Origin of the sequence: Pseudomonas sp. NFX1, assembly GCF_051123555.1 — a bacterium.
Lineage (GTDB): Bacteria > Pseudomonadota > Gammaproteobacteria > Pseudomonadales > Pseudomonadaceae > Aquipseudomonas > Aquipseudomonas capeferrum.
Window position 1 is genome coordinate 967,949 of the sequence record NZ_CP169366.1, and the last position, 57,003, is coordinate 1,024,951.

Below are 57,003 nucleotides of genomic sequence, written 5' to 3' on the forward strand. Positions count from 1 at the left end.
GCTGGCTTCGCCGGCACAGGTGCAGGGGCTGTGCGAGCGCTTGTCGGCGGCGCGCAACCCCGTGCTGGTACTGGGGCCGGATGTCGATGGCTGCGGGGCCAACGGCCTGGCGGTGCAACTGGCGGAAAAGCTGCGCATGACCGCCTGGGTGGCGCCGTCGGCCTCACGTTGCCCGTTCCCGACGCGGCATGCGTGTTTCCGTGGGGTGCTGCCGGCCTCGATCGCAGGCATCAGCCGCTGCCTGGCGGAGCACGACCTCATCCTGGTGGTGGGGGCACCGGTGTTTCGCTATCACCAATATGCGCCGGGCGACTACCTGCCTGCCGACTGCCAGCTGCTGCACCTGACCTGCGACCCTGGCGAGGCTGCGCGCGCCCCGATGGGTGATGCCCTGGTCGCGGATATCGCGCTGACACTTGAAGCCCTGGTGGCGGGCGTGACGCCGAGCGAGCGGCCCATGCCGGTGGCCTTGCCGCAGCCGGAGCCGGTGGCCGACGACGGCGGGCTGCTGCACCCGGAAACGGTCTTCGAGCTGATCGACCGGCTGGCCCCCGCCAACGCGATCTACGTCAAGGAGTCCACCTCCACGGTCGGTGCCTTCTGGCGGCGTGTTGCAATGCGTGAGCCGGGCAGCTACTTCTTCCCGGCCGCAGGGGGCTTGGGTTTCGGCCTGCCAGCGGCGGTCGGCGTGCAGCTGGCATCGCCCGAGCGGCGCGTCATCGGCATCATCGGCGACGGCTCGGCGAACTACGGCATCACCGCGCTGTGGACGGCTGCGCAGTACAACATCCCGGTGGTGTTCATCATTCTGAAGAACGGCACCTATGGGGCGCTGCGCTGGTTCGCCGATGTGCTGAACGTGAGCGATGCGCCAGGGCTGGACGTGCCAGGCCTGGACTTTTGCGCCATCGCCCAGGGGTACGGCGTACAGGCTGTGCAGGCGCAAACCGGCGCCGAGTTCGCCCGTGCGTTCAGCGCGGCCCTGGCGGGTAACCGCCCCGTGCTGATCGAGGTACCGACCCAGACCATTGCTCCCTGAAGCATCGGGCAACCGCCGCGCCTGGCGCGAAACACAACAACAATAAAAAACCGAGGTGGCTATGAAGACGACTTCCGTCAGTGAAGTGATCGATGCTGCACCCTTTAATCGCACCCACCTGCTGATACTGCTGTGGGGCTGTTTCATCATGCTGTTCGACGGCTATGACATGGTGATCTACGGCTCGGTGGTGCCGCGCCTGATGCAAGAGTGGCAACTCAGTGCAATCGAAGCCGGCACGCTGGGCAGTTGTGCACTGTTCGGCATGTTGTTCGGCGGCACCTTGCTGGCGCCGCTGGCTGACCGTTATGGGCGGCGCAAGCTGATTATCCTGACCACCTTGCTGGCCAGTTGCGCCGCCTTCATGACCGGGCATGCGAGCACCCCGCTGCAGCTCGGTGCATGCCGCCTGGTGACGGGGTTGGCGCTGGGGGCGCTGGTGCCGAGCGCAGTGAACCTGATCAGCGAATTCGCCCCCCAGGGGCGGCGCAGCACCATGATCACCGTGATGTCCAGCTTCTACTCGGTGGGTGCGGTGCTGTCGGCCCTGCTGGCGATCGTGGTGATCCCACAGTGGGGCTGGCAGGCGGTGTTCTACGTGGCCGTGCTGCCAGTGCTGGCGGTGCCGTTCATGCTGCGGTACTTGCCTGAGTCGGCGGCGTTTCTTGAGCTCAAGGGCCGCCGTGACGAGCTTGATCGGCTGCTGGTCAAGGTCGACCCAGCGTTTCGCCCAGGTACCGAGCTGCGCCTGCAGGGCGCCGGCCAGCCGGTGCGCACGGCGCGCGTGGCGCAGTTGTTCGGCAAGGGCCAGGCATTGGCAACCTTGCTGCTGTGGGTGGCCTTCGCCATGTGCATGCTGATGAGCTACGGCCTCAACACCTGGCTGCCCAAGTTGATGGCGCAGGGTGGCTATCCGCTGGGCTCGAGCCTTGCGTTTCTGGTGACGCTGAACATCGGCGCCACGCTGGGTGCGCTATTCGGCGGCTGGCTGGCCGACCGGCTTGGGGTGCAGCGCACCCTGGCGCTGTTCTTCGTGCTGGCAGCCCTGTCGCTGGCGGCATTGGGCTTGCAGCCTGGCCCTGTGCTGCTGAACCTGCTGTTGCTGGTTGCCGGGGCCACCACCATCGGCACCTTGGCAGTCATCCACGCCTATGCCTCGATTGCCTACCCCGCGCACATCCGCTCCACCGGCGTCGGCTGGGCCGCCGGCATCGGCCGCCTGGGTGCGATTGCCGGGCCGATGCTCGGTGGCAGCCTGCTGTCCATGCAGTTGCCGTTGCAGCAGAACTTCCTGGCTTTCGCCTTGCCGGGGGTGATCGGTGCGCTGGCCATCGTCTGCATCCACGTGCGTGCACCGCAACCGGCCGACGCGCCGGAAGTGGCCAACAAACCTACGATTTGACCAAGGAGCCTTTCATGTCTGATACCTGCCCGCGTTACCGTGACCTTCACCTGCAGCCGATTGCCGGCCAATGGCGCGCCGGCGCTGCCGGCAAGACCCTGAACGTGCACAACCCGTTCGACGACGCCTTGTTGCTGCAGATTCCACAGGCCAACCGTGATGACCTCGATGCGGCCTACCGCGCTGCCGCCCAGGCCCAGCCGCAATGGGCGGGCCTGGGGCCAGCGGCGCGGGCGGCGGTGCTGCATGAGGTGGTGGCGGTGTTTGACCGTCGCCGCGAAGAAATCGTCGAGTGGATCATTCGCGAGTCCGGCAGCACCCGGCTCAAGGCGCAACTGGAATGGGGTGCGGCGCGGGCAATTGCGCTGGAGGCTGCGTCGTTTCCGTCGCGGGTGCACGGGCGTATCGTCGACTCCAACGTGCCGGGCAAGGAAAGCCGCGTGTACCGCAGCGCCTTGGGCGTGGTCGGGGTCATCAGCCCGTGGAACTTCCCTTTGCACCTGACCCAACGCTCGATTGCCCCCGCCCTGGCGCTGGGCAATGCCGTAGTGGTCAAGCCCGCCAGCGATACGCCGGTGTGCGGCGGTTTGCTGCTGGCGCGCATCTTCGAAGAAGCCGGGCTGCCGGCGGGCGTACTCAGCGTGGTGGTCGGTGCAGGCAGTGAAATCGGCGATGCCTTTGTCGAGCATGAGCTGCCCTCGTTGATCACCTTTACCGGTTCCACCCCGGTGGGGCGCGGCATCGGCCGTATCGCCAGCGGTGGCCAGCACCTCAAGCATGTTGCGCTGGAGCTGGGCGGCAATAGCCCGTTCGTGGTGCTGGACGATGCCGATCTCGACCAGGCGGTGAACGCTGCCGTGTTCGGCAAGTTCCTGCATCAGGGGCAGATCTGCATGGCGGTGAACCGGATCATTATCGATGAGAGCCTTTACGAGGCGTTTGCCGAGCGCTTCGTCGCACGCGTCAAAGCGTTGGTGGTGGGGGACCCGAATTTGCCGGCAACGGTGATCGGCCCGGTGATCAACGCCCGGCAACTGCAGGGCCTGCAAGAGAAAATCAGCCTGGCCCGGGCTGAGGGCGCCGAGCCTTTGTACGAGGGTGGGGTGACCGGCAACCTGCTGGCGCCGCATGTGTATGGCGAAGTCACGGTCGACATGGACCTGGCCCGCAATGAAATCTTCGGCCCCCTGGTCGGCCTGTTGCGCGCGCGCGATGAAGCCCATGCCTTGGCGCTGGCCAACGCCAGCGAGTTCGGGCTTTCCAGCGCGGTGTTCAGCCGCAACCTGGAGCGTGCCGTGCGCTTTGCCCGCCAGGTGCGTGCGGGGATGACGCACATCAACGACATCCCGGTGAACGATGAGGCCAATGCGCCGTTCGGTGGCGAGAAAAACTCCGGGCTCGGGCGCTTCAACGGTGACTGGGCGATCGATGAGTTCACCCGCGATCACTGGGTCAGCGTGCAGCACACGCCGCGCGCGTACCCCTTCTGATGCACTGAACCCCTGAGTGCTGCCCGGCCCGGCCGGGCACCCCAGCAGCCACCCGATGACGGGCGCCGAGCCGCCCGCAGGGGCCGGCTGCGTCCATGAAAAGCGGAGAACAATAATAATGATCGACACGTCTTGCACCCTGGCCCGTACGGCCGTTGCCGTTTCGCTGGTGTCAGGCCTGAGCCTGCCTGCCTGGGCCGAGGAGGGCGGCTTCTTCGAAGATGCCAAGGCTGGGCTGACGCTGCGCAACTACTACTTCAACCGGGATTTTCGCGATTCGGGTGCGGCCAAGAGCAAGGTCGACGAGTGGGCCCAGGGCTTCATTCTGAAGTTCACCTCCGGCTATACCCCTGGCCTGGTCGGCGTCGGCCTGGATGGCATTGCCCTGTTCGGCATGAAGCTGGACAGCAGCCGCGATGCCAGTGGCTCCGAGTTGCTGCCGGTGCACGATGACGGGCGTGCGGCAGACAACTATGGGCGGGCCGGGCTGGCGGCCAAGCTGCGCATTTCGGCAACCGAGCTGAAAGTGGGCGAGCTGATGCCCGACATCCCGCTGTTGCGCTACGACGATGGCCGCTTGCTGCCGCAGACCTTCCGCGGGGCGATGCTCGACTCGCGCGAGATAGAAGGCCTGAGCCTGCAGGCTGGCCAGTACCGTGAGGTGAGCCTGCGCAACTCGTCCAACATGCAGGACTTGTCGGCCTGGGCGGCGCCGGGGGTGATGGCTGACGGGTTCAATTACGCCGGTGCCGAGTACCGTTTCAACCAGCAGCGCACGCTGGTCGGTGCCTGGCATTCGCAGCTCGAAGACATCTACCAGCAAAGCTACTTCAACCTGCTGCACACGCAGCCGCTGGGTAACTGGACGCTGGCGGCCAACCTGGGTTATTTCATCGACAAGGAAGACGGCCAGGCGCGCATTGGCGATATCCAGAGCCGCACGGCGTATGGCTTGGTGTCGGCTTCGCACAGCGGGCACACGGTGTACCTGGGGTTGCAGAAGGTCAGCGGTGACAGCCAGTGGATGTCGGTGTATGGCAGCAGTGGCCGGACCTTGGGCAACGATATGTTCAATGGCAACTTCAGCAACGCCGACGAGCGTTCCTGGCAGGTGCGTTATGACTACAACTTTGCCGCGATGGGCGTGCCAGGGTTGTTGGCGATGGTGCGCTATGGGCACGGCGAGAATGCCACCACGGGGGCGGGCAGCAATGGCAAGGAGTGGGAGCGTGACACCGAGGTGAACTACACCTTCCAGAGTGGCACCTTGAAGAACCTCAACATTCGGTTGAACAACGCCAGCAACCGGCGCAGCTTCAGTGGTGACTTCGACCAGACGCGGTTGATCGTGAGTTATCCGTTTTCGTTGTGACCGCTGGGGGCGCTGTGCGCCCCTTTCCCACAGCACCCTGGAAACTGCACTTACCCGGCGAATCGAGCCTGGCGCCGGCGCACTTCCTCGCGTACCGCCGGGATCACCCAGCGCCCGTAATCCACCGTGTCATACAACGGGTCATACCCACGGTTGAGAAACGTACTCACGCCTAGATCAACATAATCCAGCAAGGCCTGCGCCAACGGTCAGAACTGGTAATCGACCTGGGCCAGCAAGGTGCGCCCGGGCATCGGTTGCAGGAAGGTGTTGGTCGAACCTGCCAGGCCACTGACGAAATTCAGCTCGTCGGTGACGTTGAGCATGCGCACCGTGACGCCCCACTGGGGCTGGCGGTAGTACACGGCAAGGTCGAGGTTGTATTCGTCGGGCACCTTCACCGTCTTGCTCAGGTTCAGGTACCAACTGCTGGTCCACCAGCCGGAAAGCTCCACGCCGAAGCCGGAATCGAAGCGGTAGTCGACATAGCCGCCGGCGTTGTACTCGGGGATCTGCACCGCATCGAACTTGCCGGACGGGCGCTGGTTGAGGCTGTTGTTGTCGCCGAACACGGTGCCGTTGTCGGCGATGAAACCGGCCGAGGCGAACCCGGCCTGGCTGGTGAACTCGTTGTAGGCACTGATGCGGCTGAGGTTGAGGCCCCCGCGCAGGTGCTCGTCCTGGTAGCGCAGGGTCGCTTCCCAGCCTTTGACGATCAGCCGGGCGATGTTGTTGTTGCTGTCCGGCGCCTGGTCGCGCGCCTGCTTGTAGGCGGCCAGGGTGAAGAACAGCTGGTCGGGCACGGCCTCCACCTTCAACCCTACTTCGTGCAGCACGCTCAGGCTCTCGAACGCCAGCGGGTTGAGCTGGTTGGCCCCGGTGCCACTGCCCCAGCCCAGGCCATTGGTGAAGAAACCGGTATTGACGGCCAGCGAGCGGTCGAAGGTGTAGTACAGGGTGCTGTTGTCGGTGGGCTTGAAGTAGGGGCTTACCTGTACCGAGAACAGCCGGTAGTTGTCCGAGTCCTTGCGCGGGTTGCCGCCGGCGAGCACGAAGGGGTTTTCGATGCGGGCATCGATCCAGCTGCGGCTGGCCCCTACATTCAACCCCACGCGCTCGCCCAGGCGCAGGTTGTGCTGGCTGAACAGGGTCTTGGTGGTCCAGGTGCTGTCGGCGGTGTAGGGCGCCACCGATTCGGCGTACAGGCCGTGCCCCGCCGGGTACATGGCTGGCAGGTTGAGCCAGCCGTAATAGCTGGACAGCTGCGGCACGCCGGGTTGGCCGATCCAGGCGCCGTTGCCGCCTGCGGGGTTGCGCCCGGCCAGGCCAAGCAGGTCGCCCGGGTTTTTCAGGGTCGGGTCGAGGGTGAGGTCGTAGGCGTTGATGGTGGAGCCGAAATTGTTGTTGGCAGCGATCGACTCGTTGCGTTCGCGGCGGTAGATCAGCCCGCTGTTGCTGTCGTCGACCAGCGTCAGGCCGCCCAGCTGCCATTGCCCGCGGGCGCGGAACTCGAAGCGGTTGTCGAAGATGTCGTCCTTGCCTTGCACCTGGAACGCACCCACCGCGTCGGTGGTGTCGGTCGAGTGCTGGTAGAAGGTGCTGTTGGCCAGGGTGATCGACGGGGTCAGGTCACCCTCGACGCGCAGTTGTGTGGTGAAGCGCCGCGAGCGGTTCTGGTCCTCGGCGCGCTGGCCGGTCTGCGACGACAGCGAGGTCTGCCCATTGCCTGCCAGCGCCGGGTCGTACACCCAGCCGCGCAGGCTGCCAGGGTTGGCCTGGGTGTTGGGTGAGGCGCCCTGGAAGCTGCCATCGACCACCTGGTACTGGCCCTGCGCGTTGCGCTGGCGCTGCACCCAGCCCAGCACCTGGGCGTCGCTGGCAGCGGACGACAGCACCGGCGACCACAGGTTGTTGCCGTTCTGGATGATCGGCGTGGCACGGCCGGCGTTGTACTTGCCGTGGTCTACCAAGTCTTGGGTGGCGCGGTTCCAGCCGTGGGTGATGTTGTAGTCGTAGTAGTCGTCGTAGGCGGCGTTCCAGTCCACCCGCAGGTTGTCGTTGCGCCAGGCGAGTGCGCCGTAGAACGCGTCGAAGTTGTTGTCGACGTTGTCGTAGAAGGTTTGCTGGCGCTGGCGGGTGATGCTGACCCGGTAGGCCAGGCTGTCACTGATGGGGCCGGTGTGGTCGACACTGAATTTGCTGGCATCGCGCGATTCGCCGTCGGGGACCCAACTGCCGACTTCGCCGCTGAGGCGGGTACGGAAGCGGTTGAAGTCGGGCTTCTTGCTCAGGTAGTTGACGTAGCCGCCGCTGCCACTGACCGAACCGTAGGTGACCGAGGAGGGCCCGGCAACGATGTCGGCACCCTCGTAGGCGTTGAAATTGGCGGGGTGGCGAACGCCGTAGGCGCGTTGGCCATCCTGGAACACCTCGGAGTTCTGCCCGCGCATCTGCGGGGTGATACCGGCGTTCTGGCCGCCACCGCGGGTGATGCCGGGGGCGTACTTGACCAAGTCATCAGCGCTCTGGATCGGGTCGCGGGCCAGTTGTTCGGCGTTGATCTGGGTAACCGAGCGTGGGGTGTCGAGGACCTTGGTTTCCAGGCCGCCGTAGATCGAGGCGGGTGGGCGCGTAGGCAGGGCGTCGTCGTCAGTTTGCTCGGCCTGCACGGTGACCGTTTGCAGTGGGGTGTCTTCGGCATACGCCATGGGCACGGTAGCGGCCAGGATGGCGAGGGCCAGCGAGCTGGGCTGGAATTTGGGGTGCAGCAAGGCAACGCGGGGCATGGGGCTGGGCCTCGTACTATTCGGGGAATGGGAAAAGCGAGGGGCGCAGCCGCGCCTGCGGTTGATGGGTTTATCGGGGGATTGCCGGGGGCGCTAAGCCTCCCTGATGCTCAACTTCTCAGCCACAGGCTCTCGAACCTCCAGGTACTGAACAGCGATTGCTCCGCCTGCGCCCCACCCACCCGGGTACTGACGCTGTCGAGCAAATCGGCAAAGCCCCAGATCAGCATGCCGCCGCGTTCGTATTGGATGCGCTGGGCGCGGTGCACCAGCGCCTTGCGTTTCTCCAGGTCAGGCTGGGCCATGGCGGCGAGGAAGGCTTCGCTGAAGGCCGGGTCGTGGAAGTGGGTCTTGTTGGCCACGGCGAACGGCGCGTCGGTGTGAATGGCGCTGGCCAGAAACGGCGCGCCGATGCTGCCACCGGTGCTCAAGGTCCAGTCGTCGCGTTGCGGGCCCTGGAACGTTGCCAGGTCCACTTGACGCACCGTGATCGTCACGCCGATGCGCCGCGCCTGTTCGGCCAGCACCAGCGCTGAGGCCAGCCCCGGCCCTGGGGTCGTCACCAGTTCCACCTGCAGGCCTTCCTGGCCTGCGTCCTTGAGCAGCTGCGCCGCCCGTTGTGGGTCATGCGGGCGTGGCCCGAGGCTGTGGTCGAAGGTGGGATCGAAGGGTGCGTACAGGTCGTTGGCCACGCGGCCTTGGCCATTGAGCGCGCGGCGCACCAGCTCTTCGCGGTCGGCCAGCAGGCGAAACGCCTCGCGCACCCGTGGGTCGTCGAACGGCGGCTTGGCGGTGTTCATGTCGAACGACAACCAGTTGCCGCTCACCGATTTCAACAGGCGCAGGCGCGGGTCGGCCTGCAGCACCTGAAGGTGCTCGGTGGACATCACGTTGGCCATGTCGATCTGCCCGGCGCGCAAGGCCGCCAGGCGGCCGGTCTGGTCCTTGAAGTCGATGATTTCCAGTTCTTCGGCGTAGGGCTTGCCGGGCTTGTAGTAATTGTCGAAACGGGTGAACAGCGAGCGTTGGCCCGGGGTGAAGCTTTTGAGTTTGTACGGCCCGGCACCGACCGGGTTGGTGACGGGGTGGTAATCGACCGGCACGATGCCGCCGAAGTTGACCCAGGTTTCGGGCAGCGGCAGGTAGCTGCGGCCTTCGCGAAAACCCAGGCGCACGGTGCGCGAGTCGAGCTTGACCAGGTTGTCGCGGTCGACCCAGTGCAGCAGCGCCGCGTAGGGCGAGGCCAGCTGCGGGTCGGTCAGGCGCCGGATGGAGAAGATCAGGTCGTCGGCGTCGATGGTCTTGCCGTGGTGAAACTCCAGCCCCGGTTTGAGCCGCAGGGTCCAGCCGCTGGCGTCGGCATTGGGCTCGGCAAATTCGGCCAGGGCCAGGCGCGGCTGCATCTGCTCGTCCCACTCCCACAGCTTGCTGTACAGGGCAAAGCCCCGCACGATGCCGCTGCCGACCGGCTTGTGGGCGTCGAGGTTACCGCTCTGGTTGCCATCGATGATGCCCAGGCGCAGGCGCCCGCCATGACGCGGCAGGTCGGCAACCGCGTGGCCGGGGCTGTCGCTTGGGCCGCAGCCGGCCAGGAGCCCGCCGGCCAGCACGCCGGCATGGCCGAGGAAGCTGCGGCGGTTCAGTGGGTAACCGTCCCAGGCCATGGCATCAGGCTCCGTTGCTGGCGTGCAGTTGCACAGCGGTGGAAGCCGGGCGGGTGAGGGCGGCCCGCTGGCCACGGAAGTGCGGCAGGATGTGCTCGCCGATGCGGTAGGCTTCTTCCAGGTGCGGGTAGCCGGCGAGGAAGAACAGGTCAATGCCGATGCCGTGGTACTCGCGGATGCGCGCCACCACGTTGGCATAGCTGCCCACCAGCGCGCAGCCCGGGGGGATGCCGATGTAGCCGAAGCCGGTCCACACGTTGGGGTGGATGAAAAAGTCGTCGAAGGCCTGTTGCTCGTCGTTGTCGCTGTAGCCGTGCTCGTAGCTCAGCTTGCGTGCCGTGCGCAGGCCGGCGTGGGCGGCGCGGGCCTTGACCGTGCCCTTGGCCACGCCTTCGTCGAAGAAGCGTTTGGCCTCGGCCCGCGCGGCCTCTTCGGTGTCGCGGGCGATCACATCGATGGACAGGCCGAAGCGAATGTCGGTACGCCCCCACTTCAAGGCGCGGGCGCGGATGTCGGCGATCAGCGCGGCGATTTCGTTCGGGTGTTCGGCACGCATCAGGTAGAAGTCGGCATGCTTGGCAGCGAACTCGCGCGCCGCCACCGACGAACCGGCCGTGCAAATCAGCGGCAGCTCGGCCTTTTTCAGCGGCCCGCGCAGGCCGCCGCCCTCGGCGCGGTAGTAGCGGCCTTCGTAGTGAAACTGCTCGTTGTGCCAGTAGCCGCGCACCACGTCCATGAACTCCGTGGCGCGGGCGTAGCGCTGGTCGTGGTCTTCGAAGTCGCCGACCTGGCGCTGGAGGGCGTCGGAGCCGCCGTTGATGATGTTCCACACCAGCCGGTTGCCCGTGGCGCGCTGGTAGGTCGCGGCCTGCTGCACCGCCACCCAGGGTGTGTAGTGGTAGGGCTGGAACGCGGTGACGAACTTGAGGGTGCGGGTTTCTCGCGCCAGCAGCGAGCACACGGTCCACGGCTCTTCGCCGGTGGGCGCATTGACCATCAGCGCGCCGCCGAAGCCGTTGATTTCCGCTGCGCGGGCGATCTGGCCGAGGTAGTCGATATAGGTGAAGTGATCACCTACGGCAAACCCGGACACGGCACCGCTGCTGGCGCCGCCCGCGTGCCAGTCGCCACGGTTGCGGGGGTCGCCTGGGAGGTACTGGGTTTCGCCATGCAGCGGCAGGCGGGTGAAGAATTCGAGGCTCATGAGGTGGCTTCCTTACTGGACGCTGGGGCTGCAGTTGGGCGTGACCGGCTGGCCGCTGATGACCTGGCGGGCGAAGGGGATCGAGTCCTTGAGCGAGGCGTTGACCGTTTCGCTGTGCCCCAGGCCCTTGTACAGATGGCCTTGCACTACCGAGCCTGCCTTGCAGGCGTCCTGCATCAGCGCGACCTGGGTGGCGGCGGCGGGGGTCTTGTCCTCGGCACCGGTGCCGATGAAGATCGGCTGGGCCAGTTTCAGGGTGGGGTAGGACACCTGCGCCAGCCATGGCTTGAGCTTATCGCCCTGGTAGTCCTTCTTGGCGTTGGCCGGGGTCAGGCCGGTGCCGACCACGTCACTGACCAGCGACGACAGGCAACTGGTGCGCGCCTGCTCGAACAGCGGCAGGGCTTTGTCGGTGTAGAAATCACGCGGGTTGATGCTCGGGTCGTACTGCTGCGCGGCAAGCAGGGTGTAGAAGCCGTACGCCAGCGCCGGGTCGACCTTGTTCGGGTCCTGTTCGCCGACGTTTTTCTGGCCCACGGTGTATATCACGCCGGTGCCGATGCTGCCCTTGACCCCCAGTTTCGGCGCGTAGGTTGCCGCGTAGGCACCGGCTGCGAACGCACCGGCGCCGCCTTGGGATTGGCCGACGATCAGCACTTTGTCGGCAAGCCCAGGCACGCCCGCGACCACGGCTTTGGCTGCATCGAGAATGCCATAGGCGGCCATGCGGTTGTTCAGCAGCGGGTGGCCACCTGGCACGCCCAGGCCTTGGTAGTCGGTGGCGACGATGGCATAGCCCTCTTCGAGCCAGCGGTTCAGGTACTGCACATCGCGGTAGGAGCGCCCGGCCCACGACGGTGCGCAGATATCCGCCACACCTACGGTGCCATGGCCCCAGCTGGCGACCGGCCAGCCGCCGGCCGGCGCCTTGCCCTTGGGAATGAACAGCGCGCCGGACACCACGATCGGCGTCTTGCCGTCGATGCCGTCCAGCGAGGTGTAGAGGATGCGCTGGGCACTGGCGGCGTTGGGCAGGCTCAGCGCCGGGTCCAGCGCTTCGCTGCGCAGCAGTTTGCCAGGCGTGGCGGGGATCGCCTTGGTCCAGGTGTAGAAGCTCGAAACGCGGCCGTCACCCTGTTGCGGGTCGGGTGTGGGGGCGTAGGTGTCGGCGGCCAAGGCGCCAATGGAAAAGGCCAGGGCACTAAGGCCGAAGATGACGGAAACAGACAGTTTCATGGGTGATGTTCTCAAGGTTGTTGGCTGATTTGAGCGTCCAGTGACGGCCAATAGTGGGTGAGCTGCAGGTCGATCAGTGCCTGGCGGGTGAAGCCTGTGGCCAGGTCGTGGGTGATGTCGTAGGGCGTGCGGATCAGGCGGTTGGCCAGGGCGTACTGGCCCAGCGCGTCGTAGTGGGCCTTGAGCTGGGCATCGCTTTTCGGTGCCCAGCGCGCCTTCCACGCCACCGGGTCGTCCTGGTCGTCACGGCGCAGCACGCTTTCGGCCACGCCCGCGCGCGAGGACAGCGCGTAATAGCCATCGCGGTTCTGCTCCAGGGAGATCCACCAGGCCGCGCGCACCCAGGCCGTGGCCACCAGTTGCGTGAGGTCGGCGTGCTGCTGCACGAAGCGGTCGGTGCCCCACAGGTCGGATACCAACCGCCAGTCATTGGCGCCTTGCTTGGTCGACCAGAGGATCCGCGCCACGCCCTTGTCTTGCAGGGCATAGGCCTCATTGAGCAGCACGGCTGCATCGACCTTGCCGGCTGCCACAGCGGCGGCGCCAACCTGCGGGTTGAGGTTGGCGACCTTGAAGTCGCCGAGCGTCAGCCCCTGGCTTTGCAGGAAGTTGCTGAAGGCGAACTCCCAGGGGCGCCCGCGATGCAGGGCCAGGCGCTTGCCTTTGAGGTCCTGGATGCTGTTTACCGTAGAGTCACTGGGCACCACCAGGTAGATGTTGTTGCCGCTGCCGCCAGGCACGATCAGCTTGCCGGGCACCTGGCCGGCCCCGGCGATGACCGAAGGCAGGTCGCCGCGCACGGCGAAGTCCAGGCTGTCGTTGCTGAAGCCCTCGTTGATTTGCGGGCCGGCGCCGGCGTGGGGCAGGGCGGTCCATTGCAGTTTCACGCCGCGGGCGGCCAATTGCTGTTCGAGCCAACCGTCTTCGATCACCCGCCCCGGGATGCCACCGAAGACCGGCGCGCCGCCTTGGGTGAAGGCAACGATGGCGATGCGCACCGCAGCCGGTGGCTCGGCCGCCAGTGCGGTCAGGCTGAGGAACAGGCTGCCCAGCAGGGCCAGGCCGTGACGCCAGAGATTGTTCATGTGCAGCTCCAGGCAGGGGTTCAACAGGTTTGGGCCGCGTGTTGCAGCGGACCAGGCGTTGACAGGCCAAGAGCGAAATACATGCCATGATTTCAAAAGCGCGCTGCAAGCCTTTAACGGCGGGGCTTTGAGCGAGTATGGAGGGTAAGTTGGGCAGCCTTGCCTGCTGATCGGCAGGCAGGGGAGTGCTGGCGGGTTGCTGCTCCAGCAACAGCCGATTGCTGGAAACTTTTATATTTCAAATTCGAATATCTAAATATGAATTAATAATTTTTTGATCTAATTTGTTTCGGGCACTATGGGGGTGCGCGTCAATTGCCAGGAATGCCCCCATGTCGCTGATCACCCATCCTAATGCCCGAGAGCTGACCAAGTCGGTACGTGCCACCGTGCTTGTGTTCAAGGACCCTCGCTCCCAGGAGTTGCTCAGCCGTATCGAGCGCCTGGCGCCCAGCGAGGCCAATACCCTGATCATCGGCGAAACCGGAACCGGCAAGGAACTTGTCGCTCGTCATATCCATCAACTGAGCCGTCGTGGCCGCGAGCCGTTCGTGGCAGTGAACTGCGGTGCGTTTGCCGAAACCCTGGTAGAGAGCGAACTGTTCGGCCATGAGAAAGGTGCCTTCACCGGCGCCACCTCGAACAAGGCCGGTTGGTTCGAGGCTGCCAACGGCGGCACGCTGTTCCTCGACGAGATTGGTGACTTGCCGCTGAACATGCAGGTGAAGTTGCTGCGCGTGCTGCAGGAGCGCGAGGTCGTGCGGCTGGGCTCGCGCACGCCGATCCCGATCAATGTGCGCCTGGTAGCGGCGACCAACGTCAACCTGGCCGATGCCGTGGTGGCAGGGCATTTTCGTGAAGACCTGTTCTACCGCCTGCACGTTGCCACCATCCGCCTGCCGCCGCTGCGTGAGCGGCCGGGTGACATTCTGCCACTGGCAGAATTTTTCATCGAAGAGCATTGCCGGCGCCTGGGCTACGAGCGTGCCGCGCTCAGCCCGGACGCCGAACGCAAATTGCTGGCCCATAGCTGGCCGGGCAACATTCGCGAATTGGAAAACGCGATTCACCATGCGCTGCTGGTGTGCCGTTATCAGGTCGTGGCACCTGCGGACCTGCACCTGGTGGACATGAGGCCGCAAGGCGCGGCCCAGGTGTATGCCGCGCATCCCGGCGCAGCACCGGCGATCGCCCCACCGGCCAACCTTGAGAGTGCGTTGCTGGCGCTGTTCGAGCAGAACGTGCCGAACCTCTACGAGCACATCGAGGAGACGGTGTTCCGGGCCGCGTACCGCTATTGCCACGGCAACCAGTTGCAGACCGGGCGGTTGTTGAACATCAGCCGCAACATCGTGCGGGCGCGGCTGGAAAAGATCGGTGAGTTGACCAAGGCGTGATGTGAAGGGCAGCCGCCGGTCTTGCAGACAGCCTGGCGGCGTGGCAGTAGCAGCATGAATGAAGGGTTGCGAAGCCCCAGACGACTCAGGTTAAATGAGAGTCATTACTAAAGACGCCCTTGCCGGTTCACTCCATGTCCTGCGCTGATCCCTCCCTGCAAAAAACCGTGCACACGCTCTACGCCGAGCACCATCCCTGGCTGTGTGGGTGGCTGCGCAACAAGCTCGGTTGTGTCGAGCATGCCGCAGACCTGGCCCAGGACACCTTCATCCGCGTGCTGACCCTGCGCAAGGCGGCCGAGCTGCGTGAACCACGGGCCTATCTGAGCAGTATCGCGCGCAGCCTGATGATCGACATGTTCCGGCGTCGGGCCGTTGAGCAGGCCTACCTGGAAACGCTGGCCGCCCGCCCCGAGCAGTTCGAGGTTTCGCCCGAGGCGCGCACGTTGATCATCGAAGCGTTGCTGGAGATCGATCGCCTGCTCGACGGCCTGGGCGCCCGCACCCGTGAAATTTTCCTGATGGCGCAACTCGATGGCCTGAGTTATGTCGAGATCGGGCGGCGGCTGGACGTTTCGGTCACCACCGTAAAGAAGCACGCCGTGCGTGCACTGACCCATTGCCTGATGCTGGCCGAGGACTGAACCGTGGCCGAGGCTCAGCCCCTGGACCGGCGTGTGCTCGAAGCCGCTGCGCGCTGGTATGTCGAGTTGCGTTGCAATGCGGATGAAAGCACGCGTGCGGCGCATCAGCGCTGGCTGCACAGCCATCCATTGCACTTGCAGGCCTGGGAACGCCTGGCGCGCTTGCAGGGCACGTTCGAGCAGGTGGCACCGGGCATCGCCCGCCCGACCCTGAGCAGTGCCAGGGCCAAGCGCCGCGAGGTGCTCAAGGTGATGTCGATCGTGCTGGCGGCGGGCGGGGCAGGGGGGCTGGCCTGGAACGAGGGGGGCGTTGCGCGGTTGATGGCCGACCAGCGCACAGGGGTTGGCGAGCGCCGTTCGCTGCGCTTGCAGGATGGCAGCTGCTTGCAGTTGAACACGGCCACGGCGGTGGATATCCGCTACAGCGCCCAATGGCGCGCATTGCACCTGTTGGACGGTGAAATAGCGGTGGAAACTGCCCGCGACGAGCAGGCCCGAGCGTTCATCGTGCATACCGATCAAGGCAGCATCCGTGCCCTGGGCACCCGGTTCACCGTGCGCAGCGATGCCGACAGCACCCGGGTCTGTGTGCTGGAGCATGCCGTGGAGGTGCGCAGCGCGCATGCGTTGGCCGCAACGCGCGTCGAGGCCGGCCAGCAACTGAGTTTTCGCGCCGATGGCGTAGGGGTGGTGCAGCCCGCCACCGCGCTGCCTGACGCCTGGACCCGCGACATGCTGCTGGTGGATGACTGGCGCCTTGGCGATGTTGTCAGCGAATTGCAACGCTATCGGCCTGGGCACCTTGGGTGTGATGAGGCGGTCAGTGAGCTGCGGCTGTCTGGGGCTTTTCATTTGGGCAATATCGACACTGTGCTGGATAACCTCACGACTACCTTGCCCGTGCGTGTTCGTCGGTTCAGCCGGTATTGGGCGCGTGTTGAGGCGGTTTGAGGGGGCGCATGGCTTGAGGGTATTGAGGGGGTGCCATGTGTTTGCCACGACATTTTCAGCGTCTGTGAGATCGAGCGCCGCAGGTGCCAGGCTTGGCATTTTCAGCGCCTGTGAGATCGAGCGCCGCCCGCGCGGCGCATCGCGACGCAAGGCCGCTCCTACATTTGTTTCGGGCCAGTGAGGCCAGTGGCATTTGCGCGCGACCGCCTTGTTTGTACGACGCGATATTGAAGGGGGCACCAAGGGGCCGCGCGCCAATCCCCCAGGAATAATTGGCCCGAAACAAATGTAGGAGCGGCCTTGCGTCGCGATGCGCCGCGCGGGCGGCGCTCGATCTTATAGGCGCTGAAAATGCCAAGCCTGGCACCTGCGGCGCTCGATCTCACAGGCGCTGAAAATGCCGTGGCAAACACAGGTTCGCCTTTACCCCATCTCCCAACCAGAAAATCGCTGCCAAGCCCCATTCCATAAACGCGCCCTTTTTTACATAAGGGGGGTTACCGATTCCGATTCTCATTCGACTTGTAAGTAGAGGCGCCTCAGACGCCATAAAAAACTGCCGCAGGGCGAAAGGAATACCATGCTCCCCACAGACACTCGCACCCCCGTCATCCTCATCAACGCCGCCAAAACCGCACTGGCCCGCTCAGTCCATCGCGCACTGTTCAGCATCACCCTGGCGACCCCGCTGGCCGCGGTGATGATTGCCCAGCCCGCCGTCGCCCAGGCCCGCGCCGATGCCGCGTTCGACATCCCGGCCGGCCCGCTGGGCTCGGCGCTTACCCAGTTCGCGGCAGCGGCAGGGGTGACGGTCTCGTTCGAGCCGTCCTACGTCCAATCGCTGAGCTCGCCCGGCCTGCATGGCCGCTACAGTGCCGAGGCCGGCCTGCGCCAACTGCTCGTGGGCAGCAAATTGCAGGTGCTGCGCCAGGCCAATGGCAGCTACTCGCTGCTGCCCATGGTCGGCGATGCCTCGACGCTGCAACTGGACAGCACCAGCATTACCGGCGCCGCCGTGGAATCGGCCTATGGCCCGGTAAACGGCTATGTCGCCACCCGCAGTGCGACAGGCACCAAGACCGATACACCGATCCTGGAAATACCCCAGGCCATCAACGTGATCACCGCCGACCAGGTGCAGGCCCAGGGCGCCCGCAACCTGACCCAGGCACTGCGCTACACGCCGGGGCTGGCCACGGGCGGCTTCACCGACCGCAACACCATTGCCGACGAAATCACCAGCCGTGGCTTTGCCCCGACCCCGCTGTACCTGGACGGCGCATACGTGCCGTATGCCGGCAGCCTGGGCGGTGCACCGCAGATCGACCCTTACACCCTGGAGCGCATCGAGGTGCTCAAAGGCCCCTCGTCGGTGCTCTATGGGCAAAACCAGCCGGGCGGGCTGATCAATATGGTTTCCAAGCGCCCGACCCGCGAGCAGCGTAGCCAGGTCAAGCTGGGCGCCGGCAGCTACAACCGCGCCAACGGTGCTTTCGACACCAGCGGCCCCTTGGATGAGCAGGGCGAGTTTACCTATCGCCTGGTCGGTGTTGCCAACAAGGGCAACGAACAGGTGGCCCACGCCCATAGCGAACGCCTGCTGCTGGCACCCAGCCTGACCTGGTCGCCGAACGAGGACACCTCCTTTACCGTGCTGGCGCAGGTGCAGCGTGACGACGGCGCTGCCGACTACCAGTCGCTGCCGATGATCGGCTCGCTCAAGCGTGGCCCGACGGGCCAGCACATCGACCGCGACTTCTTCTCGGGCGACTCGCACTACAACGATTACAAGCGCAACCAGTACATCTTCGGCTATGACTTCACTCACCGCTTCAGCGATGACCTGGCCGTGCGTTCGACGGCGCGTTACACCGATGTGCGGGATCGCTACAAAGGGTTCTACCTGCGCAGCTTCGTCTCGGACGGCGACAGCGTCGATTACACCCGGGCCAACCGGGTCAAGCTCGACTGGCGCCAGCACAATATCGCCTACACCCTCGATAACAACCTGGAATACAAGTTCAACACCGGCGCGCTGCAGCACACCACGCTCGCAGGTGTGGACTACCGCCACTTCTCGCGCAAATACGATGGCTACAACGCCTACAACGTGTTGCCGGTCGACCTGTATGGCAAGAACAACTACGACACCAGCAGCGTGACCCCGGTGCTGGACACCCAATGGGACAACACGGTTCGCCAGACCGGTGTGTACGTGCAGGACCAGATCAAGCTGGACCAGTGGATCCTGACCGTGGGCGGCCGCCAGGACTGGGCCGAAATCGACAACAAGGACCTGCTGGCCAAGAGCATCGCCTCGCAGCGTGACAACAAGTTCACCGGCCGTATCGGCCTGACCTACGTCACCGAGTTTGGTCTGGCGCCTTACGTCAGCTATTCGCAGTCGTTCTTGCCGACGCTGGGCACGGACTCCGCTGGCAAGTCGTTTGAACCGACCGAGGGTGAACAGTACGAAGTGGGGGTGAAGTACCAGCCGGCCGAGGGCACATTGCTGACCGCCTCGGTGTTCCAGGTCACGCAGAAGAACGTGTTGACCCAGGACGACGACAACCCCCAGTACCAGGCGCAGGATGGCGAGGTGCGTTCGCGCGGCGTTGAACTGGAGCTCAAGTCCACCCTCGACAATATCGATGTGCTGGCCGCTGCAACCTACATCGACTCGTTCTATACCAAGAGCAACTATGGCGACCAGGGTAACCGCAGCGAATCGCAAGCGCCGGTTTCGGCCTCGCTGTGGGTGGATTACCACTTCACCCAGGCCATGCTCAATGGCCTGACATTCGGCGCAGGCGCCCGCTACACCGGCCGCAAACCGGGTGATTCGTCCAACTCGTTCGACGTACCGGCGTATGCGGTGTACGACGCCACCGTCAGCTACGACATGGGCAAACTCGACCCAAGCCTGCGCGGCCTGCAGGCCAGCGTGAACGTGCAGAACATCTTCGACCGCGAGTACGTGTCGGACTGCAACTATGCGTTCGGTTGCTACTACGGCCAGGAGCGCGTGGCCTCGGTGGAGATGACCTACGGTTGGTGACCAGGCGCGGTTTCAGGAGAGGAATTTGACAAAGATGAGCTCTGGATCACCGTCATCCAGGTTGTCGATCTGCCCACTCCTGATGAAGCCGAGTTGAGCCAGCACACCCTGCATCGGCGCATTTGAAGCATTGGTCGACGTGAACAGCTTGCCACCCCGGCACTGCGACTCCAGTGTGCGCATGATGGCCGCCGCGATACCGCGGCGGCGTGCCGATTCCTTCACCACGACCAGCGCAATGAACGGTTGATCGAAGAAGGTATCGTTGAGCACGCCATACCCTGTCAGCTGCGACGTATCGTGCGCGTCTGCGGCCACCCAGCATTGGCCGCAGGTGACTGCGTGTGCAATGAATGTTTGCCGTTGCCGATCACCCCGAGCGATCGCGTCCAGCGCAAAAAGCGCCTCGACGTCCTCGGGCTGGGCGAGTCGTATGGTTGATCGCAAGTCCATTTTTGTTCACCTCTACGCGTGCGTGCGCGATGTAAAAACTGCAGGTTCTTATGAATCAAATACGATGCATATAAGGCAGTTTTCAGAAAAATGCACCGTATACGATGCAGGGCGCATCGTCGGCAGCCTCGATGAGGGTAGGGCGCCCGTGCTATCAACAAACCCCAGCACGGGCGCCACGTTATACTTGGCGCCTTTTGCCCGTGGCCGGAGAGCCCTATGCGCCAGGTTTTGCTTATCGTCGATGTTCAATCCACCTTCAGCCCGCCCGAATGGTTGGTAGACGGTTTGCGGCGGTTGTCGGCGAACATCCCGACCGTCGCCTCGGTCGAGCTGCACGATGAGCAGGTCACGCCGTTCCAGCGCCAGCTTGGCTGGCACCCGGCGGCCGAGGACGAGAGCCTGATCGAGGCGGACCAGGTGTTCGTCAAGCATGGCTACGGGCAGACCGTCGAAACCCTCGAGTACATCAAGCAGCTGGGCGTGGAGCGGGTACTGGTGTGCGGCATGCAAACCGAAACCTGCGTGCTTGCCGCTGGCTTCGCCCTGTTCGATGCAGGGCTGGCGCCTACGCTGGTGACCGACTTGACGGTAGGGTCGTCGCTGGACAGGTCCGGGCAGTTGGGCATCGACCTGTGGAAGCATCACTTTGGCCAAGTGACGACCGCTGCTCAAGTGCTGGCCTCGCTGCACGGGTGAGGGCAAAAGGTGCTAGCAGTGCAATCATTTTGCCATCCTCATTCGTCAATGAGTATCATTGTCGATTGACGACAACTTCGATACACCTGGATCGAGAAGGATCTCCATGCTGAAAAAGTCTTACCTTGTGGCTGTGTTGCTGCCGGTTGCCATGAACTGGTGCGCCCTGGCGCACGCCTTCACCGACGGCACCGACCACTCCGCGACCCTGGAAAAGGTCGAGCAGACCTTCGTGGTGCAGAAGGATGGCAGCAATCGCCTGGACGTCGACAGTGTGCTGTTGATCAACGAGGAGCGCGCGATCAAGGCCAGTGCCCAGCGCCCGGTGAGTTACAACCGGTCGCTGGAAACCCTGGATGTGATCGAGGCGTACACGCAAAAGCCCGATGGGCGCAAGGTGATGGTGGATGCCGCGCACATCAAGGAGCAGCAGGAGCAGGCATCCGCGCAGGCGCCGATGTTTCAGGACAGCGTCAACAAGGTGATCATCTTCCCTGAGGTTGCGGTGGGGGACCGTCTGGTGCTGCGTTATCAGCGCAACCGCTTCACGCCGCTGTTCCCTGGCCAGTTCGAAGACATCACCGTGCCGGAATTCCACCCGGTCGGGCAGTTCACGCTCATCTATGACATGCCTGAGGGCATGCCCCTGCAGGCTGATGCGCGCAACTTCAAGGCGTCGCTGCCGGCGGCTGCGCCAGGGCGCAAGGTCTATCGCTGGGATTACGTGCCGGCGGACCGTGCGCGGATCGAGGCGAGTGCGGTGTCCTACCTGGACTACGGGCACTACCTGGCGGTGTCGACATTCACCGATTTCAAAGCGTTCGCCGAGGCCTACCAGGCACGCGCCAAGGTCGAGGTCACGGCACCGATCCGCGAGCTGGCGCAACGCCTCACGGCCCATTTGCCCACCACGCGGGAGAAGGCGCTGACGCTCAGTGACTGGGTGCGTGAAAACATCCGTTATGTCGCCGTGTATGTCGGCGCTGGCGGGGTGGTGCCGCACGCGGCGCAAACCGTGCTGGACAACCGTTACGGTGACTGCAAGGACCATGTTGCCCTGCTTGAGGCGCTGCTGACGGCGGCGGGTATCAAAAGTACGCCGGCCCTTATCAACCTGGGCAACGCCTACGTGTTCCCCAAGGTGCCCGCTCTGGGGGTGTTGAACCATGTGATCACCTATGTGCCGAGCCTGGACCTGTACCTGGACTCCACCGACCCATCGATCGCCGCAGGCTACCTGCCGTTGACCGTGTTGAACAAGCGGGTGCTGCTGACCGCGACGGGTGAGTTCGGGCGAACCCCGGCCATCCAGCTCAACAAGGTTTCCAGTGACTTGCAGTTCAAGGTCAAGGGCGATGGTGGCGCAGACTTCACCAACGTCGCGACCGTGCAAGGCTGGGCCAGCGAGGTCAGCCGCTACGGTGTGAAATCGATGAAACCGGCGGACCGCGACCTGCTCGTCGAGAAGGTACTCGGTGCCTATGGGCAGCGTGGCAGCGGTACCTTCGAGGTGCGCCCGAGCAACGCCAATGGCGACTTTGTCAGCGCCGTCGATGGGCGCACGGAAAACCTCGTCAACCTGCCAGGGCCTGTGGGCATGGTGGCCTTGAGCAGCCTGGTGGGGGGTATCTCGCAGAACGTCTACAGCTTTGCCATGGAGAAGGAGCGCAGCCAGCGCTTCGTGTGCATTTCCAATGACACCGTGGAAAAGTCGCGCTTCGAATTTCCGCCTGAGGTCAATGTGCTGGCGATCCCTAAACAGGTGCGTCTGCAGGACGCCAACGTTGAGTACAGCGCGCATTACGCCAAGGAGGGCAATGCCGTAGTGATCGAGCGGCATTTCAAGTTCAGCCGCCCGGATGTGGTCTGCTCACCTGAAGATTTTGCCGCCATGAAGCCGGCCATCGAGGCCATGGTCAGGGACCTGCAGAGCCAGATCATCGTACAGGCCAGCTAGCCCGATCTGACCGCACCTGCAGCGCCGCCTCCTGGATCAATACGTAGCCATTGATTTATGAGGGGCGCTGCAGGTGGGGGCTTGCTCAGAAGTCCCAGCGGGTGGTGACCATCAGGTTGCGTGGCTCGCCATAGTAGGTGGTGCCGAAGTTGCCAAGCCCGGTCATGTACACCTTGTCGAACACGTTGTTGGCATTGACCGTGAAGCTCAGGTGCTCGCTGTACTGGTAGCGGGTCATCAGGTCCACCAGGGTGTAACCGCCTTGCTTGATGCGTGTGTAGTCGTTGGCGGCCGGGCTGTAGATGCTGCCGTAGAACCCACTCTGCCAACGCAGCCCACCGCCGACGGTGATGCGGTCCAATGCGCCGGGCAGCCGGTAAGTGTTGAACAGCCGCGCCACATGCTCAGGCTTGGTGGTCGCCAGCGGGAAGCCGAACAGGCGGTTGTCGTCAGCGTCGCGCGTACGGGCGTAGGTGTAACCGGCGGTGATGTTCCAGCCCGGGGCCAGTTCGCCTGCCAGTTCCAGCTCGACGCCCTGGGTGGTGGCACCGTCGATGGCGGTGTAGATGCCTTCGTTGGTGACCGGGTTGGTGCCCACCGAGGAGGCGACGTTGTCTTGCTCGATACGGAAGAACGCCAGCGTGGCGTTCAGCCTGCCATCGAAATAGGCGGCTTTGAGGCCTGCCTCATAACCATCGCCTTCCACCGGGTCGAGGGTGGCGCCGCTGACGTCCTTGTAGACTTGCGGCTGGTAGATCGAGGTGTAGCTGGCGTACACCGAGTACGTGTCGTCCAGGTCGTAGACCACGCCGGCGTAAGGGGTGACGACGCCGTGCTGCTTGTAGCTGGCGTGGGTGTCATCCAGGGGCGAGGTCGGGTAGTAGTCCTGGTCGTCGTTGTACTTGAAGGTGCTGACCCGGGTGCCGAGGATCACCGAGAGGTTGTCGGTCGGCTTCAGGCGTGTGGCCACGTAAGCGCCGTTCTGGCTCTGGGTGGTGGTGTAGTCGCCGTTCTTCGGGAAGTCCTGTTCCGCAACCTTGCCGTTCCAGTCGAAGATCGAGCCCGGTACCTGGGCGAAGGCACTGCCGTCGTAGGTGTCGCCGGTCAGGCGCGAATGCGAGGTCATGAAGCCTGCGACCAGCTCATTCTGACGGCCGAACAGGGTGAAGGGCCCCGACACACTCAGGTCTGCGGTGTTCTGTACACGATGCCCTTCCCAACGCCCCCAATAGAAGAACATGCCTTCGCCGGTCGTGGCGTCGGGGTTGCCACCACTGGCTGATGCCAGGCGGGTGTCATGGTCGCTGATCATGTGGTTGAGGCTGAGCTTGACCTTCCAGTCGTTGGCCAGCGCCTGCTCCAGCGAGCCGAAGTAGGTGGTGGACTGGAAATCGCGGCGGCTCCAGTCGGCCCCCGGGTTGTGCGAGCGCGAGAAGTCGGTGCGGCTGCCGTCGGAGAAGTATGTCGGGTTACCGGTCCAGGACGAGCCGCGCGGGGTGGTGGTCTGGTTGTCGATGCCGAAGGTGAGCAGCGTATCGGGCGTCAGGTCGGCTTCGAGAATGCCGTAGTAGACATCCTTCTTCTGTTTGTAGTGATCCAGGTACGACTTGCGGTCCTGGTAGGCGCCGACGAAGCGGCCGCGCACGCTGCCGGTGGCATTGAGCGGGCCGGAAATGTCACCTTCGGTGCGGTAATTGTCCCAGGAGCCGGCGCTGGCGGTGATCGAGGCCTTGAAGTCGTGGGTAGGCTTCTTGCGGATCAGGTTGACCGTGGCGGAGGGGTCGCCGGAGCCGGTCATCAGCCCGGTTGCGCCCTTGATGACTTCCACGCGGTCGTAGGCGGCCATGTCGACATGGGTCGCGCCCTCGTCGTAGACGCCGTCATAGATGGTGTTGACGCCATCGTACTGGTAGTTGGTGATGGCAAAGCCGCGCGCGGAATACTCCATGCGCTCGCTGTCATACGCCTGCACCGAAACCCCGGGGGTGTTGCGCAGCACTTCGCCGATGTCTTGCGAGCCGTGGTCGTCGATGGCCTGGCGGGTAATCACGCTGACAGACTGGGGCGTCTCGCGCAGGGTCAGCGGCAGCTTGGTCGCGGTGGTCGAGCCACCGGTGGTGTAGCTGCCAGTGCCTTCGGTGATGTTGCCCAGGCCTTGGCCGTCGATGCGGCTGGGGGCCAGTTCCACCACGTCACCCTGCTGGGTGGTGAGCAGCAGCGAGTAGCGGCCGTCGCTTTCCTTGACGGCCTGCAAGCCTGTGCCGCTGAGTAGAATCTGCAGGGCCTGGTCGACCGGGTACTGGCCATTCAAGGCCGGTGAGCGTTTACCGCGTGTCCACTGGGTGTCGAACGACAGCACAATGTCGGAGTCTGCAGCGAACTGGGTTAGCGTTTCGCCCAGGTCCCCTTGCGGCAGGTGGTAGTCATGCGCTTGCGCGGCGCAGGCTGCGCCTGGCCCACCGAGCAAAACAGTCAGCAGCAGGCAGGTGCGCAGGTCTGGCGCGCTGAAGGGCCTGAGAGTGAAGCGGCAGGTCATCGTCGAGGTCTCGGAAAGGTAAAGAGGCAGCCACAGCTGGGGTTACCTATGAGTCGGATGAGCCGCGCGAAAGTGATCAGGCATGGTGGTTTTTTTTGGGGGAGGGCGAAATGTCGAGGTGCCCCAAAATACCACTCAAGCCGCAGTAATCGTCACCCAGAAACGCGTGCGGCGCTGCACCTGCACCGGCAAGGAGGTAGCCAGTGCCCGCAAGATCTGTTCGGTATCATCGAGCCGGTAGGTGCCGCTGATGCGCAGGCCGGCCACCGACGGCGCGCAGTGCAGCCAACCTGGCCGGTACCGTGAAACCTCGGTGACGAAGGTGTCCAGGCGTTGGTCATTGACGATCAGCAAGCCTCTGCTCCAGGCGTCTGCGGCGTTGGCCAGCGTCTGCACAGCCGAAAAGCCCTTGCCATCGAACTGGCAGCTCTGGCCGCCGTGCACCTCCATGGCCTGGCCTGAGGCAAGCGTCACACGTGCCTGCTGGCCAAACACATCGAGCTTGCTGGCGTCATCGAACAGCCGCACGCAAAAGCGGCTGTGGCCAGCCGCGATGCTGCCGTGCCGGGTCACCACGCTGCAGCGTTGCTGCTCTGGCACCTCGACCATGATCTCGCCCTGGCGCAGCCGCACATACGGCTGTTCGCGGGTGTCATCGATATCAACTGCCGAGGCACTGTTGAGCAGCAGCGTGCTGCCGTTTTTCAGGGTCAGTGAACGCTGTTCACCCACGCCACTGCGTACATCAGCCAGCAACGGTGAATACTGCAGTTCGCGATAGCTACCCAAGCCCAGTGCACTGCCACCCAGCAGTACCAGCCCGGCCTTGACCACGCGGCGGCGGGTGGCGTGGCGGCCATGCGCCGCCAGCGACAGTACACGGCTGGTGGCCGGGGCAGGGGGTGCGCTCATGCGGGTCTGCAAACGCTCGGCCTGCTGCCAGGCCCAGGCATTGGCGGGCGCAGCGTTCAGCCATGACTGCCAGGCGCTATGGTCGCTGGGCTGCACTTCACCGCTGTTGAGCTGGCTGTACCAATGCGCGGCCTGACGCAGGGCTGTGCGCTGCTCGGCACTCAAAGCCATGCTCACTGGCCGTGGGTCAGGCTATAGATCATGCAGTGTTCCGCCGCTTTGGCAATGTAGCGGCGCACCGTCACTTCAGAAACGCCCAACTGGGCGGCGATGCGTTTGTACGGCATGCCATCGACCTGCGACAGCAAGAACGCCTCCCGCACATTGGCGCCAAGCGCTGCCAGCATCGCATCCAGTTCAAACAACGTTTGCAGCAGCGAAAAGCGTTGTTCGGCCGAGATATCCAAGGCTTCGGGTTGCTCGGCCAGTACCTGCAGCCAGGCCCGCTCCAGGTGCACCCGGCGCAGGTGGTCGATCATCAGGCGACGGGCGATCGTGGCCAGGTAGCCCTTGGGTTCGCGGACCGCTTCGAGCTTGGCCGCCGCATCGGCGGCCGTCATCACGCGAACGAACACGTCCTGGACCAGGTCCGCGGCCAGGTGGGTACAGTTGACCCGAGGTGTCAGCCAGCCGTGCAGCCATTTGCTCTGCGCACGGTAGAGCTGGCTGACCTGGGAATTGAGGGCTACGTCCGGGGTGCTCATCCATGCCGCCTGAAAAGAGTTGCAAATGTTAATGGTTCGCATTTTATGCAAAGTGTTTCAGGCTTGGCAATCACCAGCGGGCGGGCAGTGCCTTGTTCAAGAGGAGGTCGCGCGTGCCAAGGCCTGCGCTGCGCGCGCCTTCCTGCCCTCGTGCCAGCGTGTCAGTACGCCGCGCAGCAGGGTGTTCCAGCAGTAGCTCAGCACCACGCCACCGACTAGCGCCAGGGCCACCGCGAACAACGGCTGATCGTAGATGTGGCGCGCCAGCGACTGGAACTGAAAGTGCGTCAGGTAGATGAACAAGGTCGACGACGCGATCATCGCCCCCACCCTGGCGACCACGCCCGGCACGGGCACAGCGCGGAACCAGATCAAGGCGAGCATCGCCGGCAGGGCAATATCGATGTAGCTGGCAAACGCCTGCCAGCCGATGCCGGCAATGGCCACCAGGTCCAGCTCGGCGATCAGTAGTACCGCCACTGCACTGGCGACCCCTTTGCGCAGCGTCGAGTCGGCGTAGTGAATCGCCATGCCCAGCACCATCACCGCCAGGTAATGCTGGGGCACGCGGTTGAGCAAGGCCGTGGCGTCGAAGACGAAATGGCTCAGCAGCAGATCCGCCACCACCAGCGCACAGGCGGCCATGGTCAGCCAGCGGAACGGGTTGGCAAGGATCGCCTTGCGCACGCGTTTGAACGACAACACAAGGCCAATGACCAGGATCATCTGCACCAGCACTTCGATGTACCAGTAGGTGAAAATTCCGACCTTGTCGGGGGGGAACCAGTTGGAGATCAACAGCAGCGATTGCCAATGCACCTGGTCGAACAGCGCCTGAACCAACACCGTATAGGCAATGGTCGGCACCGCGATGGCTGCCACCGACTTGACCAGCATACGGGCGTCACCGCGCTCGTCGATGGCCTTGAACTGGAACCTGGCCAGGCTGATGCCAGAGATCAGGAACAACACCGATGTTTCGCCTGCGATCCGCCATTCGGAAAACACCTCCAGGTGGCCAACCACAATCAGGATGATGGCGATCATCCGCAGGAAAACCGGCACCTCCATGACCCGCATCGACCACTTCGAGGCCTTGCTGTGCTGCTCGGCCAGTTCGGCCAGGTCCTGGACCGGGATCATTTCCCAGCGATCCGGCAGGTGGCCGATCAGTTCTTCCAGCACCATCGACGCGCGCACGAACGACAAGGAATCGCCGCCGAGCTCCACGAAGCTGAGCCGGGCATCGATGCGCGGGGCTTGCAGGATCTGTGACCAGGCGTCGGTCAGTTTCAGGGCGAGCGGTGACAGTGGCTGCGTGGCCGCGTTGTCGAGGGTGTCGCTGCCGTCGAACGCCGCTGGCAAGGCGCGTTTGTCGACCTTGCCGTTGGGTGTGAGGGGGATGCCGGGCACGAACAGGAACATCGCCGGCACCATGTAGTCGGGCAGCATGCCCGCCATGGCTTGGCGCAGTTCAGCGGTGGCTACGGGTTGCTCGGCAACGCAATAGGCAACCAGCCTGACCGTCGCGTTGTCGTGGTTGGCCAGCACCACGCACTGTTTGATGCGTGGATGCTGGCACAGGGCATTTTCAATTTCCGCCAGTTCGATGCGGTGGCCACGAATTTTCACCTGGCTGTCGCCGCGCCCCAGGAAGCTGGCGCTGCCATCGGCCAGGTAAGTGCCGAGGTCGCCGGTGCGGTAGCAGCGGTCGGCCTGGGCGCCGGTGAAGGGGTTGGCCACGAACTTTTCCCCGGTCAGTGCCGGGTCACCCCAATAGCCTAGCGACAGGTAGGGGCTGCGGATCAGGATTTCCCCGACTTCGCCTGCTTCGACCAGGCGGTTGGCTTCATCGATGATCAACAGCTGCGCGCCGTCTATGCCTTTACCCAAAGGGATGCGGCTGTTATCGGCGCCCGGGTCGAGTGGGTGGTACGCCATGGCCTGCGGCGTTTCGGTGGTGCCGTAGAAATTCACACTGCTGGCGTTGGGCGCAATCGTGCACACCTGCTGGTACAGCGTAGGGCTGAGTGCATCGCCGCCCCAGAACAGGTAGCGCAGGCGCTCCAACACCTGCCCGTTCATGCGCGCGCCGGTTTCGATGAGCTTGCCCAGGGGCGGGGTCAGGTGGATGACCGACAGGCCGTGGTGGTGTATCCAGGCGGCCAGGCGCGACGGGTCGGTCAGGGTTGCCTGGGCCGGGCAGACGACCGTTGCGCCGATCGACAACGGCGTGAACACGTCCCGGTAGACCGGGTCGTGGCCCAGGCCCGAGAGCAGGGAAAAACAGTCGCCTCGGGTAAAACCCTGCTGCTGCACATGCCAGTCGATGAAATGCACCAGGGGCGCGTGGTGGGTGACGATGCCCTTCGGTTCGCCAGTGCTGCCTGAGGTGAAGGTGATATAGGCCGGCTGCGCGGGGCTAACCTCAGGCAGGGGCGACTGCTTGCTGGCGATGTGTTGCAGTGCTTGGTCGGGGCAGGGCGGCACGTTGACGGTGCGGGCAAGGCCTGGCTCGACCTGGGCATCGCCACAGCGCAAGACAAAGGCAGGTTCGAGGGTGCGGATGATCTGCGCAATGCGCGCAGCAGGGTAAGCGGCGTCGGCCACGGTGAAGGTCAGCCCGGCGCGCAAGGCGCCGAGCATGGCATACACCAGCGCGGCACCACGGCTGGCGACGATTACCAGCCGATCGGTGCCATTGGCGCCGTTTTCCAGCAGGTACGTGGCAATGCCCTGGCTGATGCGGTCTAGCTGGCCGTAGCTGCAGGTGGCGTCGTGGGCGATGATGGCGGTGGCATCGGGCGAGTGCTTTGCTTGCTCAACAAAGGCGTGAAAGATCGGGCGCTCGGCGCGATATTCCAGGTTCTGCGTCGGGTTCGGGCGCATATCCGGCATGTTGGGTGTTTGCTCCGCATCAACGGCAGGGGGTTGGCTGGATAGCACAACGCTAGTGCAGGCTGGCGTTTGGCGCCAATGCCCCTGCGGTGATTGTGTTGAGGCGGAATTTTGGGGCCGCTTCGCAGCCCCAGATCCTCAGGCAACATCCACCAGCACGATCTCGCTGTCTTCGATGGCCGTAACCCGCAACACTGCTTCTTGCTCGATGGCCAGCCCATCACGTGCGTTGACGCGCACGCCGTTGACCTCCACTACCCCCTTGGCCGGCACCAGATAACCACGGCGCCCGGCATCAAAGCGGTACTCGGCGCTTTCCCCCGCCTGCAACGTCGCAGCCACCAACCGTGCATCGGTACGAATCTGCAAACTGTCTTCGTCACCTGCACGCCCACTGGCCAGGGTCACGAAGCCTTCGCCACGTTCCCCTTTAGGGAAGGGCCGGCTACCCCAGGTCGGCGCCTCGCCCACCCGCTCAGGCACCACCCAGATCTGGAAGATGCGCGTGTCGACGTCCTCCTGGTTGTACTCGCTGTGGACGATGCCGGAGCCTGCACTCATTACCTGCACATCACCCGCTTCGGTACGGCCTTTGTTACCCAGGCTGTCCTGGTGGGTGATCGCGCCTTCACGGACATAGGTGATGATTTCCATGTCCCGGTGCGGGTGCGACGGGAAACCGCTGCCAGCCGCAATCAGGTCGTCGTTCCAGACTCGCAGGTTGCCCCAGTGCATGCGGGCGGGGTCGTAGTACTCGGCAAACGAAAAATGGTGATGGGCATCGAGCCAGCCGTGGTTGGCGTGGCCGAGGCTTTCGAAGGGTCGCAGTTGCAGCATGGTCGTGCTCCTTGAAGGGGTGGAATGGGGCCATGATGCTTCAAAGAAAGATCGAAAATAAGCGTAAATATCGGCTAAATATAATCAATTAAATTGATTGTTCTGGGTGCGGTGTTTTATCCGTTTCATCGCCTAATCCACTGATCTGCAAGCATTCGCTGGTGATTTTTAGTAGATGCGGCGAACATGGCACGCTGATTTGTTTTCCATCGGAGTGACCGTGGCCCACGAGCATCCCCAGGCGCCTGCCGACCTGACCCCACCTGCCCAGTTACCGTGGTTTCGCCGCCTGGCCGCCCGCCTGCTGGGCCGAGGCCTGAGCCGCCTGCAAGCCCAGCATCGCGACTCCTGGTTCCTCGGCCATGCCACGGGGCAGCGCAGTGGCCATGAAGACGGTGTGCGTGAAGGCTTCGAGCGCGGGCGGGTAGAAGGCTACGAGGCGGGGCGACAGGTGCTGGTCATTCGCGATACCCGCCCCGACACCGCCGCTGTGCCCGGCCAGGACAACAACCTCTTCGACGACTGGCGCCTGCCGTTGACCGCCGAACTGAAAAAGCGCTTCAAGGCTGATGTGGCGCAGCGCCTGCCGGCCGAAGCGCAACCCAGTGCGGCGCAGTGGAAGCTGATTTTCAGCGACACCCCCTCCACCTGTGTGGTGGCCGGGGCCGGGGCGGGCAAGTCGACCTCGCTGGTACTGCGAATTCTGCTGCTGCGCCATTACCTGGGCTACGAGCTGGATGCGATGACCGTGGTCACCTTCACCCGCGAGTCGCGCAAAGACTTCATCAAGCGCCTGTTGCAGGTGTTCGCCTTGTGGCAGATCGACCTGCAGCCCGCGCTTGCCCGTGAGCTGGTGCGCACCTTCCATTCGCGCATCTTGCCGCTGGTACGCAGCCTGCCAGGCTTTGGCCAGGTGCGAGCGTTCGAGACGCTGGGCAACGAGATGCCGGCCGGCCGTGAGGCCGAGGCCGAGAGCAACCCGTTCGACCTACGCCTGAACGATGCGCAACGCCAGCAGCTCAACCTCTGCTACAGCACCTTGCTGGGCGAGAACCCGCGTTTCGCAGAGCTTGTTGGCCTGTTGCGCAGCGAGGCGTTGCAGCTCAAGCCGCTGGACCCCAACCACCCCGATGTGCAAAAGCGTGCGCAGGTGACGCAGTTGGCCGCCCAGCGCGACGAAGAGCTGTGCGATGTGATCGAGGACCTGTGGTTCGCCGCAGGTGCCTGGCCGATCAAGGGCATCGAGCCGTGCCGCGACACGCTCGAAATCCGCGGCAGCCGCTTCCATGTGCATGGCCGCCTGCAGGGGCAGGGTGCCTGGGTGGTGCTGGGCTTCGACCCCGCAGAGAGCGCGCAGTACCAGCGCCCCGGCGCCAAGCTGGCGGTGCGTGCCGAGTGGGCGGTCAAGCGCACCCTGTTGCAGGCGTTCTGCGACAAGCCCCTGATCTGGCTGGACAACTATGCAGCCGCCCGGCGTTTGGCTGCGTCCCTGGCCGGTGATGCGGTGGCCGGCCCCGGGTTCGAATACAAGGTCAAGGGTGAACTGGCCCCGGCACCGCTGCTCGACGCCTTTGTCGGCGCCGCCAACTTCATCGAAAACCTGGGCCTTGACGTGAATAACGCAGTGGCGGCGATGAGCTTCCCGGCAGGCGACAGCGACGGCCTGTTCTTCGAAGCGTTGGCCTTGTACTGGAAAGCCCTGGAGGCACATCTGCTGAGCCAGTCGCCACCGGTGATGAGCTACAACCGCATGTTCGCCCTGTTTGGCGAGAACAACCCGGAAAACCTGCAACTGCTGCCCGACCCCTTGCTCAGGCCGCTGGCGCACCTGATGATCGACGAGTTCCAGGACGTTTCGCCGCAGATCGTCAGCTGGCTGCGTGCCAGCCTTGCCGAGATCCGCCGGCGCGGGCCGTCGATGCATACCGGTCGTAATGCCCAGCATTCCTCGCTGTTGTGTGTGGGGGACGACTGGCAATCGATCTATGGCTGGCGCGGCAGTTCGCCGAAGTACTTCATGGAGTTCACCAAGGCATTCGTGTCGCCGGCCAACACCCGGGTGATGATGGTCGAGAACTACCGCTGCCAGCAGCAGGTGATCGACGCTGCCGAGTTCCTGGTCAAGGGCACCCCGGCGATCACCGGCAAGAAGGCCCGGGCCAGTGGGCCTGCAGCCGAGTTGCCGGGCTCGCCGGTCAAGGTGTTCGACCGTGATGAGGCGGCGCTGGGCGAGACCCTGATCGAGCATTATCAACGTGGCGAGTCGGTGATGATGCTGTACCGCAAGGGCAGCGACAAAGCCCTTATGAACGAACACCTGCAAGCGGTGCTGCACGCCGAGGCTGGATTGCCCGCCGAGCAGCGTCGGCTGCGACAGCTGACTTATCACAGCGCCAAAGGCTTGCAGGCCGATGCGGTGTTCATGCTCGGCGATTGCCAATACCTGACCAGTTCGCCCTACAAGAACCAGGTGTATCGCTTGGCCGGCCTTGGTAAGCCCGGTGATGCCCAGGCATTCGATACGGCGCAGAAGGAAGAGGTCCAGCGGCTGGCCTACGTGGCGGTCACGCGTGCGGTCAGGCACTGCTATTGGCATGTGGAAGCGGCCAACAGCGAAGCGCCGGCGGCGCCCCGGGCGTCGGGCCAGGTGGATGGCCGGCAGGCCTTCTTCGAGGACCTGCGCGGCCAGTGACGTGCATGGGTGCACGGGTTTGAACCTGAGGGTCGGTGACGGCTAAGTCACAGTCGGTGACGGGCCAATCAGTCGCCTGCCGTTACGCCAAGGTAACCTGTCGGAGCCCCGTGCGGCCCGGCGCAAGGGTTGTCGCTGGCGATCTGCTTCGAAGGAGGCCGGCGGCGTATTCGGCCTGGTGTGGTCGTGCCAGGCTTCAAGTCAGGAAGCGTACCCATGCGTGCAACACCCAAGGATCACCTGCTTGACCTCAATGGCATCCAGATTGCCATACGCTGCTGGGGCCCGGAGGACGGCATTCCCGTGCTGGCCCTGCATGGGTGGCTGGACAACGCCGCCTCGTTCGAGCGCCTGGCACCGATGCTCGATGGCTGTTTCGTGGTGGCCCCCGACCTGGTCGGCCATGGCCGTTCGGACCATCGTCGCCACGACAGTGGCTACTACCTGTGGGAGCACGCCGAGGACATGCTGGCGGTGACCGACGCCCTGGGCCTGGCGCAATTTCATGTGCTGGCGCACGGCATGGGCACCGGCGTCGCATCGCTGCTGGCGGCCATGACCAGCGGTATCGCCAGCATGGTTTTCCTCGATGGCATGGGAGCGCCGTTCACGGTCGCCGAGGATGACCGCGTACAGCACCTGGCCCGCGCTTATCGGCTCAAGCGCATGGTTCAGCGCAGCCAGTTGCAGGGTTTCTCCGAGCCCGATGCGGGCCGTTTCGACAGCCTCGCCTCTGCCCTGGAGCAGCGGCGCACGCGCCTGGATGGCGAGCTGTCGGAGGGCGCCGCACGGCTGCTGGCGCAACGCGACCTGTTGCAGCTCAGCGATGGCTATTGCTGGCGCCACGACCCGCGCCTGGTGCTGCCCGAGCCCATGCCGTTGACCGAGCGCGAAGCCTGTGACCTGCTCAGCCAGATCCGTTGCCCGCTGTACTTGATGTTCGGTCGGCAAGGCGCTTTCAGCGGCAACGCCTTTGCCCTGCGTGAGGCGGCCTTGCCCAGCCATGCCAAGGTTTCCTGGCACCCCGGCGGGCACCACTTTCACCTGGAGGCGCCCGATCGGGCCCTGGTCGATCAGCTTCTGCGGTTGTTGGCGCGGCACGAAGGCGGGGTACTGCAGCGGTTGGTCAACGAGTAGCGGGCAATGGCCAGCGCGCCGGGTACTGGGCTATGGTGGCAGTTCACCTCGCGCAGACGCCACAAGGAGCTCCGACATGCGACCGTTCGCCATCAAGCACATCGACCACCTTGTGCTGCGGGTCAGCGACCTGCCGCGCAGCATCGCCTTCTATGTGGATGTGCTCGGCTGCACGGTCAGCAGGGTGCGTGAAGACCTGGGCATGGTCCACCTGGCCACGGGTGCGGCGATGATCGACCTGGTCACGCTGGACGGTGTGCTGGGGCAGCCCGGTGGTGCTGCCCCGGGTGCAGAGGGGCGCAACCTGCATCATTTCTGCCTGCGTATCGAACCCTTCGATGAACAGGCACTGACCGCTCACCTGCGCGCTGCGGGGGTGCAGGTGGAGCCTGCCGAGAAGCGCTACGGCGCCGAGGGCGAGGGGTTGTCGTTGTATTGCTTTGACCCGGACGGCAACCAGGTCGAGCTCAAAGGGCCGATTCCGTCGCCTGAGGCGCCGAAAAGGCAATGACGCGCCCGTTGTGCCAGTTCGCCATCACGGCGAGTGGATATCCCGGTAAAGCCGATTATGCTTCAGATACCTTGCTGCGATCCGAGGCGGCCCGCCTCGTCGTGCTTCGCGCAACCAATGCAAGCCCTAGGGCCTGGGTGCGACGGTGAAATGGGTGTGAGGTGCTCCGGCCTGGGATAACAACAAGACGGAGGCAACCCATGGCGGTTATCGACAGCGCATCCACGGGCAGTAGCGCGCCCCAACGCGGTATCACCCGGGAGGAGCGCAAGGTCATCTTCGCCTCGTCCCTGGGCACAGTGTTCGAATGGTACGACTTCTACTTGTACGGCTCACTGGCCGCGATCATCGCCAAGCACTTCTTTGCCGGCGTCAATGAGACCACCTCGTTCATCTTCGCCCTGTTGGCGTTTGCCGCAGGCTTTGCCGTGCGGCCGTTCGGCGCCATCGTGTTCGGCCGGTTGGGCGATCTGATCGGGCGCAAGCACACCTTCCTGATCACCATCGTCATCATGGGCCTGTCCACCGCGTTGGTCGGGTTATTGCCCAGCTATACGACGATCGGCGTGGCCGCGCCGGTCATCCTCATCACCCTGCGCCTGCTGCAAGGCCTGGCACTGGGCGGTGAATACGGAGGGGCGGCAACCTACGTGGCCGAACATGCGCCCAAGGGCCGGCGTGGCTTCTTTACCGCCTGGATCCAGACCACCGCTACCCTGGGCCTGTTCCTGTCGCTGCTGGTGATCCTGGCTTGCCGCACGGCCATGGGCACCGAGGCCTTCGAAGCCTGGGGCTGGCGCATTCCGTTCTTGCTGTCGATCCTGTTGCTGGCCATCTCGGTGTACATCCGTATGCAGCTCAACGAGTCGCCGGTGTTCTTGAAGATGAAGGCCGAGGGCAAGGCGTCCAAGGCGCCACTGACCGAATCGTTCGCCCGCTGGGAGAACCTCAAGGTGGTGATCATGTCGCTGCTCGGCGGTACCGCCGGCCAGGCCGTGGTGTGGTACACCGGGCAGTTCTATGCGCTGTTCTTCCTGTTGCAGACACTGAAGATCGACCCACAGACCGCCAACCTGCTGATTGCCGGTTCGCTGCTGATCGGCACGCCGTTCTTCATCATTTTCGGCAGCCTGTCGGACCGCATCGGGCGCAAGAAGATCATCATGGCTGGCTGCATCATCGCTGCGCTGACCTACTTCCCGATCTTCAAGGCGCTGACCGAGTACGGCAACCCCGACGTGTTCGTCGCTCAGGAGCAGAACCCCGTAGTGGTGGTGGCCGACCCCGGCCAGTGCGCGTTCCAGTTCGACCCGGTGGGCAAGGCCAAATTCACCAGTTCCTGCGACCTTGCCAAGAGCGTGCTGGCCAAGCGCGCGATCCCTTACTCCAACGAAAAGGCCGAGCCTGGCAGTGTGGCGCAGATCCGTATCGGCGAGCGGGTGATCCCGAGCTTTGACGGCCGCAGCCTGGCCGCGGCCGACTTCAAGGCGCAGAATGATGCCTTCACCGCCACCCTTGGCGGCGCGCTGAAAGAGGCGGGTTACCCCGAGAAGGCCGACCCTGCGAAAATCCACTACCCGATGGTGCTGTTGCTGCTGACCATCCTGGTGATCTACGTGACCATGGTCTACGGGCCGATTGCGGCCTGGCTGGTGGAGCTGTTCCCGGCGCGCATCCGTTACACCTCGATGTCGCTGCCGTACCACATCGGCAACGGCTGGTTCGGCGGCTTCCTGCCGACCGTGGCGTTTGCCATGGTGGCGGCAACCGGGGATATCTACTACGGCTTGTGGTACCCGATCGTGATCGCGCTGATGACGGCGGTGCTGGGGATCTTCTTCATGCCGGAGACCAAGGACCGGGACATCAGCCACACCTGATCACTGTCGCTGTATGCAGGAGCGCCCTGGCACGGGCGCTCCTGCAAGGGCGTATGAAGGGAAGTGGCGTCAGTCGAAATAGCCCCGCAGGGTAAAGGCGTACCCGGTATCTACCTCTGCGGCTTCAGCCCGGCTCCAGCGCTTGCTCAAGACGAACTCGAACGCCGGCTCGTACAGCCCGTCGCGCACCACCGCACCGCCGAGCACCTCCACGTCGTACCAGCCATTTTCCAGCTCGATGATCGGCCGCCCCGGCGCCTGGTAGCGTGCCAGCAGGTCGCCGAGGGCCTTGTTGGTGAAGTGCTGCAGGATGCGCCAGGTATAAAGCATCACCGCACGGTGCTCGACATGCAGTACATACCCAGAACGCTGATGCTTCAGCCGGCTGCCCGGTTCCCGCAGGGCGGGTGTGTGGCCATCGAGGGTGAAGATGATGCGGTAAGGCAGGTTGTCGATGCCCGCCATGGGTAGCACCACGCCTTCGCGCACTGCCTGATCGCCGCTGTCGTCATGGGTGAACGCGTGGGCCAGGTCGTCGGCCAGGCCGTTTTCCTGCTTGAAGCGTTCGAGTAGCTGGATGTCGCCGACCAGGAAGTAATCGATCAGGTCGTTGAGGACTTCACTGAATTCGTGGCGCATTTGTTTTCCTTGTCAGGTGCGCAAGTGAGCAATCGCAACGCTAGCGGAGGGCGGGCCACATATGCCCGCCGGGCGGTCGCTAGTGTTTCTGGGCGATCTGGATCAGGTTGCCGCAGGTGTCGTCGAACACTGCCACAGTGACCGGCCCCACCACTGTGGGGGTTTGGGTGAATTGCACGCCGGCCGCGCACAACCGGGTGTACTCGGCCTGGATGTCGCGCACGCCGAAAGAAGTGGCGGGTATGCCGTCTTGCTTGAGCGCTGCCTTGTACACCTTGGCTGCGGGGTGGGCATCGGGTTCGAGCAGCAGCTCGACGCCATTGGGGTCGTGAGGTGAGGTGAGGGTCAGCCAGCGGTGCCGGCCCAGGGGGATGTCATGTTTGGGCATGAAGCCGAGCACGTAGTGATAGAAAGCCAAGGCCTTGGCCTGGTCGTCGACAAGGATGCTGGTGACCACGATCTTCATAGGCACACACCGTTTGCTGGGGCTCGTTCCCTTCAGTAAAGACCCTTGGGCCTATTTGACCAGTGGTATGTTCGAGGTGATGCAGTGCCAGTTGCATTTCCCGGTGGGTACAGAGGCGAGAAGATTGTAGCGTCGGTGGGGCAAGGCACACTAGCCCGGAGACATGACCATGCAAGAAGACTTTAACAATCAAATACCACCCGAGGACCCGCTCGAACAGCGCGTGATAACCCAGCCTCAACCAACGCTCTCAAGGCGCAAGAGGGGGGTGGCGCCTGTTGTCGGTATGGCCTGCGAGCCAGGCTACAAGCAGATCGGAGACGACTGCGTGTGTGCGAACGTCGAGTTTGAGTGAGGCCTGCAAGGGGAGCGCCCGGCGTTCCCCACTAAAAACATGTTCAAGCCATAGGTAAATCCTTCATCGCCCGATGCCCCGGCAACCAGGTAGCACGTTACAGTGACAGGCAAAATCCCAGAGCGCCCAGACGGCGCCAGAGAGGTACCTGTGGCTTCCTATACCTTGCGACAACTCAAGTATTTCGTCACCACCGTGGAGGCCGGCAGCGTCGCCGAGGCCTCGCGCCAGCTGTACATCGCCCAGCCGTCGATTTCCACGGCGATCAAGAGCCTGGAAGAAAGCTTTGGCGTGCAGTTGTTCATCCGCCACCACGCCCAGGGCGTGTCGTTGACCCCCAGTGGCAAGCGCTTCTACGCCAAGACCAAATCGCTGCTGCAAATGGCCCACGAGTTCGAGCAGAACGCACTGGCTGACAACGATACCGTGGCCGGGCAGATCGACATCGGCTGTTTCGAAACGGTGGCGCCGCTTTACCTGCCGCGGCTGATCGCCGGTTTTCGCGAGCGTTACCCAGGCGTCGATATCCGCCTGCGCGATGGCGAGCAGCAGGACCTGATCCAGGGCCTGACCGCCGGCACCTTCGACCTTGTGTTTCTCTACGACCACGATCTGGATGGCACGATCGAGGCCGAGCCACTGATGCCCCCGCAAAAACCCTATGTGCTGTTGCCCGAAAAGCATCGCTTCGCCGGGCAAAGCCAAGTGTCGCTGCGCGACCTCTGCCCCGAGCCGATGATTCTGCTGGACGTGGCGCCTAGCCGTACCTACTTCGTCAGCCTGTTCAACGAAATGGGGCTGACCCCCAATATCGTCTTCAGCTCGCCGTCGATCGAGATGGTGCGCGGCATGGTTGGGCAGGGGTTCGGCTTTTCGTTGCTGGTGACACGCCCGCATTCGGAGTGCACCTACGACGGGCAGCGCCTGGCGATGGTGGACATCGCCGAGCCGGTGGCGTTGTCAGGGCTGGCGGCAGCCCGCTTGAAGCGGGTACAGCTGACCAAACCGGCGCAGCTGTTTGTGGAGTTCTGCCGTGAAGAACTGGCCAAGTTCTAATGCGCGCCGCTGGGCTGGCCCTGCCTGAGGGTCAAGGGTTGAGTTGATACCCGCGCCCCTGCAAGCAGCCACTGTACGCGCTGGCATGGGCCGAGCTCTGCGCCTGGTCCTGCGTGCGCCGATCCTCTCGCCGATCCTGGCGCTGGCGCATGCCACCGACCGCAGCCCCGGCGGCGGCGGTTTGACCGGCACGGTTCTGTCGGTACGCCTGCTTGGCATCGTCACTGGCTCGGTCATACACCTCGTCATGCTGATTGCCACGCACCTGCGCACCTACCGCACCCGCGGCCGCACCTGCCGCGGCACCGCGGACCCGGCCACCGACGTGGGCATCGCTAGAGGTCGCTGTGCTGTTGGCGGCATTGGTGGCGACGCTATTGCACTCATTGATGTCCTGTTGCATCTGCTGGCTGCTCTGGCCCTTGAGCGGCACCACTGTCTGCGCCTGGACGGCAGGTGCTGTGCATAGCAGCACCAGCAGGTAACTCCACGTGAACGAACGCATGGCACACCTCCTGTGGCGTGACCCCCTTTCACAGGATAGCCCCTGCAAGGCCTGCCGGTGAGTCATCAGTTGCCAGCGCGCAGGCCTTTGAGCATCAACTCCATGGCTGCCAGGGCCTGCTCCAGCCGTTGGTGCTGGCCTTGCGCTTCGGCAATCCAGAAGGCCGCCTCGGCCAGGCCTCCATTGATGAGCAATGCCAGCGCCTGGGGGCTGGCCTGGGCGATCACGCCTTGCTCCATCAACTGTTGCAGTATGCCGCGCAACGACGCAACGCAATGCAGTTGCGCTTGCGGCGTGGGCGCCCCCAGCACGGCACGCCCGTCACGTAACACGATGCGCTGGATTTCGGGCTCGCGGGCCATCTCCAGGTAGGCCCGGCAGCGGCTGCGTAACCCGTCCCAAGGGTTGCTGGCGGTGTCGGAAATGGCATGCAGCCGTGCATCCATTTCTGCATCGATCTGCTCGATCACTGCCGCCAGCAGGCCCTTCTTGTCGCCGAAATGGTGATAAAGGGCGCCGCGGGTGAGGTTGGCTTGGGCAGTCAGGTCATCCATCGATGTTTCACCGTAACCACGCGTGCTGAAGACCTGGCGTGCAGTCTGCAGCAGGGTGGCGCGGGTTTGCTCCATGTCGGCTTGGGTGCGTCTGACCATCGGTCCTCCTGGTAAATGTGGCTTTACATTCAGCGCGTATGATAATAGGGTTTTAATCATACGGTTCGTATGTAAGCCGTTTTTCGATAAGGAGAATCGAATGCTCAACCCTTACCGCGAACTGTTCCAGGCCAAAGGCGCGACAGGTTTCGCCCTGGCTGGCCTGGTAGCTCGCTTGCCCTTGCCGATGATGGGCATCGGCATCATCACCATGCTGGCGCAACTGCGCGGCAGCTACGGCTTGGCGGGCGCCGTGGCGGCGACGTTCGTGTTGACCTATGCGCTGATGTCGCCGCAGGTGTCCGCCCTGGTCGATCGGTATGGCCAGCGTCGAGTGCTGCCCGCCGCCGCCGCCTTGAGTGTGGTGGGCATACTATTGCTGTTGGCCTGCAGCGGGTGGCAGGCGCCCGACTGGAGTCTGTTCATCGGGGCGGCGCTGGCGGGGTCGATGCCCAGCCTGTCGGCGATGGTGCGTGCACGCTGGACGGCGCTCTACCGGGGCACACCGCAGTTGCAGACGGCCTATTCCCTGGAAACGGTACTCGACGAGCTCACCTTCATCGCCGGGCCACCGCTGTCGGTAGGGCTGTGCGTGGGGCTGTCGCCCCAGGCCGGGCCCTTGGCTGCGGCGGTGCTGCTGGCGATCGGGGTGTTCGCGCTGGTCGTTCAAACCGGCACCGAGCCAGCGGTGGACGCAGACGCAGGCGCTTCGAATGGCCAGGGGTCGGTGTTGCGGCGCTTGGAGGTACGGCTGCTGGCACTGTTGATGGTGGCCATGGGGGTGATCGTGGGCAGCGTCGATATCGTCAGTGTGGCATTTGCCGAACAGGCCGGCATGCCGGCCGCGGCCAGCCTGGTGCTGGCGTGCTACGCCATTGGCTCATGCGCGGCGGGGCTGGTGTTCGGTGCCTTGAAGTTGCCAATGCCGCCGCACCGGCTGTTGCTGCTCGGCGGCCTGGCGACGGCAGCGACGACCCTGCCGTTGCTGCTGGCAAGCAGCGTTTTCGCGCTTGCAGGGGCGGTGCTGTTGGCAGGCCTGTTCTTCGCACCGACCCTGATCGTGGCGATGTCGCTGGTGGAGCGCAGCGTGCCCGCGCACCAGCTCACCGAAGGCATGACCTGGCTGTTGGCCGGGCTGAATGTCGGCGTCGCGCTGGGGGCTTTGGCCTCAGGGCAGGTGGTCGACCTGCTGGGGGCCACGGCGGGCTACCAGGTGGCCGTGGCCGCAGGGGTTGCCGTTGCTCTGGTTGCGCTGTGCAGTTACCGGCGCCTGGGCGCGGTGGCCGGTGCGGCACTGCCTGGCGCTTGCACCGGTTGATAGCACCGGTCGATAGTCACACTGCACCGCTCAAGCGCTGGCGGCTTTACGCAGCGGCACCTCACGCAGCAGCCAGGACAGGGCGAAAGCCACGCCGGTAATCAGGCAGGCCAGCAGAAACACCTCATGCATGGCGGCGGAAAACGCTTCGAGGTAGGCCTGCTGCAAGGCTGCGGGCAGTGCATGCACCGCCGTCGGTGACAAGCTTGCCGCTGCCCCGGCCTGGCTTGCAAAGTCGCCGGACAGCCGCCCCAGCAACGCATGGGAAAACAGCGCGCCGAACAGCGACACCCCGATGGCGCCGCCGATGGAGCGGAACAACGTGGCGCCGGACGTCGCCACGCCCATGTGGCGCGGTTCGACACTGTTCTGCACGGCAAGGATCAGCACCTGCATGACCATGCCCAAGCCGGCGCCCAGCAGGCCCATGTAGAGATTCATCAGCGCCATGGGCGTGTTCAGGTCGAGCCGGCTGAGCAGGCCCAGGGCGATGACCTGGAGCAAGGTGCCGATGATCGGGAACAGCCGGTAACGGCCCCAGCGGCTGATCAACCGCCCGGTAATCGCCGACACCACCAGCAGGCCACCCATCAACGGCAGCATCTGCAGGCCGGCGCTGGTCGGCGTGGCGTTTTTGACCACCTGCATGTACAGCGGCAGGAAGGTCACCGCACCGAACAGCGACACCCCGACGATGAAACCGATCAGACCGGCGAGCACGAAGGTGCGATGGCGAAACAGGTGCAGCGGCATGATCGGTTCGGCGGCGCGGCGCTGTTCGACAACGAAACCGACCAGGCCGATCAGGGCGAACAGCGACAGGCACAGCACATCCAGCGAGGCCCAGGGCAACAGGCTGCCGCCCAGGCTGGTGATGAGCACCAGTGCCGCCAGGGCCACCGTCAGAAAGAACGCACCGATGTAGTCGACCACGTGCTTGACCTTGGCCACGTGAGGGCGAAATACGCTGCCGATCACCAACAGCGCGAGCAGGCCCAGGGGCAGGTTGATGTAGAAGATCCAGTGCCAGGACAGATGCTCTACCAGAAAGCCCCCGATCAGCGGGCCCACCACCGTTGCCAGGCCGAATACACCGCCGAACAGGCCTTGGTAACGGCCGCGTTCGGCCGGCGCAATGACATCGCCGATAGCCGCCATGGCCACCACCATCAGGCCGCCGCCGCCCAAGCCCTGCAGGGCGCGGAAGGCAATCAGCTGGGCCATGTCCTGTGCTGCGCCGCACAGCGCCGAGCCCAGCAGGAACAGGATGATGGCAATCTGCAGCACGCGCTTGCGGCCGTACAGGTCACCGAACTTGCCGTACAGCGGCACCACGACCGTGGAAGCCAGCAAGTAGGCGGTGACCACCCAGGACAGCCAGCGCAGCCCGCCGAGGTCGCTGACGATGGTCGGCAGCGCGGTCGAGACGATGGTCTGGTCGAGGGCGGCGAGGAACATCACCAGCATCAGCGCGCCCAGCAGCAGAGGGATGGATGTTTGCGCATCCGCTTCGGTGAGCGTGGCGCGGGAGGTGTTATCGGATGTCGATTGCATGGGGCTGACCTGAACAGAGTGAGGCGTTCTGGGGGGCCGCAGTCCGTGCGCTGTCAGTTGACGTTGAGCGGGGCATGCTGGCGGCCAACTTCCTGCAGGCCGGCCAGGGCGAAGCTGTAGAGCTGGGCCGCAACCACGTCGCCGGGCATCTGCAGAATCTCGTGCAGGGCCCCGGAGCCGCCGCGCGGGCCGATCAGCAGCATTGCCCACGGCGCCGTGACGCAGAGGATGCAGCGAGTGAGGGCGGGGTCGTCCACGGGGATGGCGGTAATCTCGCTGAACAACCCTTTGAGCAGCGACAGCTTCAGCGGCGCTGCGGCTTGCAGGTGGGCCTGGCCGTGGGGGCTGGGGGCAAGGATTTCGGCGGCCAATACGCGCAGGTGCCAGTTGTCCCTGGCCTGGGTGGCCTTGCGAACGACCAGCTCCACCAGTACCCGCAATTTTTCCGTTGCCGGTTGCGTGCTCTGGGTGATCCGTTGCAAGTCGCTGATATCTACAAAGCGCTGACGGGCTTCGTCGAGCACGGCCAGGTACAGGCCATTGCGGCTGCCGAAGTGGTAGTTGATCGACGCCAGGTCGACCTCGGCCTTGGCGGCAACTGCCTTGTTGCTGGTGTCGGCATAACCGAGCGCCGCGAACAGTTCGCCTGCGGATTCGAGGATCCGGGTGCGGGTGACGGCGCCGTCCTTGCGTGGTTCTCGTGGGGCTGCGGGCATGGCTGGCTCTGCGCTGTGGATGAGTGCACCGAGCTTGGATCAGGCTTAATCTAAAATCAATTTAAATTTAATTTAAGTGCGCTTCGGGAGCAGCACAAGGCCGCTCCCACGGGTTTTCGGGCTGGCCTCAGTTGAGGTTGCTGGCCGGCTGTGGCTTGGCGCTGCTGGCGGTTTCCTGTACCCGTACGGCCTTGTCCTGGGGCAGTTTGTCGAACTCGCGCAGGCCGTTGTTGCGGTAAGGGTCACCGATCCAGCGCGGCGCCACCACGAACTGCGGGCTGACGATGCTTTTTGCCGGCTCGTAGTGGTCGTAGCTGAGCCCGGCCAGGTCGGACAGGGTGTGGATCAGGTGCGAGCTGCTATAGGGGCGGTTGGCCATGGCCTGCAGGTCGCGGGGGTGGGCCGCCTGCCAGCTCGGCGAGGTCCAGAGCAGGAACGGGATGGTGTACATCGGCCGGGTCGGGGCACCTTCGTTGCGCCCCAGGCGGTCATGATCGCCTGAGCTGTAGACATCTTCGCCATGGTCGGAAAGGTACAGCAGGAAGCCGTTCGGGCTAGTGGCCGAGTAACGCTTGATCAGGCTGGCGACGACGTGGTCGTTGTAACGCACCGCGTTGTCATAGAAGTTGTAGGTTTCTGCCTGGCTCTGCGTCAGCTTGGCCGGTACGCCCTGGCGATCGGTGAAGTGCTGGTAGGTTTTCGGGTAACGGTAGCGGTAATCCATGTGCGTACCCAGCAGATGGACGATGATGAACTTGTTTGGTGCAGGGTCTTGCAACGCCTTCTGGAACGGGTCCAGCACCACCTCGTCGTACTGGCTGGCATTCTGGCTGCGCTGGTTGTTCAGGTAGACCGGTGCGTCCGTTTGCTGGGAGAAGGTGGTCAGCATCGTGTTGCGTTTGGTCATCGTCTGCTGGTTGGTGATCCAGAAGGTCTTGTAGCCCGCCTGTTTCATCAGGTTGATCAGCGACGGGTCGGTGAGGAAGCGGTCCGGGTGCTGTTCGTCACCGAAGGTAAGGATCTGCTGCATCACTTCGATGGTGTAGGGGCGCGGCGAAACGACGTTTTGAAACATCGTCAGGCCCTTGTCGCTGGCCGCCAGCGCGTCGAGGTTCGGTGTGGTATCGCGCGGGTAGCCATACAAGTGCATGTGCTCGCGGGTGGTCGATTCGCCCAGCACCAAGACCAGCGTGCGCGGTGCGTCACCGCTGCTGTTGCGCAGGTTCTGCAAAGGCGGCAGCGCAGCGTTCTGTGCCAGCAGCTGCTGCATGTTGTTCAATTGCTGGCGATATTGCTTGTAGCCGACCAGCAGTTGCCAGGGCACGGCGGGCTCCATGCGCTGCTGGACCTTCTCTGCGGCGTCGAGGAAGTTGCGTTCCTGGGTAACCATTTGCTTGTAAAAGGGGTAGACCAGGTTGGCCAGCAACAGCAGGACAACCACCGGGATCCGGCTGCGCATAGGCAAGGTGACCGGGCGCACGCGTTTCCATAGCACCACGGCAACCACGGTGTACAGCAGCAGCGCCAGGCCCAGCCAGAGGCTGAAATACTGGCTGAAGTATTCACCGGCCTCGGCGGTGTTGGACTCGAACATCACGAAGATGACGCTTTGCGAGAACTCCTGGCGATAGATGCCGAAGTAGCTCAGGCCTACCAGCGAAGCGCCCCACAGCACCAGGCCGATGACCGCCGAAGTGGCCCGGGTGAAGCGCGGTAGCAGCAGCACCGGGGCCAGCCACAGGCTGCTGAGGAACAGCGCATCGCGAAAACCGGCAAACCCTGTGGTGCCGCTGAACAGCAGCAGCGCTTGGGTTACGCCGGAAAAATACCAGAAGAACAGCAGGAGCCAGCCCAGGCCGGCCCAGTCCACCCGTTTGCGCGGGGAGGGGGTTGTAGTGTCTGACACGTATGCCTCGTTGAACCTTGGCAGCCACCCAGTGTGCGGGCGGCCGGAAAGGGCGTGACGCTAATCTGAAGGCTGTGAAAATAACGTCAATGCCGTTGGCAAGGAGGCCCAGCCGTATTGCGCCATTGCGTGAACTGCCAAGGGCGCCAACGCCTGTCCTGTAATGGGTGCGATAACTTAACCCGTGGTCCCCGCTACGCGTGCAGGTATGATGTCGGCAGCGTAACCAGACCTACAGGCGCAGTGAAATATGAACCGTCGTAAAAAGATCAAACAGTTGATGCAGGCACATGCCAAGAAGGCCAGTGCCAAGCTGGCGCCCAAGAGCAAGCCCAAGTACATCAGTAAAGCCGACCGGTTGAAGCTGGCAGCCGAAGCTGCCGAGGGTGCGGTTGTAGATGCCCAGAGCTGAGCGAGTGGGGCTGACGTATCAACGGCGATAGTAACGATGGTCGTCCTGGTAGCGGTGATGCATCGCCCGCTCATGATGACGCTCCCAGTCCCGCCGGCGTTCCCAGTCGCGACGGCGCTCGGCTTCGCGGCGGGCTTGTTCCCGGCGCCATTGGTCGCGGCGCCAGTCGCCTCGGTGATCGTGCCAACGGTCGTCGTGCCGGTAGCGGTCATCATGGGCGAGCAAGGGCGCTGAGTGCTCGCCAGCCAGGCTGGCCACGCTGGGCCAGGGGGATTCGGCAGGGGCTGCGACAGGCGAGGCAGCGTTCGGGGTTTTCATTTGTGATGCGGATGCCGAGCCCACCGCCGCGAAGGTGAACAGGCCGAGAAGCATCAACCGTGCGACATGCATTTTCATGAGCGAAGGCAACCTTTGGTAAACCATTTTTCCTGAGCACATAGACCTTTTAATTGGGAAAAGTTCTGGTGGGGCAGGTTTGATGGTTGTCTTGGGGGCGGGTGCTCGCGCGGTGTTTCGGGGGTTCCTGGCTTGAGGTTTTTAGCGCCTGTGAGATCGAGCGCCGCCCGCGCGGCGCATCGCGAGCGAAGCTCGCTCCTACATTTGTTTCGGGCCAGTTATGCCTGGGGCATTGACGCGCGGCCCCTTGGTGCCCGCCTCAATATCGCGTCGTACCAACAAGGCGGTCGCGCGCAAATGCCACTGACCTCATTGGCCCGAAACAAATGTAGGAGCGAGCTTCGCTCGCGATGCGCCGCGCGGGCGGCGCTCGATCTTGTAGGCGCTGAAACTCCCAAGGCATGCACGGCGGCGCTCGATCTCACAGCCGCTGAAGATCTAATGCCAGGCGCCTGTCAGCTCCTCCCCTCCACCAATCCCTCCCCCTACGCAAACACCGCACGCAAATGCCCCCGATAACTGTCAAACGCCGCAATCACCCCCGCAATCACCTCAGCCTCTTCCCCGGCATCAAGCGCCAGGCCATCAACCCTGGCAACAAACTCCCGCCAGTGCAGGGCACGCCCGTCCGGATGGGGCGCCAGGTGCCGAGCCCCCTCGTTGCCGTTCAGGCCCAGGCGCTGGGTTTGCTTGAACAAAAACGCCGCCCCAAGGTTCGACCCCTCGCTGCAATACAGCCAACCCAAAGCCTGGGCCGGGCTGGCACTGACCGTATGCGGCACCGAAGGCAGCGCCAGGCCCAGGTCAAGCAAATCGCGCTCGACCGCCGCGAAGCGCGACAATTGCATCAGCCCCGGCAGGCGATCGTTGAGCAACTCATCGTGGTACAACGCCAGCAGGCTGCCATGGAAGCGGTGTTGCACCTGCAGAAAGCGCGCATAGCGCTCACGGTCTTCGAAGGGGCGTGCGGCCATGACCAGTTCATCGACACTGTCGTGGTCGCGGCTACTGGACGCCTTCAGGCGCGCGCAGCGGCCGGGGACGGTGAGGCGCGTGGCGGTTGCAGTCATCGGGGATTTCCATGTCGAAGTGTCAAAAGGGGCATGGTAATAAGATCACTCAGCCCAGGAAACGATCCTGTCATGCCGAAAATAAACGGCAGTGATTTATCATGCAGCCTGTTGTCATGTCCCAAAGGAGTCAGCGCATGAGCGCCCCCCAGTTCCGCAACCCCGAACCCACCGACGCTGAACGCTGCTACGCGATCGAAATCGGCGCCTATGAAGGGGATGAAGCGGCAACCCTGGAAAAAATCCGCACCCGCATCGCGCAGTACCCCGAAGGGTTCCTGCTGCTCGAAGCCGAGGGTGAGACCGTCGGCTTCATCAACAGTGGCTGTGCCCATGACGTGGTCATGTCCGACGAAGCCTTCAAGGAATTGGTCGGCCATGACCCGGCGGCGCCGAACGTGGTGATCATGTCCGTCGTGGTCGACCCCGCCCATCAGGGCAAAGGCTATGCGAAGCTGCTGATGAGCGCGTTCATCCAGCGCATGAAGGCGCAAGGCAAGCAGACCATCCACCTGATGTGCAAGCAGCAGCATGTCGCGCTGTACGCCAAGCTCGGTTACGCCTACGTTAAACCGTCGCCGTCCGACCACGGCGGCATGGCCTGGCACGAAATGCTCATGACGCTCTGAGCGTCATTCGGCCATCTGCAACTCGGGCAGTTTCACCCGAAACGCCCGGGTCAGCCCAAGCAGGCAGAGGAAGCCCACGGCCATCCAGCACAGCCCGATGGTGAACGACAGGCTCGACAGGCTGCTCCACAGCCACAGCGTGCTGAGAAATCCCAACCCCGGAATCGCACCATACAGCAGGTAATTGCGGGTGCCGCGCCGCTTCTGGTCGACCAGGTAGTGCTTGACCACCGCCAGGTTGACTGCCGAAAAGGCGAACAGCGCGCCGAAGCTGATCATGTTGGCGACCGTGTCCAGGGTGATGACCAGGGCGATCAGCGAGAGGATGCTGACCAGCATGATGGCCGCAGCCGGTACGCGTTTTTTCGTCACCAACTGGCCAAACACCCCTGGCAACGCACCATCGCGGCCCATGGCGAACAGCACCCGCGACACGCTTGCCTGGGAGACCATGGCCGAGGCGAAGCAGCCGGCCACGTAGGTGGCGGTAAACGCCGTCACCAGCAGTTCACCGCCGACCCGGCGCATCACGTCCACCGAGGCCGAATCGGGGTCGGCGAAGGCGCCCCACTCGGGGAAGACCATCTGCGCGCAGTACGACACCACCAGAAACAGCAGGCCACCGATCAGCGACACGGCCATGATCGCCAGTGGGATGCGAAACGTCGGGTTGCTGGTTTCCTCGGCCATGGTCGAGACCGCATCGAAGCCAAGGAACGACAGGCACAGCACGGCGGCACCGGTCATGATCAATGGCACGCTGAACCCTTCGTGGTGGAAGGGGGCAAGCAGTGACACCGGCGCCGATTGCCCCGCCAGGTTGTTGATCGACAAGCCGACGAACACGACGATGAACACCAGTTGCACAACCACCAGGATCCAGTTGACCCGGGTAATCGACTCGATGCCGATCATGTTGAGGAAGGTCACCAGGGCGATGGAGCCGGCAACCCATACCCAGGCGTGGATGGCCGGGAAGTACTCCGACATGTAGATGCCGATCAGCAGGTAGCTGAGCAACGGCAAAAAAATGTAATCGAGCAGCAGCGTCCAGCCGGCCATGAAGCCGATGTGGGTGCCAAAGGCCTTGCGGGTGTAGGTGTAGACCGAGCCGGAGTAGGGGTGCGCCTGCACCATGCGGCCGTAGCTATAGGCAGTCAACAGCATGGCGGCGAGGGTCAACAGGTAGGCGGTGGGCAGGTGCCCCTTGGTCATCTGGGTGACCAGGCCATAGGTGGTGAACACCGCCAGGGGCACCATGTAGGCAAGGCCGAACAGCACCAGGGCGCTGAGCCCCATGGACTTTCTGAAGCGGCCGGAAGACGCGGAGGGTGACGAGGCGTTGGCGGAGTGGGACTGGGCCGTAGTTGTTGTTGTATGCATTGCGAACTCCTGAAATCGGATGCAGGACGCCGCAGTATGCGAGCGGGCTCGATACTGTTGAGGGGCCATGAAAGGAGGCTGGGCCAGCTTGGGTTGCGCAGCCCTCAGGGGTGGGGCCGGACGATGCTCCCACACCCCGGGCCCGCTCGAAATCACCCTTTGGGGTGAGCCGCTGGTCGCCTGAAAACGCTCACCCCAAAGGGTGATTTCGGTCTTTGCCTGGCCATGGGAGTATCTGGAAACAAAGCGCCGCCCCGACGGCGATACCGTTTCCCGCTACCGGCAGATTTCCAGTGACCAGTGATCGATTGGCTTCAGCACAGTGGTTCGAGCACATTGCCAGGGTTACCGACATGATCGGCCAACCGGGCTTTGCCGCCACCTTGTTCGCAGCACTCGGGGTGATCCGGCCCATCCAGGCCACCACGGTCTACCTCTACCCGCATGACGGCATGCCGTGCGCGCTGTTCGAGCAGGATGACAAGGCACCCTGGCAGCCAGAAGGCAACGTCAGCCGCTACCTTTCCGGCTTCTATCTGCTCGACCCGTTCTACGGCGCCTGCGTCGAGCAGGTCGCGTCGGGCTGCTATGGCCTGTTCGACGTGGCGCCCGACCACTTCGAAGTGAGTGAGTACTACCAGTCGTTCTACCGCCATTCACACCTGGAGGATGAGCTCAATTACATCCTGCAGGTCGTGCCCGGCCAGAGCCTGGCTGTGTCGCTGGCCTTCACCGACAAGCTGGACGCCCCAAGCCGCGACCTGTTCGGGCGCATCACGCCCTGGGTGCTGGCGGTGCTCAGCAAGCACTTTGCCGGGCTGGGCAGCCGCGGTGGGCGTTTCGAGAATGTGCTGGAGCAACGCATCCATGCCGCCCTCAACAACTTCGGCAGTTCGTTGCTGACGATGCGCGAATGCCGCATTGCCCAGCTGATCTTGCGTGGCCACTCGACCAAATCCCTGGCCGAGCGCCTGGGGGTTTCGGAAGACACCATCAAGTCACACCGCAAGCATGTCTACGCCAAGCTCGACATCGGCACGCAGTCCGAGCTGTTCTCCTTGTTCATCGATGCGCTGGCCAATGCCCAGGGCGTGCTGGGCAAGGACCCGCTGGAAAGCTACATGGGCAAGCTGCGCTGAGCGCAGCGGCCTCGCCCGCCCCTATAACCACAAGGAAAACCGCCAATGAACGCGCCTTTTGCCCCCAAACGCCAGACCCGTGACTACCAGGCCGCTGACGCGGCGCACCACATCCATGCCTTCCTCGACCAGAAGGCGCTCAATGCCGAAGGCCCGCGGGTCATGGTCGGTGGCGAACGGCTACACCTGTGGGACAGCGAGGGCAAGCGCTACCTGGACGGTATGTCGGGCCTGTGGTGCACCCAGCTGGGTTACGGGCGCAAGGACCTGACCGCCGCGGCCGCCGCACAGATGGACCAGCTGGCCTACTACAACATGTTCTTCCACACCACTCACCCGGCGGTGATCGAACTGTCCGAACTGCTGTTCAGCTTGCTGCCAGGCCACTACAGCCACGCGATCTACACCAACTCCGGGTCCGAGGCCAATGAAGTGCTGATCCGCACCGTGCGCCGTTACTGGCAGGTGGTCGGCCAGCCGAACAAGAAGGTCATGATCGGCCGCTGGAACGGCTACCACGGCTCGACCCTGGCGGCCACGGCCCTGGGCGGGATGAAGTTCATGCACGAGATGGGCGGGCTGATCCCGGACGTGGCGCACATCGACGAACCGTACTGGTACGCCGAGGGCGGTGACCTGACCCCGGCCGAGTTCGGCCGGCGCTGCGCCCTGCAGCTGGAGGAGAAGATCCTCGAACTGGGCGCGGAAAACGTCGCAGGCTTTGTCGCCGAACCCTTCCAGGGCGCCGGGGGCATGATCTTCCCACCGGAAAGCTACTGGCCCGAGATCCAGCGCATCTGCCGCCAGTACGACGTATTGCTGTGTGCCGACGAAGTGATCGGCGGCTTTGGCCGCACCGGCGAGTGGTTTGCCCATGAGTATTTCGGTTTCGAGCCGGACACGCTGTCGATCGCCAAGGGCCTGACCAGCGGCTATGTGCCCATGGGTGGCCTGGTGTTGAGCAAGCGTATCGCCGAGGCACTGGTGGAGCGCGGCGGGGTGTTTGCCCACGGCCTGACCTATTCGGGCCACCCGGTGGCGGCGGCGGTGGCCATCGCCAACCTCAAGGCGCTGCGTGACGAAGGCATCGTGCGTCAGGTCAAGGACGACACCGGGCCGTACCTGCAGCGCATCCTGCGCGAAGTGTTCGCCGACCACCCGCTGATTGGCCAAGTGCAGGGTGCCGGCCTGGTGGCGGCGCTGCAGTTTGCCGAGCACAAGCCCAGCCGCAAGCGTTTTGCCAACGAGAACGACCTGGCCTGGCAATGCCGCACCTTCGGTTTCGAGGAAGGCTTGATCATTCGCTCGACGCTGGGGCGGATGATCATGGCGCCGGCATTGGTGGCCAACCGCGCCGAGCTGGACGAGCTGGTCGACAAGACCCGCATTGCCGTGGACCGCACTGCCAAGTTGGTGGGCAGGCTCTGAGTATCTGGGGCCGCAAGGCAGCCGCAAAATCCAAGACAGTCGTATGGAGTGCAAATGAACAGTCTCGAATACTGGCAAACCCGCGCCGCAGGCCTGCGTTTTCTCGACAAGGCCCTGATCGGCAGCCAGCAGGTGAGCGCCAACTCCGGCGCCACTTTCGCGGCCGTCAACCCGGCCACCCAGCAGGTGCTGGCGCAGGTTGCCGCCTGCGCTGAGGCCGAAGTCGACCTCGCGGTGGCCACCGCACGGCGGGCCTTCGAACAGGGCCCGTGGGCGCGCATGGCCCCGGTCGAGCGCAAGAAAGTACTGCTGCGCCTGGCCGAGCTGATCATGGCCAATCGCGAAGAGCTGGCACTGCTGGACTCGTTGAACATGGGCAAGCCGGTGATGGATGCCTACACCATCGACGTGCCTGGCTCGGCGCATGTTTTCGCCTGGTACGGCGAGGCGCTGGACAAGCTGTACGATCAGGTGGCCCCCACGGCGCCCAACGCGCTGGCCACGATAACCCGCGAAGCGCTGGGCGTGGTCGCCGCCGTGGTGCCGTGGAACTTCCCGCTCGACATGGCCGCGTGGAAGCTTGCGCCAGCGCTGGCCGCCGGCAACAGCGTGGTGCTCAAGCCTGCCGAGCAGTCACCGTTCTCGGCGCTGCGCCTGGCGCAACTGGCGCTGGAGGCCGGTTTGCCGGAAGGCGTGCTGAATGTGGTGCCCGGCCTGGGTGAACAGGCGGGTCGGGCGCTGGGGTTGCACCCGGACGTCGACTGCTTGGTGTTCACCGGCTCTACCCAGGTGGGTAAATACTTCATGCAGTACTCGGCGCAGTCCAACCTCAAGCAGGTGTGGCTGGAGTGTGGCGGCAAGAGCGCTAACCTGGTGTTCGAAAACTGCCAGGACCTGGACCTGGCAGCGGAAAAAGCGGCATTCGGCATTTTCTTCAACCAGGGTGAGGTGTGCTCGGCGAATTCGCGCTTGTACGTGCAGCGTTCGATCCACGATGAGTTTATCGAACGCCTGCAAGCCAAGGCCCGCCAATGGATGCCAGGCAACCCGCTGGACCCTGCGAGCCGCGCGGGTGCAATTGTCGATGCCGAGCAGACCGGCCGCATCAAGGCCGCCATCGACCATGCGCACGAGCAGGGCGCTCGGCTGGTGTGCGGTGGCCGGCGCCTGACCCTGGGCGGGTCGGACAACTACATCGAGCCGAGCATTTTTGCCGGGGTCGAGGCCAGCATGAGCCTGGCCCGGGAGGAAGTGTTCGGGCCGGTGCTGGCGGTCAGCGCGTTCGACAGCGAGGAGCAGGCCGTGCGCTTGGCCAACGACAGTGTCTATGGCCTGGCCGCGTCGGTATGGAGCGATGACTTCAACCAGGTGCATCGCGTGGCGCGGGCGTTGAAGGCGGGCACCGTTTCGGTCAATACGGTGGATGCGCTGGATGTCACGGTGCCGTTTGGTGGGGGCAAGCAGTCGGGGTTCGGTCGCGACCTGTCGTTGCATGCGTTCGACAAGTATTCGCAGCTCAAGACTACCTGGTATCAACTGCGCCCTTGATGCCTGGCTTGGGGGTGGTGGTGGTGCTCGATATCCGCACCACCACCAACTCCATGACAGCCACCTAGGCGCCTCACCCCCTACCCATCGACTGTTTACCGCACTCCAGCCACTGCGAGTAAGTGATGCAACTGATGTGCTCGGTCCGATAGTCCTGCAGGAACGCGTTGTACTTGTGTTCCTCGGTGTGGTGATAACGGAACCCACACTTCGACTGGGCAGCATGAGACTGAGTGTTCTCCGCGAAATAGCCACACCACAGCGCCTTGAGTTTCAGGGTTTCAAACGCGTGCCGCATCACTTCCCGCACGGCCTCCGGAATCAGGCCTTGGCCCCAGTACGGCACACCGATCCAATAGGCGATTTCGCCTTCCTGCTCACTGATCTCGAAATTGCTGTTGGCCCCAATGAGAATGCCGACACACCCTACCGCCCGGCGACTCTCCTTCAGCTCGACCGCATACACCTCGGGGTGATTGAAGACCGTGCGGATGATCTCGGCACTGTTCTGCACGCTGGTGTGTGTAGGCCACCCGGCCCTGGGGCCGACGCGGTCGTCCTTGGCGTATTCGTACAAGTCAGCGGCATCGGCGGCTTGCCAAGGGCGCAGCAGCAATCGGTCTGTTTCAAGTTGCATATTTTGTACTCATCCTGGTTTGGCTCAGGCGAGACAGGGTATTGGGCGGCGCTTCAGCGGTACACGTCAGTACCTCGGCACTTTCGGTACTTTTAGCAACTCACGGCACGCGCGGTGGTAAGCTCTACGCACCTTCAAGCGGGCAGCGTTGAGCCACTGTGCAGCACATTCCGAAACTGGTTACCCCTGATGATCCCACCTCGCTGGGCGAAACCACGCTCGCCGAAGGGGTAGGCATCCCGTTGTCTTTCGGCCATGCCTACATAACCTTGCTGGTTTGCCTGTCCGGGCGTGCCCGTTTCACATTCAACTTCAAGGAACAGGCGGTCAGGCGCGGCGATGTGATGGTGCTGGCCGAGGACACGATCGCCTTGCTCAAGCGTCGATCACGCAACTTCAGGGTGTTTTTTTGCCTGATGCCCAAAGGCTTCGCAGCGGAGGTGGCTTACCCACTGCCCAACCCCTTGTTCGTCTTCTTGCATGACCAGCCTCATTGCGTTCCAGCCCAGGGCGAAAGGCCGCTGATCGAGGGGTGGCTGGCGCAGATGCGCGATATTGCGCGGTGCTGCCCGACGTACCGGCACATCATGCTGCGAAATCAGTTGCAAAACCTGTTTCTGAAAATGGCCGAGCAGCTACCGGCCCATTACCAGGGCGGCAGGCAATTCAGTCGCCAGGAAACACTCAGTTGGCGTTTCTGGGAATTGGTAGGCAAACACTGCAGTCGCCACCGAGAGGTGAAGTTCTATGCCGAGGCACTCAACATCACGCCGTTCTATCTGTCGCAACTGAGCAAGACGTTTTTCAACGACACCCCCAAGGGCCTGATTGACCGCCAGGTGACCTTGGAGATCAAAGCCCTGCTGTCATACAGCACTCTGGCAATTGGCCAGATAGCGGACACACTGAACTTCGCCGACGCGTCCTACTTGTGCCGTTATTTCAAACGCCAGGCCGGGGTTTCGTTGTCCCACTACCGCAGGCACGTACATGAGGCCAACGGCCAAGGTTGAGCCACAGGCAAGGCGTGCGCCGCACCCGTGAATGTGTGCATTATCCGGCTTCGACAAGACAAGGACGACAACCGTGCAAGTACGCCAGCTGACCCACGATGATCTGCCCCACGCCAGCGCCCTGTGCCTGGATGCATTCACCCAGGCCGTTGCCCCCTCGCTGTCGGCACAGGGGGTGGAAACCTTCGCCAAGGTAGCTGCGGCGCAGGCATTTGCCGAGCGCATGGCCGGCGACAACCTGATGCTGGTCTGTGTCGCAGAGGGGGTGATCAGCGGGCTGATCGAGCTCAAGCAAGGGCGCCACGTGGCGATGCTGTTTGTCGCGCCGAGTTGGCAGCGCCGCGGCGTCGGCACACGCCTGATGAACGCCGCGTTGGAGCAGGCGAGGGAGGCGGTAGTGACGGTCAGCGCATCGTTGAGCTCGGTGGCCGCCTACCAACGCTACGGATTCGCACTGGCAGGGGATGTAGGCGAGATCGCCGGGCTGGTCTATCAGCCGATGGAGAAGCACCTGCCTTGATCAGCGCGTGGCCGCTTGTGCCTGGCGCACCGGCAGTTCGACCCTGAACGTGGTGCCTACGCCGACCTCGCTGTGCACATGGATCTCGCCGCAGTGGCGCTTGATGATGCCGTACGACAGCGACAACCCCAACCCGGTGCCTTGGCCGACCGGCTTGGTGGTGTAGAAGGGGTCGAAGATCTTCTGCAAGCTCTGTGCAGGAATGCCGCAGCCGTTGTCGGCCACTTCGATCCACACCTTGTCGTCGTTGGCGCAACCGGTGCGCACGGTGATGGTGCCGCGCTCGGTGCCCATGGCGTGGGCGGCATTGACCACCAGGTTCATGATCACCTGGTTGATTTGTGACGGCAGGCACTCGACCTCTGGCAGCACACTGTATTGCTTGACCAGGTCAGCCTTGTACTTGAGCTCGCTGGCCGCGATGTTCAGGGTCGAGTCGATGCCCTGGTGCAAGTTGGCCCATTGCCAATCCTGGCTGCTGTCCACCCGCGAAAAGTCTTTGAGGTCCCTGACGATCTGCCCGACGCGGCTGATGCCATCCTTCGACTCGCTGATCAGCAGCGGAATATCGTCGAGGATGTATGCCAACTCCATTTCACTGCGCAGTTTCACCAAACTTGCCTGCAGCGTCGCCGGGCCGATGGCTGGCTCTGCGTCAAGGTAGGCCTTGAGCATGTCCTGCAAGCGGGCGAAGTAGCTGTCCAGCGCCCCCAGGTTGGAGGCGACGAAGCCGATCGGGTTGTTGACCTCATGGGCGATGCCCGCCGCCAGTTGGCCAAGGGAGGCGAGTTTTTCTGATTGCACCAGCTGGCTTTCGAGGAGTTTGCGTTCATCGATCTCGCGCTGCAGCGCCGCGCTGGCCTGGGTCAGTGCCTGGGTGCGGCGCGCGACCCGCTGTTCCAGTTCATCGTTGGCGACTACAAGGGCGCGGTTGACCCGGTTTATCTCGCCGAAGCTGCGCAACAGCCACACCGCCATGTACAGCAACAGCAAGACCAACAGGGTAGAGAACACCAGCAGGTAGAAGTGGTAGCGCTGATTGACCAGCAGCGCCGCGCGTTCGTCGCGGTCGAGCATCATGGCAATGGCATCCAGGTGCGCGGCGACCGGCACGGC

The 57,003-nt window shown here is 63.8% G+C and carries 46 protein-coding genes and 1 pseudogene (2 of these 47 only partly in view); 23 read left to right on the plus strand and 24 right to left on the minus strand.

From position 1 onward, the window contains the following. The 4 genes from mdlC to DJ563_RS04320 form a co-directional block, all read left to right on the plus strand. A protein-coding gene (mdlC, locus tag DJ563_RS04305) for a benzoylformate decarboxylase (RefSeq protein ID WP_434518882.1) crosses the window boundary here: on the plus strand, positions 1 to 1,039 show its 3' portion. 548 nt of this gene lie to the left of the window's left edge; the window shows 1,039 of its 1,587 coding nt (coding positions 549-1,587); its start codon lies beyond the left edge, outside the window; it ends in the stop codon at positions 1,037 to 1,039. Between the two features lie 61 nt (positions 1,040 to 1,100). Further along, on the plus strand, positions 1,101 to 2,441 hold the full coding sequence (locus DJ563_RS04310; protein WP_434518883.1) for an MFS transporter: 1,341 nt from the start codon (positions 1,101 to 1,103) through the stop codon (positions 2,439 to 2,441). A gap of 14 nt (positions 2,442 to 2,455) precedes the next feature. After that, positions 2,456 to 3,931, plus strand: coding sequence for an aldehyde dehydrogenase family protein (locus tag DJ563_RS04315; RefSeq protein ID WP_434518884.1), 1,476 nt, complete (start codon positions 2,456 to 2,458; stop codon positions 3,929 to 3,931). Positions 3,932 to 4,049: 118 nt separating this feature from the next. After that, positions 4,050 to 5,303, plus strand: coding sequence for an OprD family porin (locus DJ563_RS04320; RefSeq protein WP_033697229.1), 1,254 nt, complete (start codon positions 4,050 to 4,052; stop codon positions 5,301 to 5,303). Between the two features lie 50 nt (positions 5,304 to 5,353). Here DJ563_RS04320 and DJ563_RS04325 read toward each other — a convergent pair. From DJ563_RS04325 to DJ563_RS04350, 6 genes and pseudogenes are all read right to left on the minus strand, one after another. Further along, positions 5,354 to 5,509: pseudogene (locus DJ563_RS04325) on the minus strand (LLM class flavin-dependent oxidoreductase); the annotation flags it as partial. A gap of 3 nt (positions 5,510 to 5,512) precedes the next feature. Continuing rightward, positions 5,513 to 8,089 carry a TonB-dependent receptor gene (locus DJ563_RS04330; RefSeq protein ID WP_434518885.1) on the minus strand — a complete coding sequence of 859 codons (2,577 nt, stop codon included), beginning with the start codon at positions 8,087 to 8,089 and terminating at the stop codon, positions 5,513 to 5,515. Positions 8,090 to 8,199: 110 nt separating this feature from the next. Next, a complete protein-coding gene (locus tag DJ563_RS04335; protein WP_274099815.1) occupies positions 8,200 to 9,753 on the minus strand; it encodes an ABC transporter substrate-binding protein in 1,554 nt (517 codons plus the stop codon). 4 nt (positions 9,754 to 9,757) lie between these two features. Further along, positions 9,758 to 10,957, minus strand: coding sequence for an LLM class flavin-dependent oxidoreductase (locus DJ563_RS04340; RefSeq protein WP_274099816.1), 1,200 nt, complete (start codon positions 10,955 to 10,957; stop codon positions 9,758 to 9,760). 12 nt (positions 10,958 to 10,969) lie between these two features. Beyond that, entirely contained in the window at positions 10,970 to 12,193 is a 1,224-nt protein-coding gene (locus DJ563_RS04345; protein WP_274099817.1) for a lipase family protein, read from the minus strand. An 11-nt stretch (positions 12,194 to 12,204) separates the two neighbouring features. Continuing rightward, positions 12,205 to 13,278: a PhnD/SsuA/transferrin family substrate-binding protein gene (locus tag DJ563_RS04350; RefSeq protein ID WP_434518886.1), complete on the minus strand. Its 1,074-nt coding sequence runs from the start codon at positions 13,276 to 13,278 to the stop codon at positions 12,205 to 12,207. A gap of 332 nt (positions 13,279 to 13,610) precedes the next feature. Between DJ563_RS04350 and DJ563_RS04355 the strand changes: the two genes are divergently transcribed. From DJ563_RS04355 to DJ563_RS04370, 4 genes are all read left to right on the plus strand, one after another. Beyond that, complete coding sequence (locus DJ563_RS04355) at positions 13,611 to 14,675, plus strand: sigma-54 interaction domain-containing protein (RefSeq protein ID WP_033697246.1); 1,065 nt, start codon at positions 13,611 to 13,613, stop codon at positions 14,673 to 14,675. A gap of 134 nt (positions 14,676 to 14,809) precedes the next feature. Then, the gene (locus DJ563_RS04360; RefSeq protein ID WP_033697249.1) at positions 14,810 to 15,319 is read left to right on the plus strand and encodes a sigma-70 family RNA polymerase sigma factor; all 510 of its coding nucleotides are present in this window, start codon (positions 14,810 to 14,812) and stop codon (positions 15,317 to 15,319) included. Between the two features lie 3 nt (positions 15,320 to 15,322). Further along, positions 15,323 to 16,270, plus strand: a complete 948-nt coding sequence (locus DJ563_RS04365; RefSeq protein WP_434518887.1) for a FecR domain-containing protein — start codon at positions 15,323 to 15,325, stop codon at positions 16,268 to 16,270. A gap of 580 nt (positions 16,271 to 16,850) precedes the next feature. Further along, on the plus strand, positions 16,851 to 19,328 hold the full coding sequence (locus DJ563_RS04370) for a TonB-dependent siderophore receptor (protein WP_434518888.1): 2,478 nt from the start codon (positions 16,851 to 16,853) through the stop codon (positions 19,326 to 19,328). 12 nt (positions 19,329 to 19,340) lie between these two features. Here the strand turns inward: DJ563_RS04370 and DJ563_RS04375 are convergent, their stop codons facing one another. Beyond that, positions 19,341 to 19,781, minus strand: a complete 441-nt coding sequence (locus tag DJ563_RS04375; protein ID WP_274100652.1) for a GNAT family N-acetyltransferase — start codon at positions 19,779 to 19,781, stop codon at positions 19,341 to 19,343. A gap of 219 nt (positions 19,782 to 20,000) precedes the next feature. On the opposite strand from DJ563_RS04375, the gene DJ563_RS04380 reads away from it, so the two are divergent. Beyond that, positions 20,001 to 20,480: an isochorismatase family protein gene (locus DJ563_RS04380; protein ID WP_434518889.1), complete on the plus strand. Its 480-nt coding sequence runs from the start codon at positions 20,001 to 20,003 to the stop codon at positions 20,478 to 20,480. A 106-nt stretch (positions 20,481 to 20,586) separates the two neighbouring features. Continuing rightward, positions 20,587 to 22,437, plus strand: a complete 1,851-nt coding sequence (locus DJ563_RS04385; protein WP_434518890.1) for a DUF3857 domain-containing transglutaminase family protein — start codon at positions 20,587 to 20,589, stop codon at positions 22,435 to 22,437. An 85-nt stretch (positions 22,438 to 22,522) separates the two neighbouring features. On the opposite strand, the gene DJ563_RS04390 is transcribed toward DJ563_RS04385, so the two are convergent. From DJ563_RS04390 to DJ563_RS04410, 5 genes are all read right to left on the minus strand, one after another. Next, positions 22,523 to 24,973, minus strand: a complete 2,451-nt coding sequence (locus tag DJ563_RS04390) for a TonB-dependent siderophore receptor (protein WP_434518891.1) — start codon at positions 24,971 to 24,973, stop codon at positions 22,523 to 22,525. A gap of 135 nt (positions 24,974 to 25,108) precedes the next feature. Continuing rightward, positions 25,109 to 26,056, minus strand: coding sequence for a FecR domain-containing protein (locus DJ563_RS04395; RefSeq protein WP_274099123.1), 948 nt, complete (start codon positions 26,054 to 26,056; stop codon positions 25,109 to 25,111). A gap of 2 nt (positions 26,057 to 26,058) precedes the next feature. Next, positions 26,059 to 26,589, minus strand: a complete 531-nt coding sequence (locus DJ563_RS04400; protein ID WP_186659984.1) for a sigma-70 family RNA polymerase sigma factor — start codon at positions 26,587 to 26,589, stop codon at positions 26,059 to 26,061. Between the two features lie 96 nt (positions 26,590 to 26,685). Then, entirely contained in the window at positions 26,686 to 29,487 is a 2,802-nt protein-coding gene (locus tag DJ563_RS04405; protein ID WP_434518892.1) for an amino acid adenylation domain-containing protein, read from the minus strand. Positions 29,488 to 29,625: 138 nt separating this feature from the next. Beyond that, positions 29,626 to 30,324 (minus strand): pirin family protein, encoded by a 699-nt coding sequence (locus DJ563_RS04410; RefSeq protein ID WP_434518893.1) that lies wholly within the window; start codon positions 30,322 to 30,324, stop codon positions 29,626 to 29,628. A gap of 175 nt (positions 30,325 to 30,499) precedes the next feature. Here DJ563_RS04410 and DJ563_RS04415 point away from each other — a divergent pair, with 175 nt between their 5' ends. From DJ563_RS04415 to DJ563_RS04430, 4 genes are all read left to right on the plus strand, one after another. Next, positions 30,500 to 33,016: a UvrD-helicase domain-containing protein gene (locus tag DJ563_RS04415; protein WP_274099126.1), complete on the plus strand. Its 2,517-nt coding sequence runs from the start codon at positions 30,500 to 30,502 to the stop codon at positions 33,014 to 33,016. 216 nt (positions 33,017 to 33,232) lie between these two features. After that, positions 33,233 to 34,153 (plus strand): alpha/beta fold hydrolase, encoded by a 921-nt coding sequence (locus tag DJ563_RS04420; protein ID WP_434518894.1) that lies wholly within the window; start codon positions 33,233 to 33,235, stop codon positions 34,151 to 34,153. A 76-nt stretch (positions 34,154 to 34,229) separates the two neighbouring features. Further along, positions 34,230 to 34,664: a VOC family protein gene (locus DJ563_RS04425; protein ID WP_434518895.1), complete on the plus strand. Its 435-nt coding sequence runs from the start codon at positions 34,230 to 34,232 to the stop codon at positions 34,662 to 34,664. Positions 34,665 to 34,864: 200 nt separating this feature from the next. Further along, positions 34,865 to 36,544 carry an MFS transporter gene (locus DJ563_RS04430; protein WP_047583534.1) on the plus strand — a complete coding sequence of 560 codons (1,680 nt, stop codon included), beginning with the start codon at positions 34,865 to 34,867 and terminating at the stop codon, positions 36,542 to 36,544. A gap of 69 nt (positions 36,545 to 36,613) precedes the next feature. Here the strand turns inward: DJ563_RS04430 and DJ563_RS04435 are convergent, their stop codons facing one another. Next, positions 36,614 to 37,183, minus strand: coding sequence for a hypothetical protein (locus DJ563_RS04435; protein ID WP_274099129.1), 570 nt, complete (start codon positions 37,181 to 37,183; stop codon positions 36,614 to 36,616). 79 nt (positions 37,184 to 37,262) lie between these two features. Then, positions 37,263 to 37,649 (minus strand): VOC family protein, encoded by a 387-nt coding sequence (locus tag DJ563_RS04440; RefSeq protein WP_274099130.1) that lies wholly within the window; start codon positions 37,647 to 37,649, stop codon positions 37,263 to 37,265. A 505-nt stretch (positions 37,650 to 38,154) separates the two neighbouring features. Between DJ563_RS04440 and DJ563_RS04445 the strand changes: the two genes are divergently transcribed. Then, the gene (locus tag DJ563_RS04445) at positions 38,155 to 39,060 is read left to right on the plus strand and encodes a LysR family transcriptional regulator (RefSeq protein ID WP_033697274.1); all 906 of its coding nucleotides are present in this window, start codon (positions 38,155 to 38,157) and stop codon (positions 39,058 to 39,060) included. Between the two features lie 31 nt (positions 39,061 to 39,091). On the opposite strand, the gene DJ563_RS04450 is transcribed toward DJ563_RS04445, so the two are convergent. Together DJ563_RS04450 and DJ563_RS04455 are read right to left on the minus strand one after the other, a co-directional pair. After that, entirely contained in the window at positions 39,092 to 39,565 is a 474-nt protein-coding gene (locus DJ563_RS04450) for a YMGG-like glycine zipper-containing protein (RefSeq protein ID WP_274099131.1), read from the minus strand. 65 nt (positions 39,566 to 39,630) lie between these two features. Continuing rightward, the gene (locus DJ563_RS04455; protein WP_434518896.1) at positions 39,631 to 40,218 is read right to left on the minus strand and encodes a TetR/AcrR family transcriptional regulator; all 588 of its coding nucleotides are present in this window, start codon (positions 40,216 to 40,218) and stop codon (positions 39,631 to 39,633) included. 100 nt (positions 40,219 to 40,318) lie between these two features. Between DJ563_RS04455 and DJ563_RS04460 the strand changes: the two genes are divergently transcribed. After that, positions 40,319 to 41,536 (plus strand): MFS transporter, encoded by a 1,218-nt coding sequence (locus DJ563_RS04460; protein WP_434518897.1) that lies wholly within the window; start codon positions 40,319 to 40,321, stop codon positions 41,534 to 41,536. A 30-nt stretch (positions 41,537 to 41,566) separates the two neighbouring features. Here DJ563_RS04460 and DJ563_RS04465 read toward each other — a convergent pair whose 3' ends face one another. The 3 genes from DJ563_RS04465 to DJ563_RS04475 form a co-directional block, all read right to left on the minus strand. Further along, on the minus strand, positions 41,567 to 43,090 hold the full coding sequence (locus tag DJ563_RS04465; RefSeq protein ID WP_434518898.1) for an MDR family MFS transporter: 1,524 nt from the start codon (positions 43,088 to 43,090) through the stop codon (positions 41,567 to 41,569). 53 nt (positions 43,091 to 43,143) lie between these two features. Next, positions 43,144 to 43,806, minus strand: a complete 663-nt coding sequence (locus DJ563_RS04470) for a TetR/AcrR family transcriptional regulator (RefSeq protein WP_274099135.1) — start codon at positions 43,804 to 43,806, stop codon at positions 43,144 to 43,146. Between the two features lie 127 nt (positions 43,807 to 43,933). Continuing rightward, positions 43,934 to 45,712 (minus strand): phosphoethanolamine transferase CptA, encoded by a 1,779-nt coding sequence (locus tag DJ563_RS04475; RefSeq protein WP_434518899.1) that lies wholly within the window; start codon positions 45,710 to 45,712, stop codon positions 43,934 to 43,936. Between the two features lie 250 nt (positions 45,713 to 45,962). Between DJ563_RS04475 and DJ563_RS04480 the strand changes: the two genes are divergently transcribed. After that, a complete protein-coding gene (locus DJ563_RS04480) occupies positions 45,963 to 46,124 on the plus strand; it encodes a DUF2986 domain-containing protein (RefSeq protein WP_186660006.1) in 162 nt (53 codons plus the stop codon). Positions 46,125 to 46,142: 18 nt separating this feature from the next. Here DJ563_RS04480 and DJ563_RS04485 read toward each other — a convergent pair whose 3' ends face one another. After that, positions 46,143 to 46,520: a hypothetical protein gene (locus DJ563_RS04485; protein WP_186666073.1), complete on the minus strand. Its 378-nt coding sequence runs from the start codon at positions 46,518 to 46,520 to the stop codon at positions 46,143 to 46,145. A 485-nt stretch (positions 46,521 to 47,005) separates the two neighbouring features. Then, positions 47,006 to 47,590 carry a biliverdin-producing heme oxygenase gene (locus DJ563_RS04490; protein ID WP_434518900.1) on the minus strand — a complete coding sequence of 195 codons (585 nt, stop codon included), beginning with the start codon at positions 47,588 to 47,590 and terminating at the stop codon, positions 47,006 to 47,008. Between the two features lie 137 nt (positions 47,591 to 47,727). On the opposite strand from DJ563_RS04490, the gene DJ563_RS04495 reads away from it, so the two are divergent. Then, entirely contained in the window at positions 47,728 to 48,219 is a 492-nt protein-coding gene (locus DJ563_RS04495; protein ID WP_274100480.1) for a GNAT family N-acetyltransferase, read from the plus strand. Positions 48,220 to 48,222: 3 nt separating this feature from the next. Here the strand turns inward: DJ563_RS04495 and DJ563_RS04500 are convergent, their stop codons facing one another. Further along, on the minus strand, positions 48,223 to 49,602 hold the full coding sequence (locus DJ563_RS04500; protein WP_434518901.1) for an APC family permease: 1,380 nt from the start codon (positions 49,600 to 49,602) through the stop codon (positions 48,223 to 48,225). Between the two features lie 353 nt (positions 49,603 to 49,955). On the opposite strand from DJ563_RS04500, the gene DJ563_RS04505 reads away from it, so the two are divergent. From DJ563_RS04505 to DJ563_RS04515, 3 genes are read left to right on the plus strand one after another with little or no spacing between them, the layout of a single operon-like run. Beyond that, the gene (locus tag DJ563_RS04505) at positions 49,956 to 50,741 is read left to right on the plus strand and encodes a helix-turn-helix transcriptional regulator (protein ID WP_274100482.1); all 786 of its coding nucleotides are present in this window, start codon (positions 49,956 to 49,958) and stop codon (positions 50,739 to 50,741) included. A 45-nt stretch (positions 50,742 to 50,786) separates the two neighbouring features. Beyond that, entirely contained in the window at positions 50,787 to 52,169 is a 1,383-nt protein-coding gene (locus tag DJ563_RS04510; protein WP_033697281.1) for an aspartate aminotransferase family protein, read from the plus strand. Between the two features lie 54 nt (positions 52,170 to 52,223). Then, the gene (locus tag DJ563_RS04515) at positions 52,224 to 53,717 is read left to right on the plus strand and encodes an aldehyde dehydrogenase (protein ID WP_434518902.1); all 1,494 of its coding nucleotides are present in this window, start codon (positions 52,224 to 52,226) and stop codon (positions 53,715 to 53,717) included. A gap of 73 nt (positions 53,718 to 53,790) precedes the next feature. Here the strand turns inward: DJ563_RS04515 and DJ563_RS04520 are convergent, their stop codons facing one another. Next, positions 53,791 to 54,354 carry a GNAT family N-acetyltransferase gene (locus tag DJ563_RS04520; protein ID WP_434518903.1) on the minus strand — a complete coding sequence of 188 codons (564 nt, stop codon included), beginning with the start codon at positions 54,352 to 54,354 and terminating at the stop codon, positions 53,791 to 53,793. A 158-nt stretch (positions 54,355 to 54,512) separates the two neighbouring features. On the opposite strand from DJ563_RS04520, the gene DJ563_RS04525 reads away from it, so the two are divergent. After that, on the plus strand, positions 54,513 to 55,367 hold the full coding sequence (locus DJ563_RS04525; protein ID WP_274098931.1) for a helix-turn-helix transcriptional regulator: 855 nt from the start codon (positions 54,513 to 54,515) through the stop codon (positions 55,365 to 55,367). Positions 55,368 to 55,440: 73 nt separating this feature from the next. After that, positions 55,441 to 55,887 carry a GNAT family N-acetyltransferase gene (locus DJ563_RS04530; protein ID WP_274098932.1) on the plus strand — a complete coding sequence of 149 codons (447 nt, stop codon included), beginning with the start codon at positions 55,441 to 55,443 and terminating at the stop codon, positions 55,885 to 55,887. Here DJ563_RS04530 and DJ563_RS04535 read toward each other — a convergent pair whose 3' ends face one another. Beyond that, positions 55,888 to 57,003, minus strand: the 3' portion of a protein-coding gene (locus DJ563_RS04535; RefSeq protein WP_274098933.1) for a DAHL domain-containing protein. It continues 705 nt past the right edge of the window; the window shows 1,116 of its 1,821 coding nt (coding positions 706-1,821); its start codon lies beyond the right edge, outside the window; it ends in the stop codon at positions 55,888 to 55,890.

What these genes read in the sequence shown, in the direction of transcription:
- DJ563_RS04410 (WP_434518893.1), bottom strand. Translation starts at nt 30,324, where the DNA reads ATGCTGCAACTGCGACCCTTCGAAAGCCTCGGCCACGCCAACCACGGC.
- DJ563_RS04345 (WP_274099817.1), bottom strand. Translation starts at nt 12,193, where the DNA reads ATGAAACTGTCTGTTTCCGTCATCTTCGGCCTTAGTGCCCTGGCCTTT.
- DJ563_RS04315 (WP_434518884.1), top strand. Translation starts at nt 2,456, where the DNA reads ATGTCTGATACCTGCCCGCGTTACCGTGACCTTCACCTGCAGCCGATT.
- DJ563_RS04425 (WP_434518895.1), top strand. Translation starts at nt 34,230, where the DNA reads ATGCGACCGTTCGCCATCAAGCACATCGACCACCTTGTGCTGCGGGTC.
- DJ563_RS04515 (WP_434518902.1), top strand. Translation starts at nt 52,224, where the DNA reads ATGAACAGTCTCGAATACTGGCAAACCCGCGCCGCAGGCCTGCGTTTT.
- DJ563_RS04420 (WP_434518894.1), top strand. Translation starts at nt 33,233, where the DNA reads ATGCGTGCAACACCCAAGGATCACCTGCTTGACCTCAATGGCATCCAG.
- DJ563_RS04320 (WP_033697229.1), top strand. Translation starts at nt 4,050, where the DNA reads ATGATCGACACGTCTTGCACCCTGGCCCGTACGGCCGTTGCCGTTTCG.
- DJ563_RS04370 (WP_434518888.1), top strand. Translation starts at nt 16,851, where the DNA reads ATGCTCCCCACAGACACTCGCACCCCCGTCATCCTCATCAACGCCGCC.
- DJ563_RS04340 (WP_274099816.1), bottom strand. Translation starts at nt 10,957, where the DNA reads ATGAGCCTCGAATTCTTCACCCGCCTGCCGCTGCATGGCGAAACCCAG.
- DJ563_RS04480 (WP_186660006.1), top strand. Translation starts at nt 45,963, where the DNA reads ATGAACCGTCGTAAAAAGATCAAACAGTTGATGCAGGCACATGCCAAG.
- DJ563_RS04400 (WP_186659984.1), bottom strand. Translation starts at nt 26,589, where the DNA reads ATGAGCACCCCGGACGTAGCCCTCAATTCCCAGGTCAGCCAGCTCTAC.
- DJ563_RS04510 (WP_033697281.1), top strand. Translation starts at nt 50,787, where the DNA reads ATGAACGCGCCTTTTGCCCCCAAACGCCAGACCCGTGACTACCAGGCC.
- DJ563_RS04375 (WP_274100652.1), bottom strand. Translation starts at nt 19,781, where the DNA reads ATGGACTTGCGATCAACCATACGACTCGCCCAGCCCGAGGACGTCGAG.
- DJ563_RS04460 (WP_434518897.1), top strand. Translation starts at nt 40,319, where the DNA reads ATGCTCAACCCTTACCGCGAACTGTTCCAGGCCAAAGGCGCGACAGGT.
- DJ563_RS04430 (WP_047583534.1), top strand. Translation starts at nt 34,865, where the DNA reads ATGGCGGTTATCGACAGCGCATCCACGGGCAGTAGCGCGCCCCAACGC.
- DJ563_RS04355 (WP_033697246.1), top strand. Translation starts at nt 13,611, where the DNA reads ATGTCGCTGATCACCCATCCTAATGCCCGAGAGCTGACCAAGTCGGTA.
- DJ563_RS04490 (WP_434518900.1), bottom strand. Translation starts at nt 47,590, where the DNA reads ATGACTGCAACCGCCACGCGCCTCACCGTCCCCGGCCGCTGCGCGCGC.
- DJ563_RS04415 (WP_274099126.1), top strand. Translation starts at nt 30,500, where the DNA reads ATGCGGCGAACATGGCACGCTGATTTGTTTTCCATCGGAGTGACCGTG.
- DJ563_RS04385 (WP_434518890.1), top strand. Translation starts at nt 20,587, where the DNA reads ATGCTGAAAAAGTCTTACCTTGTGGCTGTGTTGCTGCCGGTTGCCATG.
- DJ563_RS04495 (WP_274100480.1), top strand. Translation starts at nt 47,728, where the DNA reads ATGAGCGCCCCCCAGTTCCGCAACCCCGAACCCACCGACGCTGAACGC.
- DJ563_RS04485 (WP_186666073.1), bottom strand. Translation starts at nt 46,520, where the DNA reads ATGAAAATGCATGTCGCACGGTTGATGCTTCTCGGCCTGTTCACCTTC.
- DJ563_RS04310 (WP_434518883.1), top strand. Translation starts at nt 1,101, where the DNA reads ATGAAGACGACTTCCGTCAGTGAAGTGATCGATGCTGCACCCTTTAAT.
- DJ563_RS04465 (WP_434518898.1), bottom strand. Translation starts at nt 43,090, where the DNA reads ATGCAATCGACATCCGATAACACCTCCCGCGCCACGCTCACCGAAGCG.
- DJ563_RS04380 (WP_434518889.1), top strand. Translation starts at nt 20,001, where the DNA reads ATGCGCCAGGTTTTGCTTATCGTCGATGTTCAATCCACCTTCAGCCCG.
- DJ563_RS04470 (WP_274099135.1), bottom strand. Translation starts at nt 43,806, where the DNA reads ATGCCCGCAGCCCCACGAGAACCACGCAAGGACGGCGCCGTCACCCGC.
- DJ563_RS04435 (WP_274099129.1), bottom strand. Translation starts at nt 37,183, where the DNA reads ATGCGCCACGAATTCAGTGAAGTCCTCAACGACCTGATCGATTACTTC.
- DJ563_RS04360 (WP_033697249.1), top strand. Translation starts at nt 14,810, where the DNA reads ATGTCCTGCGCTGATCCCTCCCTGCAAAAAACCGTGCACACGCTCTAC.
- DJ563_RS04405 (WP_434518892.1), bottom strand. Translation starts at nt 29,487, where the DNA reads ATGCCGGATATGCGCCCGAACCCGACGCAGAACCTGGAATATCGCGCC.
- DJ563_RS04395 (WP_274099123.1), bottom strand. Translation starts at nt 26,056, where the DNA reads ATGGCTTTGAGTGCCGAGCAGCGCACAGCCCTGCGTCAGGCCGCGCAT.
- DJ563_RS04520 (WP_434518903.1), bottom strand. Translation starts at nt 54,354, where the DNA reads ATGCAACTTGAAACAGACCGATTGCTGCTGCGCCCTTGGCAAGCCGCC.
- DJ563_RS04350 (WP_434518886.1), bottom strand. Translation starts at nt 13,278, where the DNA reads ATGAACAATCTCTGGCGTCACGGCCTGGCCCTGCTGGGCAGCCTGTTC.
- DJ563_RS04390 (WP_434518891.1), bottom strand. Translation starts at nt 24,973, where the DNA reads ATGACCTGCCGCTTCACTCTCAGGCCCTTCAGCGCGCCAGACCTGCGC.
- DJ563_RS04335 (WP_274099815.1), bottom strand. Translation starts at nt 9,753, where the DNA reads ATGGCCTGGGACGGTTACCCACTGAACCGCCGCAGCTTCCTCGGCCAT.
- DJ563_RS04440 (WP_274099130.1), bottom strand. Translation starts at nt 37,649, where the DNA reads ATGAAGATCGTGGTCACCAGCATCCTTGTCGACGACCAGGCCAAGGCC.
- DJ563_RS04455 (WP_434518896.1), bottom strand. Translation starts at nt 40,218, where the DNA reads ATGGTCAGACGCACCCAAGCCGACATGGAGCAAACCCGCGCCACCCTG.
- DJ563_RS04500 (WP_434518901.1), bottom strand. Translation starts at nt 49,602, where the DNA reads ATGCATACAACAACAACTACGGCCCAGTCCCACTCCGCCAACGCCTCG.
- DJ563_RS04450 (WP_274099131.1), bottom strand. Translation starts at nt 39,565, where the DNA reads ATGCGTTCGTTCACGTGGAGTTACCTGCTGGTGCTGCTATGCACAGCA.
- DJ563_RS04330 (WP_434518885.1), bottom strand. Translation starts at nt 8,089, where the DNA reads ATGCCCCGCGTTGCCTTGCTGCACCCCAAATTCCAGCCCAGCTCGCTG.
- DJ563_RS04505 (WP_274100482.1), top strand. Translation starts at nt 49,956, where the DNA reads ATGATCGGCCAACCGGGCTTTGCCGCCACCTTGTTCGCAGCACTCGGG.